Source organism: Arthrobacter sp. KBS0702 (genome assembly GCF_005937985.2).
In the GTDB taxonomy this organism is placed as follows: domain Bacteria; phylum Actinomycetota; class Actinomycetes; order Actinomycetales; family Micrococcaceae; genus Arthrobacter.
In genome coordinates this window covers 3,469,978-3,525,730 of sequence record NZ_CP042172.1, presented here as the reverse complement: position 1 = coordinate 3,525,730, position 55,753 = coordinate 3,469,978, and the positions used below count along the sequence as shown (strand labels likewise).

The window sequence follows — 55,753 nt, the reverse complement described above, 5'->3', positions numbered from 1 at the left end:
TCGCGGCCGTCATCCCGGTCATCGGCAAGATCAACGAGTCCCTGCAGCCCTGACAAGCGGCTCTCAGGGCCGCAGGGCACAACGACAGACCAAACCACGACATTAGGAGCGCCTTCCATGGACGGCCAGCTCACGGCGCCAGCGCCGGAAGCAACATCAACCCTTGAGGCCGAAAAAGCCTCACTGCTCAAACAACCCAAGGCGGTCTGGGCCACTGCCCTCGCGGCGGTGTTTGCCTTTATGGGGATCGGGCTGGTGGACCCCATCCTGCCCGCCATCGCCAAAAACCTCGACGCCACCCCCAGCCAGGTGTCCCTGCTGTTCACCAGCTACTTCCTGGTTACCGCCGTCGCCATGCTGATCACCGGATTCGTCTCCTCCCGGATCGGCGGCAAGCGGACCCTGCTCGCCGGCCTTGCCATCATCGTGGTGTTCGCCTCGTTGTCCGGCCTCTCCGGCAGCGTGAGCGAACTCGTCGGCTTCCGCGCCGGCTGGGGGCTGGGCAATGCGCTGTTCGTCGCCACCGCCCTGGCCGTCATTGTCGGCGTCGCAAGCGGCGGCGCCGGGACCGCCATCATCCTGTACGAGGCCGCGCTGGGCCTTGGCATTTCGCTCGGCCCGCTGCTGGGCGCCCTGCTCGGCGGCTGGCAGTGGCGCGCCCCGTTCTTCGGCACCGCGGTGCTGATGGCCTCGGCTTTCATCGCCCTGGTCGCGCTGCTGCCCAAGACCCCGCGGCCGGAGCGGAAGGTCCGGCTGCGGGATCCGCTGCTTGCCCTGGGCCACAAGGGCCTGCGGACGACGGCGGCCAGCGGGCTGTTCTACAACTACGGCTTCTTCACCATCCTGGCCTTCACCCCGTTCATCCTGGGCATGGATGCCTACGGGATCGGCGCGGTGTTCTTCGGCTGGGGCGTCGCCGTCGCTGTCTTCTCGGTCTTCGTGGCCCCGGCACTGCAGCGGCGCTTCGGGGCCGTGCGGGCCCTGGGCGGCACGCTCGCCCTGCTGCTCCTGGACCTCGTTGGCCTGGGCCTGGCCTCGGGGCACTCGGTGCCCGCCGTCGTCGTCCTCGTGGTGGCCTCCGGCGCGCTGCTGGGGATCAACAACACGATCTACACCGAGCTGGCGATGGGGGTCTCGGATTCGCCGCGTCCGGTCGCGTCCGCCGGGTACAACTTCGTGCGCTGGATGGGCGGCGCGCTGGCCCCGTTCGCCGCGGCACAGCTGGGCGAGCACTTCGGGCCGCAGGTGCCGTTCTTCGCCGCGGCCGTGGCCATGGCGCTGGCAATCGCAGTGGTCCTCAGCGGACGCGGGTACCTGTCCGCGCACGAGCCGCACCTCGTCTAGGCCCTCACCCACAGCGCGAACGTACACTTGAGGCCCCTATTTCCGCGGAAACAGGGGCCTCAAGTGTACGTTCGCGCTCGCCGGGGCGGGCTACTTCTTGGCGGACCCCTTCGGGACGAAGAGCGTTTCGGCGTGCTCCAGGGCCATGCCGTTGGTCTCCGGCACCTTGAACATCACAAAGAAGAACGACGCCGCCGCAAACAGGGCGTACATGGCGTAGGTCAGCGGCAGCGAGGCAGCCGCCATGACCGGGAAGCTCAGCGTGATCGCGAAGTTGGCGATCCACTGGGCGGCCGCGGCCAGGCCCAGGGCGCGGGCGCGGATGCGGGACGGGAAGATCTCGCCCAGCAGCACCCACACCAGCGGGCCCCAGGAGGCGCCGAAGCTGATCACGAAGACGTTGGCGGCCACCAGGGCGGCGGGGCCCCAGGCACCGGGAAGGGTGATCGAGTCGCCCGAGCCGGTAGCGGAGCCGAAGGCGAAGGCCATGGTGGCCAGCGAGGCGGCCATGCCGATGGAACCTGCCAGCATGATGGGGCGGCGGCCGATCCGGTCCACGAGCGCGATCGCCACAAGGGTGACCAGGATGTTGGTGATCGCGGTGGCCACGGAGATCGTGAGCGAGTCCTTCTCCTGGAAACCAACGGCCTTCCAGAGCGTTGTGGAGTAATAGAAGATCACGTTGATGCCGACGAACTGCTGGAGCACCGAGAGGATGATGCCGATCCACACCACCGGCTGCAGGCCAAGCGCCTTGCCGCGCAGGGAGCCCTTCTGGCCGGCGAGCTTGTCCTCCTCGATGGCCTTCTTGATGTCGCGCAGGTGGCGGTCGGTGTCGTCGTCCGGGGCGATGGACTGGAAGACCTTGAGGGCTTCCTCGTCCTTGCCCTTGAACACCAGGAACCGCGGCGATTCGGGCAGCGTGAAGGCGATCCAGCCGTACACAACGGCGGGGATGGCGCCGGCGATGAACATCCAGCGCCAGGCCTCGATGCCGAACCACAGGTTCTGGTCGGCGCCGCCGGCGAAGTTGGCGAACACGGCGTCGGAGAGCAGCGCCGCGAAGATACCGGTGGTGATGGCGAGCTGCTGCAGCGACGCCAGCCGGCCGCGCACGTGCCGCGGCGAGATCTCGGAGATGTAGGCCGGGGCAATCACCGAGGCCAGGCCGATGCCCAGGCCGCCGATGAGGCGCCAGAAGATCAGGTCCCAGACGCCGAACGCGAAGCCGGTGCCGAAAGCGCTGACCAGGAACAGCAGCGCGCCCAGCTTCATGGCGGGGATGCGGCCGTAACGGTCAGCGACCTTGCCGGCCAGGTAGGCGCCGGCAGCGCAGCCAAGCAGGGCGACGGCAACGGCGAACCCGGTCACGGCCTCGCTGAGCGCGAATTCTTCCTTGATGGCGTCGACTGCGCCGTTGACGACCGAGGAGTCGAAGCCGAAGAGGAAGCCGCCAACGGCGCCCGCCACGGCCAGCCAAATGACCCGTTTGGGGATCTTGGCGACGGTCTGGTCTTGGGTGGTGGTCATGTGGCTCCCTCGGCAATTCGTGGTCCACGGCTCGCGCCGCAACTACCAAGTCTTACACCGGCGCCACCGCGATGCACATCACAGGGCGCCGAAAGTGAGATGAAACATACAGTTCTCCGCGCCCGGAAACGCAAACGGCAGGCAGTCCAAAAGACTGCCTGCCGGGACGCTCGTTCGCGGGTGCCTAGTGCGCCGGGACCGCCTCCTTGGCGGCGGCCTTCGGGTCGGTGAGCTTCTTGTTCGGCAGCGCGAAGCTGATCAGGAAGGCGACGCCGGTGAGCACGGCTGCGGTGAGCATGACGGCGTCGATCGACTGGGCGAAGCCTTCGGTGATCGGCCGGGTCAGCGCCGAGTTGGCGGTGTGCAGCCAGCTCGTGTCGTTCAGGGAGTCGTTGCTGGCGCCGTTCTTGAAGAACTCGTAGAGCTTGGCGTTGGCGGGGTCGGCGGCGACGGCCGGGTCCTTGAGCACCCTGAGGTAGTCCGCGTTCTGCGCGGCGTCCTTCATGCCGGTGGCGATCTTGTCCGCCGCGAGGCTGAACAGCATCGAGATGAACACGGCGGTGCCCACGGCGCCGCCCATGGAGCGGAAGAACGCGGCCGAGGAGGTTCCCACGCCCATGTCCTTGGCCGGGACGGAGACCTGCATGGCGAGGGTGAGCGGCTGCATGCAGAAGCCCAGGCCCAGGCCGAAGAACACGGCGATCGCGCCGGGCACCCAGAGCGGGGTGTCCACGCCGAGGGAGAGGCCCATGACGACGGCGGCCGCAGTCAGGACGGCGGTGCCAAGGATCGGGAAGATCCGGTACGTGCCCGACGCCGAGATGGTCCGGCCGGCCGTGATGGAGCCGGTGAGGATGCCCACGGTGAAGGTGATCATCATCAGGCCGGCCTCGGTGGGGGTCAGGCCCTTGACCAGCTGGAGGTACATCGGCAGCATCGCGATGGCACCGAACATGCCGACGCCGATGATGAAGTTCAGCAGGGAGGAGAGCCCGAAGGTGATGTTCTGGAAGAGCCGGAGCGGGATCAGGGCGTAGTCGCCGGCGCGTTTTTCGGCCAGCAGGAACGCGACGATGCCGAGGACGCCGAGGCCGTAGCAAAGGAAGGCGCCGGTGGAGGTCCAGCCCCAGGTCCGGCCCTGTTCGGCGACGAGGAGCAGCGGCACGATCGCCAGGGTGATGGCGGCGGCGCCCCAGTAGTCGATCTTCTGCTTGAGGTGCTTGGCCGGCAGGTGCAGGTAGAGGAACACGACGGCGAGGGCAGCCAGGCCGATCGGAATGTTGATGAAGAAGACCCAGCGCCACCCGTCGAAGCCCAGGATCGTGGTGGTACCGGCGAAGGCACCGCCGATGACGGGCCCCAGCACGGAGGAGATGCCGAAGACCGACATGAAATAGCCCTGGAACTTGGCGCGGTCCTTCAGCGCCACGATGTCCCCGATGATGGTCAGCGCGAGGGCCAACAGGCCGCCGGCGCCCATGCCCTGGATACCGCGGGCAATGGCCAGCTCGGTCATCGAGTGGACGGAGCCGGCGTAGAGCGAGCCGGCCAGGAAGATCAGGATGGCGGCGAGGTAGAGCGGGCGGCGGCCGAAGATGTCGCTGAGCTTGCCGTAGAGCGGCGTGCTCACGGTGGAGGTGATCAGGTACGCCGTGGTGGCCCAGGCCTGCAGCGAGAGGCCGTCCAAGTCATTGGCGATGGTGTAGATCGAGGTGGACACGATGGTCTGGTCCAGCGACGACAGGAACATGCCGAGCATAAGGCCCACCATGACGGTGATGGTCTGACGGTGTGTCAGGACCTCGCCGGGCAGGCGTGAGGACGTGGTTTTGGACATGACTGCTCCGAGGGGAAGTTTATGGGGTCAAGCACGAAGGTTGCTTTCAGTAACTATCTTACCGGCTGCTTTGTTCCCGTAAGGTTCCCTTCCGCGTTCCCCGTCCGCGTTCCCCGTCCGCGTTCCCCGTCCGCGTTCCCCGTCCGCGTTCCCCGTCCGCGTTCCCCGTCCCTCGGGGGCCAGCCGTGAAAGCGCTCAGCGTTCCAGCAGGATCCCGTCCGGGTCGCACCAGATCCGCTGGCCCGGCCGGACCGCGACGCCGTCGATGTCCAGCTCCACGTCTGTCTCGCCGGCCCCGGCCTTGGCGCTCTTGCGCGGGTTGCTGCCGAGGGCCTTCACCCCGAGCGGAAGCCCGGCGATCGCCACCCGGTCCCGGATGGCGCCGTTGATCACGACGCCGGCCCAGCCGTTCTCCACCGCGCTCGCCGCGATCATGTCCCCCATCAGCGCTGTGCGGAGCGAGCCGCCGCCGTCGACCACCAGCACCGCGCCGTTGCCCGGCGTGCCGAGCATGGCCTTGACCAAGGCGTTGTCCTCCCGGCAGCGGATGGTCCGGACGGGACCACTGAAGTGGGTGAGGCCGCCGAGCGACTGGAACTGCAGGGCAATGGAGTCCAGCTCCTCGCCCCGCTCGTCGAACAGGTCGGCGGTGTTGACGGGGCTGGCGGGGTTCACGGGTGAGTCTGGCACGGGTTCTCCTGGTTCTCGGCAATGGCTGGCGGGCGTTGATGCCCACGATAGTCTGGGCGCACACTGATCATCAGCTTCAGTCATCAGTTCCGGGGGGAACCACATGAGCCTGTCCGACACCGCAGTGGCGGCCCTTGCCGAACCGCAGCGCCGCGTGCGCCCGGTGTGGACCGCCGGCGTCGTCCTGGTCAACGTTGGGATCAATGCGGCCTTCTTCGGCCCGCTCCAGGTGCTGCTTGGCCAGCAGGCCGCGGCGTTCAACGAGGGCGAAAAGGAGGCCATCCTGGCCCTCGTCACCGGGGCAGGGGCGGCGGTGTCGCTCGTGGCCAACCCGCTGTTCGGTGCGCTCAGCGACCGGACCGTTGCCCGCCGCGGACGCCGGGTGCCCTGGGTGCTCTTCGGCGCGATTCTCGGTGCGGCCGCCCTCGCCGCGCTCGCGGGGGCCCCCAACGTCGCCGTCATGACCATCCTCTGGTGCCTTGTGCAGGCCGGGTGCAACGGGGCGTACGCCGCCATCACGGCCGCCATTCCGGACCGGGTGCCTGCGCCGCAGCGCGGCACGGTGGGAGGCCTCGCGGCGATGGGCCAGACGGTGGGCATCCTCGCCGGCGCGGTGATCGCCGCCGTCGTCTCCGGCAACTTCGCGCTCGGCTATCTGGTCTGTGCCCTGGCGCTGCTGGCCGGCGTCGTGCTGTATTTCTTCAAGAACGACGACGTCGCGCTGCCGCGGGACGGGCGGCCACCCTTCAAGCTCGCGGAATTCGCCCGGAACTTCTGGATTTCGCCGGCCCGCTACCCAGACTTTGCCTGGGCCTGGCTGACCCGGCTGCTGGTGAACATCGGCAACCACATGGTGACGCTGTACCTGCTGTTCTTCCTTACCGACGCGGTGCGGTTGCCACAGACGCAGGGTCTGGCGGCGGAGTCCGGCGTCCTGATCCTCACCGGTCTGTACGCGGTCATGGTCATCATCACGAGTGTGGTCGGCGGCAGGTTGAGCGACCGGATGGGACGCCGCAAACCGCTCGTCATTCTCTCCTCGGCCATCATCGCAGTGGCCGCGCTGATCCTGGCCGTGGCCCCCACCTGGCCGGGCGCGCTGATCGGGGCCTCGGTGCTGGGCATCGGCTTCGGCGCCTACCTGGCCGTCGACTTCGCCCTCATCACCGAGGTGCTGCCCACCGCGCTGAACCGGGGCAAGGATCTGGGGGTTATCAACATCGCCAATTCGCTGCCCCAGGTGCTCGCGCCGCTTATTGCCTACCCCTTTGTGGCCTACTGGGGAGGGTACGTTTCGCTCTACGTGGCCGCCGCGGTGATCGGTCTGTTGGGAGCCGTGTTTGTGGTGAAGATCAAGGGCGTGGACTAGGGCCGCCGGGAGCCCGTTTGACTGGCATTCGGCCCCCTGCCGTGCCGTATAGTGGACGGGATTCCCGCGGCAGCGCTGTGGACTAACCCTCCCGGCTGCCGAGAAAAACGACCCCGGAACGCTGCTGATGCCTGAATTCCCTTCGGATCTTCCGCCAATGGCCCCGCCGCCCACCCTGCCCCGGCAAAGGCGGCGCTATGCGCGGATCCTTGAGGTCGCGGCCGGCTTTGCCCGGAAGGGCCTGGACTCCGTGGTGCTCTCGGAGGTGGCGGCCAAGGCGGACGTGCCGCTGGGTACCCTGTACCGCTACTTTCCCTCCTCGACCCAGCTGATGCTGGCCCTGTACCGCAAGCAGCTCGGCGAGCTGCATCTCGGCGAGTGGCCGTCCGGGACCCGGGTTCCGGTGCATGCGCTGGTGGGTGTGGTGATGGAAATCTTCCACATGCGCCTCATGCAGCCTGCGGTGGAGCAATGCCTGAACCGGGCGGTCTACGCGAAGGACACTGACACCACCCGGCTGCTCCGGGACATCGACGCGACCGCGGAGAAGGCTGTGACGGTGCTCAGCGGCGACCCGGCCGTCTCCCGGGTCCTGTTGCTCACCGTCACGGGCCTGGTCCAGTCGGTCCGCTGCCGCAGGCTCTCGCTGTTCGAGGCCGAGGAAGACCTCAAGAAGGCCTGCTCCCTGCTTTCCCGGGGGCGCGGGAGCGCGAAGCCGGTCTAGACCAGTTACCGGAATATGTCTGGATGAATCTCCGCCGCGGCGCTGCGTTGTCTACCATGGCAGAACCGGAGCGGCGCCAGCGCCAGCACTTCCGGGAGCTTCACCGCAGGCCCGCCACCCCCGGGCCGCCCGCGAAGTTCCCCCAGACCATCTCGGGCACCACTGTGCCCCAGCAGCCAAGTGCCGTACGCCCACGGTGAGCCCCAGGAGACAACGACGTGTCCATTGAAACGATCATTCCCGCCAATTCCACCTCCCCCGACGGAGCCGCAGACGCGCCGGTAGCAGCGCTCAGCGACGAGGAAATCTTCGCCGCCCACGAGGGCGGCAAGCTCTCGATCGCCAGCACCGTCCCGTTGGCCAGCAAACGCGATCTCTCCATCGCCTACACGCCCGGCGTCGCCCAGGTCAGCCGCGCCATCGCCGCCAACCCGGACCTGGCCAAGAGCCACACCTGGGCGCAGCGCCTAGTGGTCGTGGTCAGCGACGGCACTGCCGTGCTGGGCCTGGGTGACATCGGGGCCAGCGCCTCGCTGCCGGTGATGGAAGGCAAATCCGCCCTCTTCAAGGCGTTCGGGGACCTCGACTCCATCCCGCTGGTCCTCAACACCACCGACGTCGACGAGATTGTCGAGACGCTGGTCCGCCTGCGGCCCAGCTTCGGCGCGGTCAACCTCGAGGACGTTTCGGCGCCGCGCTGCTTCGAACTCGAAGAAAAGCTGATCGAGGCCCTCGACTGCCCGGTCATGCACGACGACCAGCACGGCACGGCCGTCGTCGTCCTCGCCGCCCTGACGGGCGCCGCAAAGGTCACCTCCCGCGAGCTGGAAGGGCTCCGCGTGGTGGTGTCCGGCGCCGGCGCGGCCGGGATCGCCGTCGCCGAAATCCTGCTGACCGCCGGTATCGACGACGTCGTGCTGCTGGACTCCCGCGGTGTGATCAACCGTGACCGCGCGGACATCGCCGCGGATCCGGCGAGCAAGAAGGCGCAGCTCGCGGCCCGCAGCAACCCCCGCGGCGTTGTCGGCGGCCCGGGCGAGGCGCTCCTTGGCGCCGACGTGTTCATCGGTGTCTCCTCCTCCCGGCTGGACGAAGAGCACCTGAAGCTGATGAACCACAGCGCGATCGTCTTCGCCCTCTCCAACCCGGACCCCGAGGTGCTGCCGGAGGTCGCGTCCAGGTACGCCGCCGTCGTCGCCACCGGCCGCAGCGATTTCCCCAACCAGATCAACAACGTCCTGGCGTTCCCCGGCATTTTCCGCGGCGCCCTCGACGCCGGGGCCCGGCGCATCACCCCGGCCATGAAGCTGGCCGCGGCCCGCGCCATCGCCGAACTGGCCGAGGACGAGCTCTCCGCCGATTACATCGTGCCGAGCCCGCTGGACCCGCGCGTGGCCCCGGCCGTCTCGGCAGCCGTCGCCGCTGCGGTGGAGGCGGAGTAGGCAACCGCCGCCGCCGCCAGCCCTAGACTGGGGCGATGAACCCCGAAACCGTCGTGACCATCCTCTGCGGCCTGGCCATCCTGGTGGGCGTGGCAGGCATCATCGTCCCCGTCCTGCCCGGCAGCATCCTGATCGGACTGAGTCTGCTGGCCTGGGCACTCTGGGGCGGCGCCGGCGCCACCGGCTGGGTGGTCTTCGGGATCGGCCTGGTGCTGGTGCTGGCCGGGATGGCCGCCGGGGCCGTGCTGACTGGCCGGAAGCTGAAACAACACAGCATTCCCGGCCGGTCCGTTGTCACGGGCCTGGTGTTCGGCGTCGCCGGGATGTTCCTCATCCCGGTGGTGGGCCTCTTTGTGGGTTTCGCTGCCGGATTGCTGCTCAGCGAGCTCCACCGCACCCGCGCCTGGCGGACCGCCGTCACCTCGAGCTGGGCGGCCCTGAAGGCCACCGGCCTCGGCATGATCACCGAGTTCGGACTGGCCTGCCTGGCCGCGAGCACCTGGGTGATCGGCGTCTGGGTGGCCGCTGCCGCTTAGTCGGCCGGCCGGCCGCCCGGCGCGCGCTATTAGCATGGAAGAATGAGCGCCGGACAGTCCTTGGGACCCATCTACCGCGACACCCGCGACCTCACCCCGTTCGGCAGCCCACAGGTCCGCACACCGGTGCGGGACATCGCGGACGGCGTCGGCGGCATCCTGCACACGGCGCTCGGCGGCCGGAGCGGGGCGCTGCTCAGCGTGGACGGCACCATCCCCCGGCTTAAGCGGATCTCCGGGAAGGCAGCCAAAGCGGTGTACGAGGCGACCTTCCACAACACCGACCCCAACCGGCTGATCGCCGCGGGCCGCGCCTACCCAGGCTGGGCCGGGCTGTGCTACGTGCTGGCCGGGCTCCTGGCGCACCAGCAAGGCGGCTACCTGCGCGCCTCGGAACTCCTCCAGCGCGGCCTCACCACCAGGAACGACGACGACGCCAACCAGTTCGCTTCCGGCTATCTGACCCGCGTGGTCACCCGGGTTGAAGTGGCCGAGCGCCTTGAGGTTCCGGTTCTCTTCAGCGAGGAAGCTGTGTTCCTGGCGCTTTCGCACTCCCTGCGCGAGACAGGCCACCTCGAGGCGGCGCTGCAGACTGTTGCCTCGTTGCCGCCCTCGCTGCCCGCGGCCCTGGCCCGGTGCTCGGTGGCGTTTGCTCTGGGCCGGGACAAGGAAGTGACCGTCTGGACGGAGGGGCTGTTGAATGCCGATGACCTCTCGGCCGCGCTGTTGTTGATCCGCGCGCGGTCGCTGCGCCGCCTCGGTGCGTCCAAGGCCTCCCAGGCGGCATTGCAGGAAGTTCTCCGGCGGCGGAAGACCCACCTGGCGCTCCGCAATGATGCCCTGACGGACCGCGCCTTGCTGCTCCTGGACAACGGCCGCAGGTCACTGAATCCCCGTGACTGGCTGCGCGGCCGGCCCGCCGAGCTCGAAACCTTCGAAGTCATCCGCAAGGACGCGGAGGAACGCAGGCTCTGGGAACAGGAATGGAAGGCGCTGAACGGGGAATGATCCGTTGCGGGCGGATGCCGGGAGGCTACTGCCAGGCAATCCCCGCGACCACCGGAGCCAGCTGCTCGCCCAGGAGCACCAGCCCCAGGGCCACCATGATGACCCCGCTGGCCAGCGTCACCCGCCGGGCTGCTCCGGGCCGGGAGTGCAGGAGCCTGCGGGCCAGCAGGGCCACGCAGCTGTAGATCACCGCCACGAGCAGCACGAAGGTGAGGCCCAGCAGGCCGGACTGCAGCGGCACCGGCAGCGCGGCGTCCGGGCTGACGAACTGCGGCACCAGGGCGACAAAGAAGAGCAACCCCTTCGGGTTGATGCCGCTGGTACCCATGCCCTGCAGGAAGATCCGGAACTGATTGGCGGGGGCGGTGCCCTGCGCGTTGGCCGGGGCCGCCGGACCGGCAACGGGCTGCGCACCGAAGCTGGCACTCCGCCAGGACCGCACCGTGCCGGTGCCCAGCCACAGCAGGTAGGCCGCGCCCGCCACCGTGAGCCAGCCGAGGAGCCCGGGCATGCCGGTGATGACGGCGGCAAGCCCCGCGGTCAGGAGCGCGGTATGCACGACGTAGCCGCCGCACAGGCCCGCAACCGCCGGTACAAAGCTGCGCTCCCTCAACCCGGCCGCAATCGAGTAGGCCCAGTCCACGCCGGGGGTGCAGGCGAGGGCCACGGCGACGCCAATGAAGGCGAGAAAAAGCTGGGGATTCATGGCGGTCTCCTGAAAGTGCGGCTACAGAAACAAGCCTAGGAATTCCCCGCCCATAAGTGTTTACTGATTTCGCTCAGTTTCCCGCGCCGACGATAAGGTTATTGCGTGATAGACCACATCGACAGAAGTATTTTGCGCTACCTCCGCGAAGACGGGAGAATGACGGCGACCGCGCTCGCCGCGAAGGTCGGACTCACCGTGGCGCCGTGCCACCGCAGGCTCCGGGAGCTGGAGGCCAGCGGTGTCATCCGGGGTTACCGCGCCGACATCGACCCGGCCGCGGTGGGGCTTGGCTTCGAGGCGATTGTCTTCGTCACGCTGCGGCAGGTGGACCGCGCCACGATGGAGATCTTCGAAAACCGCGTGGCGGAGAACCCCAACATTGTCGAGGCCCAGCGGCTCTTCGGCGAACCGGACTACCTGCTGAAGGTCATTGCGGAGGATCTGCCGGCGTACCAGCGCTTTTACGACGCCGAACTCACCTCGCTGCCCGGCGTCGAGCGGCTGACTTCCACCTTGGTCATGAAGAACTTGAAGTCGAACGCCGGGCCGCCGGTGTGACCCGGCTGTGTCTGATGCGGCAATGTCGGTTGCGGCAGTGTCAGGCCCGGCGGCTTAGCCGTCCAGCAGGGCTGTGGTCCGGTAGGGGATGACCTCGCGCAGGAACATGCTCGTCGAGGTCCGCACAATGCCGGGGCAGAGGCGGATTTCCTCGGAGACCCGGTAAAGGTCGTCCGGGCTCGTGGCCACCACCCGGATCAGCAGGTCGGTGTCGCCTGCGGGCGCGTGGCACTCCAGCACCTCCGGGATGTTCCGCAGCGCGGCGATCGCCTCATTCAGGTGGCTCTGGTCCAGCTCTGCACTCACCGCCGCCGCCACTCCGCGGCCCAGTGCGGCCGGAAGCACCCTGCTGCTGTTGGGCCGTAGCGCGCCCGACGCCGTCATCCGCTCCAAGCGGGACTGGACCGTCCCGCGGGCCAGGCCGAGTCTCTGGGCCAGAACCATGATGGGGACCCGCGGGTCCGCATCGAGGGCGAGGAGGATCCGCCGGTCCGTCGCGTCCAGCTGCTGCAATCTGACCACTTCCTGCCAATCATTGTGATGCGATCTGGTCAGTCTGACCAATAATGACCTTACCCGTTGCACCAACTGTATGGCTCCTGCTCAAATAGTGGCAACAAGGGATGCGGGCCACCGCCGGCACCCGAAGGCTACGGATCCCCCGGTACACCACCCGGACTCCGGATGAGGCCCCCGCAAGGAGCCCGCCGCTGATTGACTCTTGTTCACGCATCGTCATTCCGCACACCCAAACGGCAAGAGCCCCTGAGCCCCCGACGTCGGATCTCCGAAGTCATCGGTGGCTGAGGGGCTCTTGTGTTGCTCCGCATAGGCTGGTGCCATGACAACAGCCGGTCGTTTCGCCCCCAGCCCCTCCGGCGAACTGCACGTGGGGAACCTTCGCACCGCGATCCTCGCCTGGCTCTTCGCCCGGTCCACCGGCCGCCGCTTCCTGATGCGGGTGGAGGACCTGGACCGCGCCCGGGCCGGCGCCGAGGCGGAGCAGCTCCGCGACCTGGCGGCGATCGGCGTGAGCTGGGACGGCGGCGTCGTCCGACAGACCGACCGGGAACACCTCTACGCGGAGGCGATCGAGCGGCTGGCCGCTGCCGGGCTGACCTACGAATGCTTCTGCACCCGCCGCGAGATCCAGGAGGCGCCGTCCGCGCCGCACGCCCCGCAAGGTGCGTATCCGGGCACCTGCCGGAACCTTTCCGAGGCCGAGCGGGCCGGTAAGCGCGCTGTCAGGCCCGCGGCGGTCCGGCTCCGCGCGGCCGTCGCCGAGGCAACCGTGCGGGACGTGCTGCACGGCAGCTTCACCGGCGTCGTGGACGACTTTGTGCTCCGCCGCAACGACGGTGTCACCGCCTATAACCTGGCTGTCGTGGTGGATGACGCAGCGCAGGGCGTCGACCAGGTGGTGCGCGGCGATGACCTGCTGCCCTCCACCCCGCGGCAGACCTACCTGGCCACCCTGTTAGATATTCCCGTTCCGGAATATGCCCACGTGCCGCTGGTGGTGAACGCCGACGGCGCCCGGCTGGCCAAACGCGACGGGGCTGTTACGCTGGCCGACCTCGCCGCCGCCGGGGTCCCCGTGGACCGGGTGCGCGATGCGCTGTTGGCGTCGCTGGGCTTGCCCGCGGGGTCCCTGGACCATGCGCTTGCCGCCTTCGACCCCGCCGCCCTGCCCCGGGAGCCGTGGGTGTGGCCGGGGATGGGCGGGCGCGGCGCGTAGGCTGGAAACATGTCAGAACCAGAGTTCCGTGAAGCGTCCTCCCCGAGGCCGGGTTTTACCGTCGAGACCGCCAAAGTCCTCGCCGAGGTGGCCCACAACCGGCAGAAGGACAAGCTTAAGCGGCCCTACCGCGAACACGTGATCGCCGTCGGCGACGCGCTGGCCGACTTCGATGACGACATCCGGATTGCCGGGTACCTGCATGACATCGCCGAGGACACCCCGATGACCCGGCAGGCGCTGCTGGAGATGGGCGTTTCCGAGCGGGCCGTGGACATCATCGAGCGGGTCACGAAGCGCCTGCACGAGAACCCGGATGACTACCAGGCCGGGATCCGCTACATCGCCGAGGACCACGACGCCACCCTGGTCAAGATCGCCGACAACGCGCACAACTCCCTGCCCGAACGGGTCCAGGCGCTGGCCGAGAAGTGGCCGGACAAGCCTCCGGTCACGCGCTACGCCGATGCCCGGCCGGTGCTCTACGCCGCGGTCCCGGTCGAGGAAACCCGCAAGATCCTGGCCCGGATCAATCCGTGGCTGCTGGAGGAGCTCGACGACATGCTCGACGAGGCCGACGACACCGACTATGAGAACCTGTCCTACGACAGCACGCCGTAGGGACGCCCCAAAGACTAGACGCGGCCCAACAGGTCGATGTCCTCCAGGAACTCCTGCTGCACCTCGGCGCTGACGGTGGTCCGGGTGTCCGCGATCGCGTCGAGGTAATCCTGGGTTACGGGACCCTTCCGGACTGCCTCCCGGAGGGCAGCGCCGCCGGAAGCGCCGCCGTCGCTGTCCATTCCGTAAACGGCGCTCTCCAGCGCGCGCTGGGAGGCGCTGCGCGCCGCGTATTCGATGTCCGCGGGGGAGAAGCCCTCGGTGCGGTCCACCAGCAGCTCCACGTCCACGTCATCCACCACCGTCACCGGGATAAAGCGCTGCCACATGGCTTCGCGGGCCAGGCGGTCCGGCAGGCCGATCGGGATGACGTAGTCGAAGCGGCCGTGGCGCAGGAACGCGGAGTCCAAGGCCCGGATGAAGTTCGTGGCACAGACCAGCAGCCGGCCGGGTTGTTCGCGGAACGCTGGAATGATCTTGAGCAGCTCGTTGGTGACACCCTGCAGCGGCGACGGCGGCTCGCCGGAGCGCTGCGAGGCGATTTCCTCCACCTCGTCGATGAACACGACGGCGTGCTCCAGCTCGGCGATCTCCAGGAACGTCTCACGCAGGGCGCCGGCCAGGCCCTTGGGGTCGGAGGCGAGCCGGGACGGGAAGACCTCTACGAACGGCCACTCCAGGCGGGAGGCAATCGCTTTGGCAAAGGTGGTCTTGCCGGTCCCGGGCGGCCCGAACAGGACCACCGCACGCGGCGGGACAACGCCGTACTCGTCGGCGAGGTCGGCCTCGGCCAGCGGCAGGACCAGCCGACGTTCCAGCAGTTCCTTCTCGTTCCGCATGCCGGCGACGTTTTCCCAGAGGTCGCGGGCCAGGATCCGGCCACCCAACTGGCTCAGCGGTTCGAGCTCCTGGCGCTGCACCGGGATCTTCCGTTCGAAGTAGCGCAGGTTCTTCTTCAGCACGAAACCGCGGCTCAGGAAGGCCTCGACGCGGGTTTCGGATTCCGGCATCAGAGCGGAGAGCTTGTTCAGCCCGTGCGGGGCCATCCGGTTTTCGACGGCGGCCAGCAGCGAGGTGCCGATTCCGCGGCCGCGGAACTCGGGGAGCGTGGCCAGGAAGACGATCCAGCCCTGGTCGTGAGCGGCGCGGCCGACGGCGGCGCCCACCACCTGGTCGCCCTGCACCGCCACGACGGCGTGGTCCTTCTCGCACGAGGCGAGCACCTCGGAGAGCGCGTAGACAGGCTCGACGTTCGTGGCCTTGAGGGATTCCCAGAGGTGCAGGATCCCGTCCAGGTCGGCCGAGTGGAAATCCCTGATTCGCCAGTTGGTCATGAGGTGTCTCCCGGTGGTTCGTCGCTGAGCCAGGTGGAACTTCTTCCTCTGAGCTTAGGCGAACCGGACCCGGCGGCAGCGTTCCCGTCCCCTCCGTTACGCCGCCCCGGGCTGGCAGGTCCGGAGGCTATTCGACCCCGGAGTTCCCCGAAGGACGGTTGGCGACCAGCGGGTACGGCCCGGTGAAGCCGTCGCGGACCGCGGCGATTTCCAGGATCCGGTGCTTGCAGAGGCGCCACCCGAGCATCAGGAGCGGAACGATGATGACCAGGGACGCAATTGTCCAGGTGCCGACCGGCGAGTCGAAGGCCATCAGGACCAGCACCGCCAGGAGGAAGGCGAGGGTGATCCAGCCGGTAACCGGTGCACCGGGCATCCGGAAGGCGGGCCGGAGCAGTTCGCCGCGGGCGGCGAGCCGGGCAAGCTGCATCTGGCAGAGGACGATCATGGCCCAGGTGCTGATGATGCCCAGCGACGCCACGTTCAGGACGATCTCGAAGGCCTCGGCCGGGACCACGGCGTTCAGGATGACGCCCAGGACGGCCACGCCCGCAGTGAGGGCGATCCCGCCGTAGGGCACGCCCGCCTTGTTCATCCGGGCGGCGAACTTCGGCGCGGAACCCGAGACCGACATGGACCGCATGATCCGGCCGGTGGAGTACAGGCCGGCGTTGAGCGAGGACAGCGCCGCGGTCAGGACGACCAGGTTCATGATGGCGTCCACGCCGTCCACGCCAATGGAGCCGAAGAACGTCACGAACGGGCTTTCGCCGGCCTTGTAGGAGCTGTAGGGCAGCAGCAACGAGAGCAGCACCAGCGAGCCGACGTAGAACACGGCGATGCGCACGATCACCGTGTTGATGGCCCGCGGCATGATCTTTTCCGGGTTTTCGGTCTCGCCGGCGGCCGTGCCGATCAGCTCGATCGAAGCGTAGGCAAACACGACGCCCTGCATCACCACGATGGCCGGCAGCAGGCCGTTGGGGAACAGCCCGCCGTGGTCCGCAATGAGGCTGAAGCCGACCTCCTGGCCGGCGACGGGCGTGCCGAAGACGACGAAGTAGATGCCGACGATCAGGAAGGATACGAGCGCCACGACCTTGATCAGCGCGAACCAGAACTCGAGCTCGCCGAACACTTTGACGCTGATGAGGTTCAGGCCAAGGACCAGGATCAGGGCGGCCAGGGCCCAGGTCCACTGCGGCACGTCAGCGATGGGCGCCCAGTACTTCTTGAAGAAGTTCATGTACAGCGCGACGGCGGTGATGTCCACGATTGCGGTCATGGCCCAGTTCAGCCAGTACAGCCAGCCGGTGACAAACGCGGCTTTCTCGCCGAAGAATTCGCGGGCGTAGGAGACGAAGGAGCCTGACGACGGCCGGTGCATCACGAGTTCGCCGAGGGCGCGCAGGATCATAAACGCGAAAAACCCGCAGAGGGCGTAGCTGATGATCAGGGCCGGTCCGGCGGTGGCGAGCCGGCCGCCGGCGCCCATGAACAGGCCGGTGCCGATGGCGCCGCCGATCGCGATCATCTGGACCTGCCGGGGTTTCAGGCCCTTGTGGTAACCCTGGTCTTCGGCATGGAGCGCGGCCTCGGAGGCGTGGGCATGCGCCGGAATGGTGTGGTCGGAGATGGCCGGCTGCCGGGTTGGCTGGTCCTCGGCCGACGGTTTTTGGGCGCGGGCAGTTTCGGGATAGGTCATGGGAATCCTTTGGGGTTCGGAGGTGCGCTACTTGCTCAGGTTGGCCAGGCGTTGCGGGCTGAGCAGTTCGGTGAGCTGCTCGGCGGTGAGCAGCCGGTGTTCGAGGACGAGTTCGGCGACTCCCTTGCCGGTGGCGAGGGCTTCCTGCGCGATGGCCGTGGCGGTCGCGTAGCCCAGCTGCGGGTTCAGGGCGGTGACGAGGCCGATTGACTGCTCCACCGTGAGGCGGAGCCGTTCGGTGTTGGCGGTGATACCCCGGACGCAGCGGGCCGTGAGGGTGCGGCAGGCGGCTTCCAGGTGGGAGATGCTCTTGTGGAGGCTGTGGACGATGATCGGTTCGAAGGCGTTGAGCTGGAGCTGGCCGGCTTCTGCTGCCATGGTGATGGTGACGTCGTTGCCGATGACCTCGTAGGCCACCTGGCTGACCACTTCCGGGATGACCGGGTTGATCTTGCCGGGCATGATCGAGGAGCCGGACTGCACGGCCGGCAGGTTGATCTCGCCGAAGCCGGCCCGCGGGCCGGAGGAGAGAAGCCGGAGGTCGTTGCAGATCTTGGAGAGTTTCACGGCCACCCGCTTGAGCACACCGGAGAGGTGCACAAAGGCCCCGACGTCCTGGGTGGCCTCGATCAGGTCCACCGCCGTGACCAGCGGCAGGCCGGTAATCTCGGCGAGGTGCCGGCAGGCAGCCTCGGCGTAGCCAGCGGGGGCGTTCAGGCCGGTGCCGATCGCCGTGGCGCCAAGGTTGATTTCGTGGATCAGCAGCTTGGCTTCGGCCAGGCGGAGCCGGTCCTCGCCGATGGTGACGGCGTAGGTGCCGAACTCCTGCCCAAGCGTCATGGGTACGGCGTCCTGGAGCTGGGTGCGGCCCATTTTCACCACGGTGCGGAATTCGAGGGCTTTGGCCGCGAAGGCGTCTTCGAGCTCCGTGAGGGCCTCCAGCAGTTCCCGGGCGGCGAGGATCGTGCCGAGTTTTACCGCGGTGGGGTAGACGTCGTTCGTGGACTGGCTGAGGTTGACGTGGTCGTTGGGGTGCAGCCGCGCGTAGTCGCCCTTCGGGTGCCCGAGGATTTCCAGGGCCCGGTTGGCGATCACTTCGTTGGCGTTCATGTTCGACGACGTCCCGGCGCCACCCTGGATCACGTCCACCACAAACTGCTCGCTGAGCTTGCCGTTCATGACATCCGCGCAGGCCTGCTCGATGGCCCCGGCGCGCTCGGCGTCGAGCAGTCCGAGTTCGTGGTTGGTTCGGGCGGCGGCGAGTTTTACGGCGGCCAGCCCGCGGACCAGGTACATGTTGGAGGAGAGCGGCTGGCCGGTGATGGGGAAGTTCTCCACGGCGCGGAGGGTGTGGACGCCCCAGTAGGCGCCGGCGGGAACGTCCCGGTCGCCCAGGAGGTCGTGTTCGGAGCGGAATTCTGCGCGTTCGTCGAGCGGGGTCATGAGAGTCCTTACAGGTCTTCGGGAGCGTGGGCGGTCTTGGGGGCGGCGAGGAAATCGGTGGCCTGCAGCAACCCGACGGGACGGCCGCCGCCCAGCACGGCCGACGTGGCGAGGCCGGGCAGGGCTGAGGTGTCGACGTCGAGCGCCTCCAGGAGCCGGACGGTGACGGGCATCCGGGCGCGGTCTCCGCCGTCGGAGATCTTCACGGCGAGGGCGCGGCCGTCCGGAAGGCCCACCAGCTGGACGCCCTCGAAGCCGTCTTTCGCGAGCAGGCCGGGGACCAGGCGCATGAGTGCGGTGACATCACGGTCCTCGCCCGCGACCATCACGGGGTGGCGGCGCATCGCGTTGGCGACGGCTGCTTCCGGGCCGCCGTCGCTGGCGGCCAGCCTGCCGAAGGCGCGGGCCATGCCGGGCAGGGTGAGGGCGAACAGGGGGGTGCCGCAGCCGTCAGTGGTGGCGCCCCGGGGTTCCTCACCGGTCAAGTCCACGACGGTTCGGGCCACGAGCTGCTGCAGCGGGTGGGCCGGATCGAGGTAACCCCGGACCGGCCAGCCGTTGATGACGCAGGTGGCAGCCATTGCGGCGTGCTTCCCGGAGCAGTTTTGGGTCAGTTGGGTGGCCGTTCCGCCGCCGCCGAGCCATTGCTCGCGCTCGGCGGTGCCGTAGGGGAGGTCGGTGCTGTTCTGGAGGTCTTCGGGGGTCAGCCCGTGCAGGTCCAGGATGCGCAGCGCGCCGTCGCGGTGGGCGGCGGCTCCGGAGTGGCTGGCGGCCGCCAGGGCGAGGAGTTCCCCGGGGAGGTCGAGGCCGGCCCGGACCATGGCTACGGCCTGCAGCGGCTTGAGGGCGGAGCGGGGGTAGAACGCGGCGAGGGGGTCACCGGCGCTCAGGAGGGTCCGTCCATCCGCCGCGGTGGCGATGGCCGAGCCGTAGTGGACGCTCTCAACCAGGCCGTCGCGGGTCTGGACCGCGAGCGGGGCGTGCTCCGGGAGCCGCGCGGGGGCGGGCGGTGTCGGAATGCGGGCGAGGGCTGGAGAGATCATTGCGTCCTTTGGCGGTGGTGTTGTTTCGTGGCCTGCGGGGCCGCCGGGCAGGTTCGTTCCGGCGGCTTTCCGGCGTCAAGAACCGGGGCGGGGGTCCAGGATCGAGGCGAGGGCGACGCCGACGGCATGCAGGTGCTGGCTCATCGCGATGCGCGCCGTGGCGGCATCGCCGGCCTCGATGGCGGCCAGGATGCGCCCGTGCTCCTCATCGGAGGCGTGCTGGCGGTCCGCGACCATGTTCAGGGTCTCGGACTGATGCGCCAGGGCCTCCCGGATTTCCGCGACAACGTTCTCGAAGACCTTGTTCCGGCTGGCCTTCGCGATCAGGGCATGGAAATTCGAGTCCAGGCCCACCCATACTTCGGGGTCGTCCTCGGCGGTCATTGCGGCGAGGATGTCCCGGAGGGTGTCCAGTTCCTCCGGCGACCGGCGTTCGGCAGCGAGTCCGGCGGCCGGAACCTCGATGTGGGGCCGGGCCTCGGTGAGGTCGAGCGCCGAGTACTGGCCGAGGACCAGGTCTTTCGCCACGTGGTCGGCCACCACGAACGTTCCCCTGCCCGTCTTCGTGATGGTGAGCCCCAGCGCGGTGCAGGACCGCAAGGCCTCCCGGACCACCGAGCGGCTCACCCCGTACTGCTGGGCAAGCGTGGCCTCGGAGCTCAGTTTGGCGCCGATGCCCAGCTTGCCCGATTCAATTTCGGAGCGGAGGACATTGAAGACCGCCTCGGCCGCGCTGAGGCGGGCGAGAGGTTGTCCTGCTGTCCGGCTGTCTGACAGGTTCACCCCTCAAATATGGCAGGGGTCACATTGGGGTGTCAACTAGCGTTACGCACCCGCCCGCGGGGCCGAACGGACACTTGGGGCCCACAAATCGACCCGGCCAGGGGCCCGAAGTGTCCGTTCGGCCTCATCACCCGGGCTTAGAGCGCGGCCAGCAGGTCTTTCATTTCCTTGATCTCGTCCGTCTGGGAAGCCGAGATGTCCTTGGCCAGCTTGACCGCTTCCGGGTTCTTGCCGCCGCGGACTTCCGCGTTGGCCATGTCCACGGCACCCTCGTGGTGCGCGATCATCTGGGTCAGGAACAGCTTTGCGGCTTCGGTGCCGTTGGCGGCGTCGAGCTTCTTGAGTTCATCGTCGCCCAGCATGCCGGACATTACGTGGTCTCCCGGCATCTGGGTGGATTCGTTCCAGCCCTGGAGCCAGCCGGTCATCCGCTCAATCTCGGGACCCTGAGCAGCTTTGATCCGGCCCGCCATGGCCGTCACCTTGGCGTCGATGCCCTGCTTCTTGAGCATCATCTCGCTCATCTCGAGGGCCTGGGCGTGGTGCGGGATCATCCCCTGGGCGAACATGGTGTCCGTGGGGTTGTGGTCCGCCGCTGCGGCCGCGGTACTGGCGCCAGTGGTGCTGTGGTCCATGCCGGGCATGCTGCTGCCGGAGTTGGTCCCGGCTGAGCAGCCGGCCAGGGCGATGACGGCAGCGACGGCGGTGGCGGAAATTGTCAGTGCTTTGTTCACGATGAATCTGTCCTTTGAGGGAATCCGGCGTGCGCCGGTGTCGGACGATGCGCGGCGCATGGTGCGCGCAACGGTGGGCATGGGTGCCGGCGAAGCGCGGCACGGATTCCCTTTACGTCCGGCTAATGGACAGCTCGTTCGGCGTGGGCGTCGCCGGAAGGTAGGAATAGGTGCGGGCCGGACCCGCTGCCGTCGTGGTCCTGGGCTGGACCGCGAGCAGTGTGGTCCCGGCCGGGGGAGCGCTGAGGGTAGCGCCCGACGGGGCCGGCGTGCAGGAAGCGTGCGCGGTCTGCTGTTCGCCGCAGGATCCGCCGCACCCGCACGACGGCGGCACCGGAGTTTCGTGGTGGACCGCCGGGTGGGAGTGGTCGGTTGCGGAAGGGGTGGCCGAGGCGTGTGCGCCGTGCGCTCCGACGAAGACGTGCATCCCCAGAAGCCCGGCAAGCACGGCCAGGACCAAAGCCAGCAGGCCGAAGCGGCGGAGGTCCGCTACCGGAACATGTCTCGGTGCTGCGATCACGCCGGTCCTCCTCCCGAGCTGATATCCCGCATTTCAGGCTACCCGAGTTCAACGATGCTCCCGTGGATTCTGTTCCGGCGTCCCCACGCCCGTCCGCCGGAAGTTGGTCGGGAGCTACGGATGTGACACTATCTGCGTATGAATGCGGATATGCAGATTGAGGTCGACAGTCCCCACGTGGAGCTGGCCGTCGAAGTTTTCGCCATGCTGGCCGACGCCACCCGCGTCCGACTGATCCTCGCCCTGGGGGAGGGTGAGCTGCCGGTCAACGCCTTGGCAGAGCGCGTAGGGAAGCCGGCCCCGGCCGTCTCGCAGCATCTCGCCAAGATGCGGCTGGGCGGCATGGTCGCTACCCGGCAGGAGGGCACCAAGGTGTTTTACCGGCTGCAGAACGACCACGCCCGCCAGCTGGTGATGGATGCCGTGCACCAGGCCGAGCACGCACTCGGCACGGCCCCGAGGCACGGAGCATGAGCGGGCCCGGCAAAGCAGTGGGCGAGCACAGCCACGGCCACGATCACGCACATGACGACCACAGCCATGACCACTCGCACGGTGACCACGGCCATGACCACTCCCACGGCGAGCACGGCCACACCCACCCGCACGGCGATCATGCGCACGGCGAGCACGGCCACACCCACCCGACGGGGCTGAAGGGTTTGCTGCACGGGCTCTTCGTCCCGCACTCGCATGACGCGGCGGACTCCATCGACGCGGCGCTCGAATCCAGCGCCCAGGGGATCCGCGCTGTGAAGGTCTCGCTGCTGGGCCTCGGCGCAACCTCGCTCTTCCAGTTGGCGATCGTGCTGGTCAGCGGCTCGGTGGCGCTGCTGGCCGACACCGTGCACAACTTCTCCGACGCGCTGACCGCCGTGCCGCTGTGGATCGCGTTCCTGCTGGGCCGGCGTAAACCGACGCGCACCTACCCGTACGGCTTCGGCCGCGCCGAAGACCTGGCCGGACTCTTCATCGTCGCCATGATCACACTCTCCGCGATCGTTGCCGCCGTCGAATCCATCCGCCGCTTCTTCGAACCGCAGCCGGTGCACAACCTCGGCTGGGTCCTCGCGGCCGGCCTCGTCGGCTTCGCGGGCAATGAGCTGGTCGCGGTCTACCGGATCCGCGTCGGCCGGCGAATCGGTTCGGCGGCCCTGGTCGCCGACGGCATCCATGCCCGGACCGACGGCTTTACCTCCCTCGCCGTCGTGGCCGGCGTCATCGGCGTCTGGCTCGGCTTCCCGTTGGCGGACCCGATCGTCGGGCTGCTGATTTCGGTGGCGATCATGGTGCTGTTGTGGGGCACCGTGCGCGACGTTGGACGGCGGCTCATGGACGGCGTCGAGCCCCACCTGACGGATGCCCTGGCCGCCGTCGTCCGGGAGCGTTCGCCGCTGGGCGGGACGTCACGGCTCCGCTGGTCCGGCCACCGCCTGCACGCAGAGATCACCGTCCCCATCGGCCGCGACGCCCGGCTGGCTGATCTCGCCGCGGCGGCTGCGCACCTGGAGGAAGGCGCCCGGAAGGCATTGCCGCACCTCGGCACGGTGACGGTGGTGCCTTCTGTAACGGCGTTCTCCGCGTCAGATCCCGAGTGAGGCGAGGCTCTGCCGGAGCGTCTCGGCGGAGTGGTGCAGCGAGGCCCGTTCCCCTTCGTCCATAGGAGTCTCCAGCACCGCACGCACGCCGCCGTGGCCCACAATGCTGGGCAGCGACAAGGCCACACCCTCGATCCCGTACTGCCCGCCGAGGACGGTGGACACCGGAAGCACGGCGTTCTCGGAGCGCAGCAGGGCCTCGACAATCCGGGCTCCGGAGAGCCCGATCGCGTAATTGGTGGCGCCCTTGCCGGCGATCACCTTGTACGCGGCCTGGGTGACCTCGCGGGCGGTTTCGCTGAGGTAGCCGGGCGTGAAGATGCGCTCGCCGTCGACCTTCCATTCCCGGATCGGCACCGGGCCGATGGTCGCGCCGGACCAGACCGGAAACTCGGTGTCGCCGTGCTCGCCGACCATGCTGGCGTGGACGCTGCTCACTGACACGCCCGCGCGGTGCGCCAGCAGCCAGCGCAGCCGCGAGGTATCCAGCACGGTGCCGGAGGAGAAAATCCGCGACGTCGGCAGCCCGGTGATTTTCTGCGCCGCGACGGTGAGCACGTCGCACGGGTTGGTGACCAGAACGTAGACCGCGTCCGGGGCGTGCTCCTGCATCTGCGGCATGAGCTGTTCGAGGATGCGGACGTTGGTGCCGGCCAAGTCCAGGCGGGTTTGGCCGGGGGACTGTTTGGCCCCGGCGGTGATGACGACGACGTCGGCGCCATCCGTGACGCTGATGTCCGCGCCGCCGTTGACGGTGGCCGCCGCGGCGGTGAACTGGGTGCCGTGGGCCAGGTCCAGGACTTCTGCCTCCGCCTTAGCCGCATTGACGTCGTAGAGGGCGACGTGGCTGGCCGAACCGCGGATCAGGGCGGCGTAGGCCAGTGAGGTGCCGACGCTGCCGGCGCCGACGACGGCGAGTTTGGAACCGGAATGTACGGACATGGGCGTCTCCATCCTGTGCTGTCGGCCCCGCGCGCTCAGCCGGCGGGCGGTGCGACGCTGCCGGCCGTTTCGCCGCCGTCGATGACGAATTCGGCCCCGGTGACAAAGGAGGATTCGTCGCCGGCCAGGTATACGGCGAGGTCCGCGACCTCGGTGGGTTGGCCGATCCGGTGCAGCGGTACGTGGCCGGTGTCGAAGGACATGCCTTCGGTCATGGGGGTCTGAATGACGCCGGGGTGCACGGAGTTGACCCGGATACCGTCCCGTCCCAGGTCCAGTGCAGCGCTTTTGGTCAGGCCCCGCACACCGAACTTGGAGGCCGTGTACCCGGAGAGGCCCTCATAGCCGCGGAGGCCCGCGATCGAGGAGATATTGATGATGGAGGCGGAGCCCGCCTTGGCCAGCGCGGGCACTGCGGCCTTAATGCCGTTGAAGACGCCCGTGAGGTTCACGTCGATGATCCGGGCCCACTCTTCGTGAGGATACGCGTCGATCCGGCCGAAATTCACGATGCCGGCATTGTTGACAAGGATGCTCAGGCTGCCAAACGCGCTGGCCGCCTCTTTGACGGCGGCGTCCCAGTCCGACGGCCGGGTGACGTCCAAATGCACGTAACGGGCGCCGCCGCCGAGTTCCGCGAGCAGCCGGGCGCCGTCGTCATCGAGGACGTCGCCGACGACGGCCTTCGCGCCCTCGGCTACGAAGCGCCGCGCGATTGCTGCGCCGATACCGCGGGCGCCGCCGCTGATCAGTGCGACTTTGCCGTCCAACCGTCCCATGGTGGTGCCCCTTCCGCGCTTATGCCCGCCGTGATCCGGGCGGTTCTCCCAGCTTGGCCGCGGAAGGCGGGTTTGTGCAGGGCCGTTGGGCCCAAGGGCGACGTCGGTGGGTGGCGGGGGCCGACGTCGTGAGGTCGCTAGAGGTGCTGGATGCCGGCCCGCTGCATCGCGTCCTTGTAGACGGCGACGTTCTTGGCCAGGAGTTCCTCCTGCTTGGCCGGGGAGACGGCGAAGGCGCGGCCGCCGAGGGCGGTGGCCTTGTAGATCTTCACGCCGCGGTTCTTCAGCGAGGAGTGGTAGGTCTTTTCGAAGAGCGTCAGGAAGGCGTGGGCGTCGGCGCCGTGCGCGATGATCGCCGAGGTGCGCTTGTTGATCTTCATAAACTGGCGGAAGGGGCGCAGTCCGTCGGTCTTTTCCTGGACGTTCAAGGCCGACGGCAATTCCGGATCGCGGACCCAAGGGTAGGCGTTCCATGGCATCACGTAGCGGGGGTCAAGTTCGACGGCTTCGTAGATGGAAGTGGCGCGGCGGGCGGCCTCGTCCTCGTTGAAGTGCGAGACGAACCCTGATTCGCAGCCCTTTCCGGGCGCGGTATGGAGGCTGACGATCCGGCATTCGTCCTCGTCATGGACGGGGTCGATGTAGGGAACCACGGATCCCGGCTTCTTCTCCATCAGTTCGTCGCAAAGTTGGGTCACAGCCGCGATGTTCGGTTCCTGCAGCAGGGTCTTCTTTTCGTCCCAGTCAATCGTCACGATTTCTCCCTCAGCACTCGGCGTCCAGAATCAGGCGTCTTGTTCCACTCTACGCTTCCGCTTCAGGGCGCGTTCCCGGGCGTCGCGGAAGAGGCGCTGGACCCCTAGTCACGGCTCCGGGGACGGGCGTACGCTTAAAGCGCCTGCAGGTAACCACTTGATTAAGCCGGGCTGTTCAGGACATGAAAATGTCCGGGCCGTCTCATAGCGAGATCGCGAAGGTACCTGCAGGTCCTGTGTTTAGGTTGACTCGTTGGTCGGGGTGCGGCCTGCCGGTAGGCCCTCTTCGCCTCAGGGCTGTTTTGCTGCGCGGTAGAGTTTTGCGCCATTTTCGGCGAGCCATGTCCCTTCGCCTGCACAGCAGGATCGGTAGCTATTTCATGCACTTTTATAGCGGCCTGTTTTACCTGGCGCCGCCGGCCTTAATCACACCTGCCACTTTGTCGCCTGTTCCTGCCACAGTCACGCGAGACTAGCACCGTGGGAGACTGTGTCCGCGAATCGTGCGGCGGGGTGACATAGCCCCGCCGCGCCGATTCCGGTGGCTCCGAAGTGGCGCCCGCCGTGCCAGGACCGGCGTATGTGAAGATGTTGGCATGACCGACCATGACCGTGAACTTTCCCTGTACGTCGACGGCAGAAATGCCTTGGTGGCAGGCGACGCGACAGCAATTGCCGAGCTCTTCCGCAAGCTTGACGTCAAAGAAGAAGGCCGCTCGAACCTAGGCTCAGGGGTGGCGGATCTGCTTGCCAGCCTGGCGGGGGCGGTTTCCATGGGTATGTCGGCAAATGTCCAGGGCAACTCATTTCACATGACTCCGGATTCCTACGCTCGATTCCTGGAACTCGCCGGGTCCACCGAGGAAAAGCTTGGGGTTGTCAGCGGCGTGCTACGGCAGTCGGATGGCAGGATCGACACGATCATCGAATTGGTGAGCTCCTCACCAATCAACCCTGCCGTGGTCGCGAACGTGCAGATGATGGCCGCAGCTTTGGCGATCCGGGTCGCCCTCAAAGAACTCGATGATCTGGTTCAGGCTGTGGACGCGAAACTGGACACGATCGTCCGCGATATCCGTGACGAGGCCCTCGGCAACGTGCAGGGCACAACCCACGTCCTGGATAAAGCATTTGGGTACTTCGAGGAGACCGGACGGCTCAACGACGCCCTCTGGGACCAAGTCTCGGGACAGGCGGCGGAGCTCGCCCAGGCGCACGCCGTCGCTCTCAACCACCTCAACACAATTGCCGACGGTCTCGGTGTCAAGAATCTTGGCAAGCGGGTGAGCAACGCCGAGGCGGCAGCCAAGGGCGAACTGAAGCATTGGCTAGTCATTGCAGCAGTGGCTCTCACAAACATGGTTCGGATGGACTCCTTGGAGGCTGTCCGCAGCGCGAATGACGGATCGGATTCCGCCGCTCACTCCCGACACATCGTTAAGTCCCGGGAACGGCGAATGGCTAGCACCTCCGCGGCAGTTCGAGACCTATCCGACGCCGTCTCAGCGGCGGTGAACGTCGATACGTTTACCCGCGTTGCGAATCCCATGGAGATGCCCAGACTCTACACCGCAGCCGAAGAGCTCCAGCGGCTGCTACGGATTTTCAGTTCGAACTTCGGCTTGGCAGAATCCGCGACCATCAAGCGCACCCAGTGGCACGAATCGGTGTTGCGTCTGGGACAGAAGGCTACCGAGGCCGTGGCGGGTGCCGCCGTTGCGGTTGCCGAAGGGGTGGCCTCATTTCCCAAGGCCATTGGTGATTCCGTCGAGGACACCATCCTGCATGTTGCAAAGGGGATCGAAGCGCGGCGCGTTCCCGTTGACCCGCAGCGCCCGGCAGTGGAGGCCGGACATGAGGCGGTCCTGGCCCCCGAACCGACGGAGGCAGCTACGCCGCATCACTGACCCTCCCCGAGCCTCAGCATCTCAGTGCCTTGACGATGTGCCGGATCTCGCGGCGGTGGCGGGGTGCCGCCAGTAATGCCGTTCCCGGTAGGGGTGGGGCGGTGGAGTGGTAGGTGTGGCCGGTTGGGGTTGTGAGTTGGAGGGTGTGTCGGGGGCCGGGGCGGGGTTGGGCGTTCCAGCCGGGTGTTTCTTTGGTGTGGTTGCAGGCTTCGCAGAGTCCGGCGCCGTTGCCGAGGTTGGTGGTGCCGCCGTTGTGCCAGGGGATGATGTGGTCCAGGTGGCGGATGGGGGCGTCGCAGTAGGGGGTGCGGCAGGTGTCGTCGCGGGCCTGGATGAAGCGGCGGTGTCCGGGCGGGAAGAGCCGGGCGCGGGAGTCCATGGCGACGAGGTCGCCGGTGGCGGGGGCGGTGTAGAGCCGGCGGAGCCAGGTCGAAAAGACCTGTTCGTCGCCGGGGCCGCCCGCGGCGGCGGTGCGTGCGTTCTGGAGCAGCGTCCGGGCCCACCCGGCGGGGACGATGCCGTAGCCGGGGAGCCGGGCGGGTTCGCTGTCGCCTTGGAGGAGGGTGCGGTCGGTCATGATGAGTTGGATTTCGATGCCGCTGATCCCGCCGGCCTTGCCGGTGGTGCGTTCGACCAGTGTGTCGGCCATCAGTTGGCCGCGGGAACGGGTGTCGCCGTCGGAGCGGAGAGCGTCCGCGGCCCGGGTGAGTGCGGCGTGCACGGCGACACCCTCCGCTACGGGCAGCAGGGCCGTGAGGTAGCACATGGTGTCCGGTGCGGGACGGAGGCTGACGTGGCGTTCGGTCTCGGCGTGGGCGGCGCGTTGGGTGGCGGAGCGGGGGTCGCGCCGGTAGGCGGCGGCACGGGCCGCGGCGGTGATGGCCCGGTCGCCGGCGCCGTCGAAGGCTCCCGTGTCGGGGGCGAGTTCCTCGTCCACGGCGGTCCGGTCCACCGCGGGCAGGCAGGCGGTTTCACGGACCAGGAGGGTGGCGCGCCATTCGTTGAGCTGGCCGGTTTCCAGGGCGGCGAGGGTGTGCGGCATTTCGGTGACAAGGGCCCTGGCGAGGCCGAGGAGCCGGCCGCCGCGGGCGGGGGACTCGCGCCGTGCGAGGGCGATCTGTGCCCCGACGCCGGCGCCGAGCTGGTCGGCCGGCAGACCGGCGGCGGCTTGTTCGCGGCGCTGGAGCAAATCGAACGTGACGGACAAACGGGCCTGACGGGCGGCCAGGGCGGACTTCAGGTCCTCCAGCTCGCGTGTTTCGTCGATGACCGCCGCGGCACTGGCCGGGGCCGGGATTCCGGCCAGGATCCGCGCAAGGTCCGCGACCGTCACGCTTGCCGTTAGGGCCACGTCGGGCCCTTGCTTGCCGTCCATGAAACCCAGTCAATCAGGCACCTGTGACAATTAACTGCGGCCGGTAATTGCGGCCGCTAAACGCGCCTCTGTAAGCCTCGAGGGGACGCCGTCTCCCTTACCAAGGAACCCATGCCGACCAACAGACAGTCACTAAAGCAGGACGGCTTCACCGGTTTCCGGCCGATCGAAGCGCTGGACATCAACCGGATCCCGCAGAAACCCGGCATCTTCGCGGTGCTGCTGCCCGAGATCCCCGGACACGGCAGCTCCCGGCCCCAGTTCCTCGCCAAAAGCACGGCGGGCATCTTCAAGAAGAAGGACCCCACGCTGAAGGCGGACGCGCTCGACGCCGAATGGGTCGATGGCGCCGACGTCCTCTACGTGGGCAAGGCCGGCCCCGGGAGCAAGGGCAACCGCGGGCTGCGCCGGCAGATCCAGGAGTTCGTCGACTTCGGCCGGGGCAAGCCGCCGGGCCACTGGGACGGGCGGCTGATCTGGCAGCTCGCCGCAGCCAACAAGCTGGTCATCGCGTGGAAGGAGCTGCCCGTGGAGCAGTTGGCCCCGGCCGAGGCCGGCTACCACGCCGCGTTCGTCGAGGAGTTCGGCAGGTTGCCGTTCGCCAACATGGTCCAGGCCCGGGTCAAGGGCGCCTAGCCAGCGCGGCCGGCTAGATTGCCCGGCTAGCCACCGCGGCCAGGCCAGCCAGGGGAGATCTCCCGGGGCCCGGAGCTAGGCGGGTCCTGCCAGATGGATCTCCACGTTGCCCAGCGCCCGGAATGGAGCAAGCTGCTGTTCAGTCGCTTCGTCGTCCGTCACGAGGTGCCAGGGCCTGTCCAAGGCGGTCCACCAGTGCGAAGATTCCACGCCGAGTTTCGTTGAATCTGCCACGACATAGACGTCGCGGGCATTTTCGACCATGATCCGTTTGAGCGAGGCCTGCTCCGGCGTTCCTTCGGACACCCCGCGGGAGGCAGTGACGCCGTCCGCGCCCAGGAATGCGGCGTCCGCGGTGATCGAGGACATGACCTGCTCGGCAAGCGGTCCCACCATCCCGGAACTGACGTGGCGAAGCGTCCCGCCGATGACGATCAGCTCGATGCCGTCACTGTCTTCGAGCAGCTGTGTGGTCGTCAGGCCGTTGGTCACCACCGTGATCCCGGACCTGTCGGCAATCCTGCTGGCGACCGCACCCGCCGTCGTCCCGGCGTCGAAGATATTCACCGAACCCGGCTTCACAAACGTCGCCGCGAGGCGCCCGATGGCGGCCTTTTGCCGCGTGGCGATCTGCTCCCTCTCGCGGAGGCTCTTTTCGCCGGCGCCCGCCGTCCGGGCGCCACCGTAGGTGCGGAGGATCCGGCCGGCCTGGGCCAGTTGCTCGAAATCCCGGCGGATGGTCGAAAGGGAAACCCCGAAACGGCCGGCCAACTCTTCTACGCTGACCGGCCGCTCGGAAAGGACTGACGCAATCTCGCGTCTTCTCTCTTTTGCGTTCACTTACCGATTCTCTTCGCGCGACGGCGCCAAGTCCACCGCCTGCCGCAATGCTTCGAGCAGGGACTCATGGTCCGCGATGTTTTTACCGGCGATATCGAAGGCGGTGCCGTGGTCCACGGAGGTGCGGACAACGGGCAGGCCAACGGTGATGTTCACACCGTTCTCCAACCCCAGCACCTTGACCGGCCCGTGGCCCTGGTCGTGATACTGGGCGACGACGAGGTCGAAATCGCCGCGTCCGGCGAGGAAGAACAGCGTGTCCGCCGGCAGCGGCCCGAAGGCGTCGATCCCTTCGGCCTGTGCTTTTTCAATCCCGGGCTGGATCTTCTCGGCTTCTTCGCCGTAGCCAAAGAGTCCGTTTTCCCCCGCGTGCGGATTAATAGCGCACACAGCGATGCGGGGGTTTTCGATGCCCGAAGTGGTCAGGAGCTCATACCCCCGCTTAATGGTCCGGTAGACGAGATCGCCGTTGATCTTCGCAATAGCGTCGATCAGACCAATATGGGTCGTCACATGGATGACCCGCATTTTCGGGGCGGTCAGCATCATGGACACTTCTTCGGTGCCGGTCAGTTCGGCCAGGAGTTCGGTGTGTCCCGGATATTTGTGGCCGGCGGCATGCAGGGCCGCCTTATTAAGTGGGCCGGTGCAGATGGCATCGACCTCGCGGTTCATGGCCAGTTGCACGGCCTTTTCGATAAAGAGGTACGAGCCATGCCCCGCGGCGGCGGAGAGCTCACCCCACGACAGGTCCGCGGGAATGCAGTCAACGTCGAGGACATCGATGGTGCCGTCCTCGAAGAGTGCCTCGGCGGGACTGGTTACTTTGCGCAGGCTGAGCGGGCTCGAGACAACGCCCGCGGCCAGCCGCAGCCGCCGGAGGTCGCCGATTACCAGCATCCGGGCCCTGGACCGCACCTCTGTGTCGGCAAGTGCCTTGACGATGATTTCCGGGCCAATACCAGCCGCATCACCCATGGTGATGGCGACAATCGGGCGTCCCATTATTTGATACTCGTTTCACTCGTTGTATTTTTTAGAAATTGCGCGGTGCGGAGCAGTGTTCCGGCGTCGCCGAATGCGCCAGCCTTCGTGACCATCAGCGGCAAAGATCGGTCGAGTCGGCTTGCGACGACTCCGGGTTCAATTTCCCCGAGCACCGTAAAGCTGGTGACGCCGAGTTCCGCGAGCACGGCCGTAGCCGTCTCACCGCCGGTGAGCAGGAGCGCCCCGCACTTGCTTCCTGCCGCGGCCGTGGCGGACGCCAGGGCACCCGCCACGGCAGCCGCCTGGGATTTGTCCAAGGGACCCGAGGGATCCGGCGTCAGCACTGCATCGCCGTCGTCCAGGGCCTCGAGAAGTTCAACGTGGACCGCCGGATCCGCGAAGTCCTCGTGGTTCAGCTTCACGTGGCGGACGCCAGCCGCCACGAGCTGCTGGACTTGGCTCTTGGCCAGCGGGGAGTAGCTGCCGATCACCAGCAGCGTCCTGGCGACGTCCCGATCCGAGGCCAGCGGGAGGCCGCTGACAGATCCGCGCACTTCGATCTGGCCCGCCAGGCCGCCCGAGCCGGCCAGCAGGGTGGGGACCTCCATGATTTCCGCGGCCGTCGCGATGATCCGGAGGTCATCGTCGGATTGGGCGTCGACGACGGCGGCGCGGACCCCGCGACGGTGCAGCTCGGTCAGCCGTCCTGCGAGGTCCTCCGGGTGCCGGCCGGGGCCGACGGTGACGGTCTCCGCGCTGAGGCCCCCCGCGGCGAGTGCCTGGCGAATGTCGCCGCCATACTTGCCCTCCGCGTTGGCCTCGCCGTCGACATGCACAACCCCGTTGATCGTGGTTCGTCCGGTCGCGGGGAAAGCGGGAGCGACGATCACCAGCGCGTGCCCGGAGACGGCGGAAGCGGCCGCGGCCAGTTCAGCACCCACGTTCCCGCGGAGCAGGGAGTCGAGTTTCTTGAACACCCGACGTCCCTGCCCCAGCGCCCTGCCCACGGCGTGTCCGACAGCCGCGGCCGCCTCGCCTTCGGACAAGTAGCGGCTTTCGGTGTTGATGGCCAGTATCCCGGATCCGGGCCATTCCCCGTCCAGCTCCAGGACAACGGAACTCGTATGCGTGGGACCATAGGCGGCCGCGGCGTCCGCCGCCCCCGTGAGGTCATCCGCAACGATTGCCCAGTCTGAGTGCGCGTGTTTGCTCATACTGCGTGCGCCGGAACCCTCGCGTCGGAGTGGTCCTTGGCCTTGAGGCGTTTGGCGTACCACGCGACGATCAGCGGGCAGCCGATGGCTGTGACAACGACGGAGGCTGCCACCAGCACGGTCGCTGGCCCGGCGGCAGGCAGATAGGCCGGATTGGCTGCGGCAACCAGCATCGGGACGGTCGCCGCATTGCCTGCGGTGGTGGCGGCGGCCAGCCCGGCCAGGCCGGATCCGCCGGTCAATTTGTCGGCAAAGAACAGCACGGCGCCGCCGACGAAGAGGACGAACAGGCCGAGGACCAGTCCGAGGAGCCCGGCGCTGAGCACCTTTTCCAGGTTGAGTCCGAATCCCAGGGCGAGGGCAAAGAAAGGAATCAGCACCGGCGCGGCTGCTGACAGGAACTTCCGCATCGCAGGATCCAGCGCTCCGAGGATGGCGCCCAGCAGCAGCGGGATGATGGCACCCACGAGGGCCTGCCAAGGAAACGCCGAGAGTCCCGCCACGCCGAGGGTCAGCATCGTCAGGAACGGGCCGGACTCCAGGGTCATCACCGAATAGGCCGCAACGTCCTTGGGCTTGCCGTACTGACCCATCAGGGCCATGTACATGCCGCCGTTGGTGTCGTTGAGGGCCGCCAGGATGGCCACGACCGAGAGCCCGCTCAGAAGGCCTCCGTCGATGGGAAGCTCGCCCAGGAACCGGCCGGCGACGATGCCGACGATCACGGCGAAGAGGACCTTGCTGCCGAATAGAACCCCGCCCTTTTTCAAGATGTAGGGCGTCGCCTTGATGTCGATGCTCGCGCCCATGCAGACGTAGAACACCGCAAGGATGGTGGTGCCGCCGGTGAAGAGCGCTCCCGTGAAGGAGCCGAAGAAGGCCGCGGAACCCGGAGCAAAGGTGGCAAGAAGGGCGCCGATCAGAAGCGGGACCAGCATCATGCCACCCGGAACCTTCTCCATGGTGGCCTTGATTGGTACGGACATGTTCAACCTCATTGTTGTTGGAAGACCGAGCCACCACGGCATCGATCACATGGATCCTAGAACGAACTGCATGATTCGCGCAATACTTTTGCGCGAAACACGCATTTTTGGACAATGAGGCATCAGTGCCGGGCAGTTACTCCGGCGGGCAGTTACTCCGCCCAGAAACGGCCGTGCGGGCCGGGGTCAGACGCCCCGGTGCGTGAACTGCCCGGCCACGAGCGTTGCGGCCACCGGCATCGCGGCAAATTCGGCGTCGGAGGCGGCCAGCGGGTCGGCGTCGAGCACGACGACGTCGGCCGGGTCTCCGACGTTGATCCGGCGCCGTCCGCGGGAGGAGGCCGCCAGCGCCTCCTCCCGGGTCAGGGCCTGCTCCAGGTGCCAGGGTTCGCGGCCATCCTGCCGGGCGCGGGTGGTGGCGGCGGACATGGCGGTCCACGGTTCGAGCGGTGCAACCGGTGCGTCGGAGCCGAGGGCCAGCGTGGCCCCGGCGTCGAGCAGGGAACGGAGCGGGAACGCCCGTTCCGTTCGGCCGGCCCAGTTGGAGTCCGCGGCGTCGCGGTCATCGAGCGCGTGGGCGGGCTGAACGCTGGCAGTGATGCCCAGTTCGCCGAACCGCGCGAAGTCCTGCCGCCGGACAAACTGGGCATGCTCAATCCGGCCCCGGATCCCGGCCGCCGCGAAGGCATTCAGCGCCACCTCGTTGGCGCCGTCGCCGATCGCGTGCACCGCCGGGACGAACCCGGATGCGCGCGCCTTGACCAGGCGGTCCTGCAGGTCCGCCTCGCTGACCGTGAGCAGGCCGCGGCCGCCGTGCGGGTACGGGTCCACGCAGTATGCCGTGCGGGTGTTGAGGGAGCCGTCGATCAGTACCTTCAACGGACCTACCCGCAGGAGTCCTCCGCCCTCCGGAATCACCTGGCCGGTCGTCATCCCCTCGCCCATCGCGCGGTCCAGGTCCTGCGGGTAGACCCCGGCATCCACCCGGTGGGAATCAAAGCCGGCCGCGATCCGGCGGAGCCAGGTGTCCCGGTTCCACACCATCTCGAAGTCGACAATCCCCACAATTCCGCGGGCCGCGGCCGCCCTGCCGGCGTCGCGGACCATGGCATCGACCACCTCGTCGGGCAGGCGCCCCAGTTCCCGGGTCAGTTCAAAGGCAGGCTCCTCGCGGAGCAGCCCGTCCGCATTTACGGCCACCCGGTAGCGGGCCGCCGCGGCACTGTTGAGCCAGACGCAGTGCAGATCGTGGCTGATCAGCGCCGTCGGGACGCCCGCGGTCGCGCCGTCGAGCAGTTCAAGACTCGGCGTGTCCGCCCAAACGGCATCCCGGAACCCGACCCCCACCAGCGTCCGGCCGCCGGCCGGATCGCCGCCGGATTCCGCCGTGGTGGAAGCCTCAAGACGGGAACGCACGACGGCGGCCGCCTCCCGGGCCGAGGACGCGCCGGACAGATCGATCCGGCCGGCTGCCAGGGCCCACTGGGTCATGTGGACATGCTCATCCCACAGCCCCGGGATCACGTAGCGCTCGTCGAGATCCACCACCCGGGAAGCAGGCGGGAATTTTGCCTGCGGGCCGGACGGCACAATCTGGGCAACCTTGCCGTCTGTAATGAAAATGTCACAAAGCGTCTTTTTGCCCGGCTGCCGCACCGAAGCGAGAACAAGGCCCGACACGGCGGCGGGGAAGGCTGATTTCGGCATAGGGACAAGGCTAGGGGCGCATCCGGATGGCAGCAATTCGCACCACACTGGCCACTGCTCCCACATGGCTCCCAGCGCGGTCCGGCACCGCCGAAGGCAAGGGACTTTCGCCCCCTTGCCCGAGTCCGACGGGGCGGTCATTCTGGAGTTGGGGCGGTTCCTGCACGGCAATTGGGGGATGAACCGCTCGATAGGAAGTATCGGTCTCGCGCTAGGACCTGGGGTGAGGAAATGGCAATTGCACTTTCCGGCTTGGGCAGGAAAGGCAGGAGACCGGCCAAGATGTGTATCAAATTCCGAATCGAATTAGAGCGTCCAACAACCGCAGCAGCCCCTGGCATCCGGAGCTCTGAGGCGTAATGAGTCAGTTGCGCCACCTCAATCATGCCAGCCGGGCCCGCGCCTACCACGCGCACCCATCCCACGGTGATCCGCGGATCAAGGTTGTCATCCGGATCGACAGCGCGGAGGAGTCCGCGCGAGTGGAAGTGCGCGGCGTCGTAACGACCGCCAACATCCGCGCCCTTTACGTCGTCTGCCGCCGCGTGACCTCTAAACTCGCGAGCTACGAGATCGTCGTGGACCTGGCGCATGCCCGGGTTACCGCCGCGGCCTTTGAGGAACTCCGCGAGCATGCGCGCCAGTCCATTGTCTCCTCCGGCATCGACACCTCTGTCACCCCGTGCCGCCTGCGGATCGTCGATCCGCCGGTCATCCTCAGAACCAAGGAGCTTGCGTGAAAGCCCTCGTGTATGGCGGCCCGGGAGAGAAATCCTGGACGGACGTTCCTGATCCGGTAATCCAGAACCCGTCGGATGTGATCGTCAAGGTGGACACCACCACCATCTGCGGAACGGACCTCCACATCCTCAAAGGCGATGTGCCCGCGGTGACCAAGGGCCGGATCCTCGGGCATGAGGGCGTAGGCACCATCACCGAGACTGGTTCCTCGGTGACCGGACTCAAAGTGGGGGACAGGGTCATCATTTCCTGCATCAAATCGTGCGGGCATTGCGCCAACTGCAGGACCGGCCTCTACTCGCACTGCATGGGCGAGGAGGGTCAATCCGGGACCGGCTGGGTTTTTGGACACCTGATCGACGGAACGCAGGCCGAATACGTCCGCGTCCCGTACGCCGAAAACTCGCTGCACCTGCTGCCGGCGGGAGTGAGCGATGAGCAGGCCGTGATGCTCTCCGATATCCTGCCCACCGGGTTTGAGATCGGGGTGCAGTACGGCCGGGTCAAGCCCGGGGACACCGTGGCCGTGATCGGCGCCGGCCCGGTCGGTCTTGCCGCCATCGCTACAGCGGGACTCTACGGAGCGGCCACCATCATCGCGGTCGACCTGGATGCGAACCGGCTGGAAAAGTCCCGCGAGTTCGGCGCCACCGACGTCGTGCTCTCCGGTGACGCCGACTGGAAGGACCAGGTTCTGGCCCTGACCGATGGCCAGGGGGTGGATGTGGCCATCGAGGCTGTCGGCATCCCGGCGACCTTCAGCATGTGCACGGACATCGTCCGGCCCGGCGGCAATGTGGCCAATGTGGGGGTGCATGGCAAGCCTGTGGAGCTGCACGTGGAAGATCTCTGGATTCAGAACATCAACATCAGCATGGGCCTGGTCAATGCCAACACCACCCCGATGTTGCTGAAACTCGTGGCCCAAAAGAAGCTTCCGGCCGAGAAATTCGCCACCCACCACTTCACCTTCGACCAGTTTCTGGACGCCTATGACACTTTTGCCCGCGCGGCGGAGACGAAAGCCTTGAAAGTGGTGATCACGGCATGAAGGCCCACGTCGTCTACGACTCAGCGTTCGGCAATACCAAGTCTGTGGCGGAGGCCGTCGCCGGTTCGCTCGGCGCACTCGACGCCACCCCTGTGGCGGTCAGCGACTTCCGGCCCGACGACCTGGCCGCCGGCGACCTGCTGGTCCTCGGCAGCCCCATTAATGGCTGGCGTCCGACGCCGAAGATCACCGAACTGCTCTCGAACCTGGGCGGCGGTCATCTCAAGGGGGTCAAAGCGGCCGCTTTCGACACCCGCGTCCGGATGTTCATCCACGGCGACGCGGCCAAGAAGATGGCGCACGCGCTCCGGGACAACGGCGCCGATATCATTTCCGAGCCAATGCCGTTCTACGTCCAAGGCAGCGAGGGGCCACTGCGTCCCGGCGAAATCGAGAAGGCGGAACGATGGGGCAAGTCACTGCTGGAGGCGTTGGACCGGCCATGAAACCGGGCCGGATTGTCCTCCTGGTGCTCGGCACGCTTTTCGCGTTGCTGGGCCTGGGACTTCTGGCCGGGGCCGGCTTCACCGGCTGGGCCAACTATCAACAGCGCGACGGCCGCTACTTCACCACGCCGTCGGAGCGCTACACGGCGGACTCCTACGCACTGACCTCGCCGCGGCTGGACATCATGACCGATGCCCGGCCCGGAATCGACCCGGCCGTGATCCCTGGCAGCGTGATGCTTCGCGGCTCCACGGCCGACTCAGCGCGGCAAATCTTCATCGGCATCGCGCCGCAGGCGGATGTGGCAAAGTACCTGACCGACGTCAGGCACGCCGAGCTCACCGAGGTCCGCTTCTCGCCCTTCCGGGCCGAATACCGGGATGTGTCCGGCACTAAACCGCCGGCCCGGCCGGCCGACCAAACGTTTTGGACGGCCTCCGCCACCGGCGCCGGCAGTCAGGAACTGAAGTGGGACCTGCGCCCCGGGAACTGGGCCGTGGTGATCATGAATGCCGACGCGAGCAGCCCGGTGTCCGTGGATCTCCGCGGGGGCGCGCGCTCGGACCTGCTCTGGCCGGTTTTCCTCGGGCTGCTGATCGGCGGCATTGTGCTCCTGGCCGTCGGCGTCCCGCTGATCGTGGCCGGTGCGGCCGGGCTGGGACGCGGCGGCCCGCCACAGGGACCCGGGCAGCAGCCGCACCCCGGGGCCCCCTACGCGTCGGCAGCCTCCACGGGGCAGCCGTACAGCGGGGCCTCCCCGCCGCCGGGCAGCTACGTCTATCCGGCGCGCCTCAGCGGCTATCTGGACCCGCACCTGTCCCGTTGGCTATGGCTGGTCAAGTGGTTCCTCGCGATCCCGCACTACATCGTGCTGTTCTTCCTGTGGTTCGCCTTCGTCGTCACCACGATCGTGGCCGGGTTCGCCATCCTCTTTACCGGCCGCTACCCGCGCTCGCTGTTCAACTTCAACGTGGGTGTGATCCGCTGGAGCTGGCGGGTGGCCTTCTATTCCTACGCGGCGATCGGTACGGACCAGTATCCCCCGTTCACGCTCGCCCGCACCGGATACCCAGCGGACTTCGACGTCGACTATCCGGAGAAGCTCTCCCACGGACTGGTCCTGGTGAAGTCCTGGCTGCTGGCCATTCCGCACCTGCTGATCGTTGGGGTGCTGACGGGGACCACGCGTGTCTGGGGCGGCCGGGAGGGTTATTGGGACGACGGACGATGGATCCAGCAGAACGCCGGCATCTCGCTGATCGGGCTTCTGGTGATTATCGCTGGCGTCATCCTGCTGTTTACCGGCCAGTACTGGCGCGGCCTCTTCGACCTGCTGATGGGCCTGAACCGCTGGATCTACCGGGTCATCACCTACGTGGCCCTGATGCGGGATGAATACCCGCCTTTCCACCTGGACATGGGCCCCACCGACCCGGGTGACCCGCAGCCGCTGGCGCCCGCCGGACCGCCGGCGCCCCCCGCCTACGGCCAAACGGCCCCCGCCGCAGGGCCGCCCCAGCAGGGCCAGGCGGCTCAGCCCCCTGGTTTCTACGGTATCGGCGGTCCCTCCGCGTCAGTTCCACCGGAGTTGCATGAGGGCCGCGGCGGTCCGGACAGTCCCCCGCCGCCCGGGCCCGGAAACGGCCCGGGCGCCGGCCCGCCGCCAGATCCTCGGCAAGGATCCGGCCCGCCGCGCCCCTAAACCCGGCCAGGACGCCCGCCCCCACCCCCTTGCCACCGGAGTCCGGCGAGAACATAGTTGAGGGAATTCACCACTCCGCGGCGGGAGGCAGGGACAGATGCTGACGAACCAAGTGCCGGCTGGCGGCCTACTGCAGGGCAAAACCGCACTGATCTACGGTGCCGGAGGGTCGATCGGGGGAGCGGTGTCCCGGGCTTTCGCCGCCGAGGGCGCCGCCGTCTATCTCGCCGGCCGCACCGAATCGCGGCTGGAGAAAGTAGCCCGGGACATCAGGGAGGACGGCGGACGGGCGGACGTCGCCGTCGTCGACGCCCTGGACGAGGAGCAGGTGGAGTCCTTTGTTGATTCGGTGGTCAAGAAGACCAAACGGATCGACATTTCTTTCAACGCCATCTCCTTCGGCGACATCCAGCAGCCCCTGATGGAAATCGACGTGAACGACTTCACCCAGCCGATCACCCTTGCCACCCGCACCCACTTCCTGACCACCCGGGCCGCGGCTGGCCACATGCTCAAGCAGAAGTCCGGGGTTGTGCTGATGTTCGGCGGGTCCGGCCCGCAGACCATGGCCGGACTTGGCGGGTTCAAGGTGGCCCTGGATGCGATGGAGGGGCTCCGGCGGCAGTGGGCGATGGAGCTGGGAAGGTACGGCGTGCGGGTTGTCACCATGGTGAGCGGCGGCATCATCGAGACCATTCCCTGGCAGGTGGAGGGGCGGGAGGAGATCGTGGTGGAGATCGCTAAGGCCGCGCACCTGAACCGCACGGCCACCCTGGCGGATGTCGGCAACGTGGCGAGCTTCATCGCCTCGGACAAGGCCGGCGCCATCACGGACGCCACCATCAACATTTCCAGCGGTGCCATCGTGGACTATTAGCCGGGGTTCTCGCAGCCTCCGGCAATACCCACGAAACATTCAACACGGGACAATGGTTGCAGAGCGGCACCGCACGGGGCGCCGGTGAAGTTCAGGCGGGAGGCGGGAGCTATGACGATCAGCCCGCTGCCGCGTAAACGACACAGACGACACAGCTGGCCCGTTGCGGCGGGCGTGGCGGCCTGCCTGGCAGCTGCGGCGCTTGCCTGCGCGGCGCAGCCGGTCGTCACGGCTGCCCCGGCGGTGCGGGTGGTGGTTGTTGGCGATTCGCTGAGCACCGGGCACGGAACCTCGCCCCAGTACGCGTGGCCGGCCCTGATCCGGACGGACCCCCGCCTCGCCGGATTCCAGGTGGTCAATGCCGCGGAGAACGGCAGCGGCTACGTCAGGCCTGGCGACACCGACGGTACTTTCGGCAGCCAGGTCGACCAGTTCGTCACCCGGGACACCGGCGTCGTGGTGTTTTTCGGCTCCGAGAACGACCTTGACTACGATCCGGCGGCCGTCGGAGCTGCGGCCTTTGCGGCCATCACCCACGCCGAAGCCGTGGCCCCCGCTGCGAAGATCATCGTGGTGGGTCCGCCGTCGTACTCGACCGACGCGGACCAGGGCCTCCTGGAGATCCGGGGCCAGCTCAAGTCCGCGGCTCAGGGGGCAGGCGCCGAATTTGTCGATCCGATTGCCGAAGGCTGGATCAGCGACGACGTCGAGGACCTGATCGGACCCGACGGCGACCATCCCACCGTCGCCGGGCAGCAATACCTCTTGGAGCACATCGCTGCCGTCATCGAGCAGGCGGCGCAGCAGCCCGTTGCGGAGCCCGGACGCGCGTCGGAGTGAGCGCCCGCGGAGTAGGCGCCCGCGGGGTCGCTTGCCGGGCAAACTCCTAGGAAGCTCAGCTACCCTCAGCCCGTGCCACCTTTCGATGTCGTGATAACTGCCTGGCAGATTGACTGGACCGCCGCGGCGGTCATTGTGTCCTCGGGCGTGCTGTACGCTCTCGCGCTGAGGGCTGCGGCCAACAAGGGCCGGAACTGGCCTCTGTGGCGGACGGCCGCGTTCTACGTCCTGGGTCTCGGCTCCCTCACGGTGCTTACGTGCGGATTCCCGGGCGCGTACAGTGCCGAGCTCCGCTGGGCCTTCACCTTGAAGATCACGCTGATGCTCTTCGTCGTTCCGCTTTTGATCGGGTTGGGGAAGCCCATCTCCCTGGCCCGCATGGCACTCAGCGATCGGGGGATAGCCGGGCTAGATGCGGTGCTGTCGAACCGGCTGGTCCGGTTCGTGAGCAACTCGCTGGCGGCGCCGTTGCTCGGGCTCGCGCTCTTCTCAACGTTTCTGACTCCGGCGTTCTACACGCTGCGCACGAACCCGGTGGCCGAGGCGCTCCTGACTGTCGGCATTCCCCTGCTCGGCCTGCTTATGGCGCTTCCCATCATTGAAGAAGCGGACTTCCATCGTTCCAGCGCTTTCATCACGCTGGAGTTTGTCTTCGTCTTTATTGAGCTGCTGATCGATGCGGTGCCCGGAATACTGTTGCGCCTGAACGGACAGGTCCTCGACCACGTTGCAACGCGGCAGGCGGGCCCCAGCTGGATTCCCGATCCCCTGCGCGACCAGCAACTCGCGGGAGACGTTTTGTGGTTCATCTGTGAAATCGTGGACCTGCCGCTGATCATCCTGATGTTCATGCGGTTCTCCCGGACGGACAAACGCGAGGCGCGGGGCTTCGACGAGCTGACTGACAGCCAACTCGATGAACTGAATGCCGAGCACCTGAGACGCGGCCGCTAGCGCCGCCTATTCCACGGTGACTTTGACCCGCTGCACCACGTTGTTCCCCATGCCCTGGTAATTCCACACCGGCTCGAGGGGCTGGGTGGCGCCGCTGGCGTCCGTGGCGCGGCAGGAGAGTTCGTGCTGCCCGGGATCCGCCACCCACGGCATCGACCAGGCGGACCAGGCGAACGGCGCCGCAGGGTGCTCCAGCTGTGCGGGTGCCCACTGGCCGTCGATGCCTACCTCGACCCGCTGGACGGCGCCGTGGCCGGACCAGGCCCGTCCGGTCAGCATCACGGGGCCCGCGGGCAGGAACCGCTGCCGGGTGAAGAAATCGGGAACCCCCGGCGGGACCATCAGCGAGCGGACCTTGATCCACGTGACCGGCGTGCCGGCGTCGTCCGCGTCCTGCTGGTAGCGATAGGCGACGGACTGCTGGAAGCCCTCGAAGGGCTTGGCCAGCACCTTGATCGAGGCGAGCCATTTGACACTGGCCATGCCGTACCAGCCAGGGACCACGAGCCGCAGCGGGTAGCCGTGCTGCGGCGGCAGTGCGGCGCCGTTCATCTCGTACGCCAGCACGACGTCGGCCCGCAGCGCCTCGCTGACCGGCAGGCTCCGCGCGTACTGCTGGCGAATCCCGCCCTGGATTCCGGCGTCGGCACCGGTGAAGGCGACCTCGACGGCGTCCTCATCCACCCCCGCCTGGGTCAGCAGGTAGGCCAGGGGCACCCCGGTCCAGACGGCGGTGCCGACGCCCTCCATCATCCAGGGCTGGCTCAGGGGCCGCGGCTTCAGCAGCGACCGGCCATTGCCGGCGCATTCCAAGGTGACCGGGACACTGATGCTCGGCGCCCGGCGCAGGGCCCGGAGGTTCAGTTCCAGCGACCGCTGCACGGCCCCACCGATCCGCAGGTGCCACCCTTCCCCGTCGACGGCCGGGATGTCGAAGTGGTCCAGCAGGTAGTGCAGCCCGGGCGGTGTCACGTCGTTGCGGAGGGCCTCGAGCGGCATCGAATGGTTCCGGACCGCGAGTTGCAGCTCCTCGGCCGTGAGGGGTCCGTGGCTGGGTTCGCCGGGGTGTGCTGCCAGCTGTTGCGTCTGCCGGCGCCGGGCCATGACGGGGGAGGTGTGCTTGGACAATTGTTTGGGCATGGGATTGCGATTCTGTTCCGGACCAGCCCGGTTTTGGACCGGTGTCACCGTCTTCAGGTCTACGCCGCGGCCCTGAAGCCGTCAATACCGCCCCGCCCCGCCCCGCTGCTCCGCCGCCGCCCGGGCAGTGCGGCTACAGGGTGTGCGCCTCGGCCAGGAATTCGGCCAGCCCCAGCGGTTCCCGTCCGGTCAGTTCGTGCACGGCCGACGTCGGTCCCGCCAGTTCGCCGGCGGCTATGGCGGTGTAGGTGCTGACCCAGGCGTCCACCTGCCAGGGTGGTGCCCCGTAGGGTTTCCGGGAAGCGTACGCTTCCTCGACGGTCTCGTTGTGGTAGTTGATGGTGCGGCCGGTGCCGGCGGTCAGCAGCTCCGCGGCGGCGGAAAGCGAAATGTCTTCAGGTCCCGTCAGGTCATAGCTCCGGCCCACGTGCAGCGCCGGGTCACTCAGCACGGTCAGGGCCGAGCGGGCGATGTCCGCCCGGGCCACGGCCGCCATCACGCCGTCCCCGGCCGGGCCGCGGATCACGCCGTCCTCGCCGGCCAGCAGCGGCAGGAAGTCGAGATAGAAGTTGTCACGCAGGATCGTGTAATCCATGCCGGACGCCTTGATCCGTTCCTCGGTGGCGTAGTGGTCGCGTCCCAGCGTGAAGGTGCACCTGGGCGCGGCGCCGAAGAATGAGGTGTACACGATGTGCTGTACCCCGGCCTCGGCCGCCGCATCGACGAAGGCGTAGTGCTGTTGCAGACGGTCCTCGGCCTCGGCGGCGGAGACCATAAAGAGGGTTTTCACCCCGGCCAGGGCCGCCCTGGACTGAGCCGGGTCGGCGTAGCTGGCGACGACCGGCACGGCGCCGTCGAGTTCCGGGGCGCGGCGGGCGTCGCGCACGAGGAGCCTTTGGGGGCTGCCCACCGCCGACAGCAGCCGGGCCACCTGGCCGCCGAGCTGTCCGGTGGATCCGGTGACGGCGAGTTCCGGCAGCGTCGCCATGGGTCAGGCCTCGCGCGAGGCCGGCGACTTGGTCTGTGCTGGGTCGCGCTCTGCGAGGGATCCGATGGCGGCGTCGATTTTGTCCATGATGGCCGGGTCCAGCTTCACGCCGGCCGCGGCCACGTTGCCGGCAATCTGCTCCGGGCGGGAGGCGCCCATGATCGCCGAGGCCACGTTCTTGTTCTGCAGCACCCACGCGATGCTCAGCTGGGCCATGGTGAGCCCGGCCTCCTCGGCGATGGGTTTGAGCTGCTGCACTCCGGTCAGGACCTCGTCGGACATCCAGCGCTCGATCATCCGGGCGCCGCCCTTGGAATCCGTGGCGCGGCTGCCTTCCGGAGCGGGTTTGCCGGGGTGGTACTTGCCGCTCAGCACGCCCTGGGCCATGGGCGACCACACGATCTGGGACAGGCCGAGTTCCTCCGAGGTCGGGACCACCTCGGCCTCGATGACCCGCCACAGCATGGAGTACTGCGGCTGGTTGGAGATCAGCTGGAAACCGAGATCCTTGGCGAGGGCGTGGCCATCACGGATCTGGCTGGCCGTCCACTCGCTGACGCCGATGTACAGCGCCTTGCCCTGCCGCACGATGTCGGCGAAGGCCTGCATGGTCTCTTCCAACGGCGTCTCGTAGTCATAGCGGTGCGCTTGGTAGAGGTCCACGTAGTCCGTCTGCAACCGGGTCAGGGAGCCGTTGATGGATTCCATGATGTGTTTGCGGGACAGTCCCAGGTCGTTGTGCCCCTTGGGGCCGGTGGGGCCAAAGACTTTGGTGAAGATCTCCAGCGACTCGCGCCGCTCGTCCTTCAGGGCCTCCCCCAGGACCTTCTCCGCCGCGGTGTTGGCGTAGACGTCGGCCGTGTCGAAGGTGCTGATTCCGGCGTCGAGCGCTGCCCGCACGCACTGGGTGGCGACGTCGTTCTCCACCTGCGATCCGTGCGTGAGCCAGTTGCCGAAGGTGATTTCGGAGATCTTGAAGCCGCTGTGCCCGAGGTATCTGAATTCCATGGGTTCCAACGTAGCCCAGATGACCGCCCGGGGTAAGGGTTCAGCTGGCCTTGCGCTGCTGGCCCGGCTGCTGGTCCCGTCGCTGGGCTGCCTGCGGTGGCTGGTGCTTGAGCGCGGTGAGCGAGCCGGTGTCCAGCACCGGGCTCTTGGCTGGAAGCGGGGGCTTCGTGAAAGCCCGCGGCGCCGCGGCGGGGGCGCCGTTCCGGTCCGTGGCGGACTCGACGAGCGGCGCGACTTCCTTGATGTCGCGCACCGGAGCTTTCGGGCTGGGAAGTTCACGCACCGATACCCTGACCTCCGGCGCGGTTCCCGCCTTGGCACGGGCATCGGCGCGGGCATCGGCGCGCGCGACGGCGGCGGCCCATGCGGGGGAGAGTTGGGGTTCCTTGCGGGCCGGCTTGGCGGTCTTCGCTGGCCGGTGCGCCTCCGCCGGCGCGGGAGTGGACCGCCGGCCGCGGACCAAGGCGGTAAAGGCCGTGGCAATCAGCCTCCCGAGCCCGGCCATCAGCAAGGTGATGACGAAGGCGGCGAAGACTCCGAGGAACAGCACGAGGCCAACACCGAGGGTGCCGAAAAAGGTCAGGTTCATGGCGATCGTCGTCGGGTCTTCCACTTCGCCTCTCCTCTTCCAACCAGCCTGCAGCGAGGTCCGTGCCGCAATGGTCGTGCCGGGCACCGGCCCCCGTTAACCATACGGACAATCTCCAACGGACACGCGAGGAAATGGGCCCGTCGGGCGGGATGTGTCCAAGCTGATACCTTCGGGCTGCGTCTATAGTCGGAAGCAGCCCATGCCGGAGGTGTCCGGCCCGCCGGAAGGACCCCTTTGACGTCATACCAGGGACATTGCCCGTGCTTGTCGGGTGAGCAGTACGCAGACTGCTGCGGCCGGTACCACCGCGGTGAAGCGGAGGCGCCGACCGCGGAGCAGCTCATGCGGTCCCGCTACAGCGCCTTTGTGGTGCTCGACGCCGGCTACCTGCTGCGCACCTGGCATACGGACACCCGGCCGGCCGCTCTGGAGCTGGATCCTGCTATGCAATGGCGGCGCTTGGACATCGTCTCAACGAGGCGCGGCGGCCCGCTGGACACGGAGGGCACCGTCGAGTTCAAGGCGTACTTCCGGCACGACGGCGAATCCGGGGTCCACCACGAAACGAGCAGTTTCCGGCGCGAGGACCGCCGCTGGTACTACGTTGACGCCCTGACGCTGGCTTAGCGTTCCTCGACGGTCTCCACCGGGGTGAAGCCTGCGCGGTCCACCTTGCGGTGGAAGCGCATGCCGGCCAGGCCGCCCAGCATGGCCCCGATAAGGGCAACCACCGCCACCACGATCGCGGCGACAATGCTGGTGGTGGTGAGGTCGCCCTCGTTGACGGGGATGCGGGGGAAGCTGTTGAGGTTGGCAAGGACGTTGTACTGCTGGCCGGCGGTCATGGCCAGGACGGCGACGACGATGGCCGCGATGAGTGCCCAGATCCACACCATCAAACCCTGCCGCGCCCCGTTGAAGCGGGCCATCCGGCCGGCCACGTAGCCGCCGCAGTAGTAGGACACGAACAGGATCACGAGCAGTGTAATGATGCCCGCGATTCCTACGCTTTGGTTGCCCGAGGCCTGGTTGACGGCGTCGTTGACATTCGTGTGGGTGGCAAGGCCGACGGCGGTGCCGGCAGCGGCCACCAGGGCGGTCAGCAGCACGGCCATGCCGGTCGCGGCGAGCCAGCCGAAGAACGCGGACCCGATTTTGACGCCGCCGAACTGTTCCTTCTCGCGGGCCACCACAGTTTCGCGGGTGGGCACCTCTTCGACGACGACGTCGTGATTGTGGCGGGCGTGGTCGTCGCGGGTCCCGTGGATCGCCTGGTTGTCGCGGCCGGCGGCAGCGCCGGCAGTTGAGCCTGCCGCGGCGCCGGCGAGGGGTGCGGCGGGGAAGGCGCGCGTCTCGCTGGCGTGCTGCTCACGGTCTTCGGCGCGGTCTTCGGCGCGGGCCTGAGCGCGGGTCTCGGCCCGGTCTTGAGCGCGCGATTCGGTGCGCGCGTCGGCCGCGACGGGGCCTTCAGCGGTCACGCCGTCCTGACGCGCATCATGGATCCGGGCCTCCCGATCCAGGGTTCCGTTTTCCTCGCGTGCCCGGCGGGGCATGCGGTCTTCGGGGCCTGCTGTGCTGCTCATGATGGCTGCTCGCTTTCATTGATTGACCCGAACTCATCGTTTGATCCGGGCACGGCAATGCTTCGACCGTCATCAGGTCTTGGCTCCACCTAACCACGCCGCCGGACCAATAGCAAGGATGCTTACTATCTGATCCGTACGGCGTCTGCGCGGGCATCGGCGCACGTCAGCGGTACTTTCGGTGCAGGTTCTCCTTCACCGAGGCGCGCGGGCTGGCATCCGCAATCCAGGGACCGGTCCCCTCGGACTGGTCCAGTACCCCGGCCTCCAGCCACTCGTAGTCGCCGGCGAGCACCGCGCGGGCCAGGACGCGGTCGCCGTCGTCGGTGTTGCGCCAGAGCTGGTCGAAATACTCCTCGACCCGGACCCGCGCCTGCTCGCAGTAGGCGTCGGCGAGTTCGTAGCCGGAGGCCCCCCGCTCCGGGGCGGTCCGCAGCAGCATTTCCGCCCGGGAGCAGCACGCCGCCATCGCGAACAGCTCGGCGCCGATATCCACGATCCGGCCCAGGAAGGCCTGTTTGTGCTCAAGCTTCGCCTGCCAGCGGCCCATGCCGTAGAAAGTCTGCCGCGCCAGCCGCCGCGATGCCCGCTCCACGAAGCGCAGGTGCCGGGCGAGCCGGCCGAAGTCGCCGAAGGAGCGCGGATCCATGCCGGTGCCGGCCACCAGCTTCGGCAGCCACCTCGCGTAGAACCCGGAGGCCCCGACCGCGGCCTTGGCCTTTTCGGACAGGCTTGCGTCCTCCGAACCGAGGGCCCCGGCAGCGGCCAGGTGGGCGTCCACGGCCTCGCGTGCGATCAGGAGCCGCATGATTTCCGAGGACCCCTCAAAGATCCGGTTGATCCGCATGTCCCGCAGCTGCTGTTCCGCCGGAACCGCGCGCTCGCCGCGGGCCTCAAGCGAGTCGGCTGTTTCGAAGCCGCGTCCGCCGCGGATCTGGACCAGTTCGTCGGCGATCCGGCAGCTGATCTCGGTGGACCAGAGCTTCGCGAGCGCCGCTTCGATCCGGACGTCCTTTTGCCCGGCGTCGGCCAGCTCGGCGGAGAGCTCGAACACGGCGTCCAGGGCGAAGGCGCTCGCGGCGATAAAGGCGATCTTCTTGCCCACCGCCTCGTGTTGCCCAACCGGGCGGCCCCACTGGGTCCGGGCGTTGGACCATTCCCGGGCGATCTTCAGGCTCCAGCGGCCGGACGCCACGCAGAGCGCGGGGATGGAGAGCCGGCCGGTGTTGAGCGTGGTGAGAGCGATTTTCAGGCCCTGGCCCTCGCGGCCCAGCCGGTTGGAGGCCGGCACGCGCACCTGGTGGAAGCGTGTCACGCCGTTCTCGATGCCACGCAGGCCCATAAAAGCGTTGCGGTTCTCCACCGTGATGCCGGGGGAGTCCATTTCCACGACGAACGCGCTGATGCCGCCCTTGTGCTCGGTGCCGTCCGCGCTGGTGTGCGCGGGGACGAGCGCCATCACCACCACAAGTTCCGCGATCACGCCGTTCGTGGTCCACAGCTTCACACCGTCCAGCACGTACGACGCCCCGTCCTCGGAGGGGACGGCCGTGCTGCCCATCCGGGCCGGGTCGCTGCCGACGTCGGGCTCGGTGAGCAGGAACGCGGTTACGGCACCGGCGGCGCAGCGCGGGAGGTACTCCTGCTTCTGCTCCGGCGTGCCGAAAACCTTCACCGGCTCCGGCACGCCGATCGACTGGTGCGCGGAGAGGAGCGCTCCGAGGCTGGGGTGGACCGAGCCCAGCAGGGCCAGTGCACGGCCGTAGTAGACCAGTGACAGGCCCAGACCGCCGTATTCGCGGGGGATCTTCATGCCGAACACGCCGAGGCCGGCCAACCCGGCGAGGTATTCGTCGGGAATCCGGGCGTCGCGCTCGATTTTGCGTCCGGACATGGTCCGGCAGTAGGCGGTCAGGCGGTCCATGAACGCTTCGCCGCGTTCGACGTCGTCCGCCGGCGCCTGAGGCCAGGGGTGGATGAGGCTGAGGTCGAAGCTGCCGAGGTAGAGGCCCTTGGCGAAACTGGGCCGGTCCCAGCTGGTATCGCGGGCGGCCTCGGCGACGGCCCGGGCATCGGCGGCGGTGGCCTCGGGCCCGATCTTCTGCGCGGCCACCGGTATCTCGGCGGCGGGGCTGTCGGTGGCTGGATCTTCAGTGGCTGGGTTGTCGACGGCGGAGCTCACGGGGCATCTCCTCTAACCGGGTTGGCCGGCTCGAGCCCTGGATCCGCCGCGGGTGGAGGACCCTTCAGCTGTCCCGCAATACTACCCGCGGGTAGGTGCCGGTACTAGGGGAAGACTGCCCTATCAGGTCGCCGGGGAAATCGCCCGGGAGCTCCACTGTGCCGGCGTGATGGACCAGCCGGTCCCAGGCGTCGTTGATACCGTGGACCGCCCCGAACAGCAGGCTCGCCGCAACGAACCAGGCCAGCCGGCCGACGCCCAGCAGAGCCAGCGCCACGAAGGCCGCCGTCATGATGAAGAAGGTCAGGAGGAGGCCGAAAAACAGTGTTCCCAGGAACACCATGGTGGCCGTTTCCACCGCGCTTAGATCGAACTGCATTCTTCCTCCTGCACCGTCGCTTCGGCTGAATCAGTAGCCCGAGCGTAGGGTGCCGGAAGGGGGCCCAGCCAGAGTCGCGGGGCGCGTCGGGGGGTCTTGATACGGGATCGAAATGCTACCCGTGCGTAGGTCACGGAGAGGTCGCGGAAACCTCACCAGTAACAGGCGTTACACGCTGGGCCCGCGTTTGCCGCGCGCTTTTGCGCTGCCCGCCGCGGCGCATCGGCGCGCGGTACGTCAGTCGTCCAGCTCGGCAGCCCCCTGGGCCAGGACCTGGAAGTCCGAACCGAGCTGGACCTCAACCGTCCGGCCGTCGTTGAGGCGCACCTTCACCTCGTAGGCCGTGCCGCCGTCGTTTTCCCGCTCCACTTCGGTGACGCTGCCCTGCCCGACCCTGGCCAGTGCCGCGCTCGCGGCCTGGTCCCGGTCCGCGCCGGTGAGGGGCGCCAGACCCGCGTCGTCCGCGTCCGAATCGTGCGAGTCGTCATCCGGCTGCGGCGCGATACTCACGCCGGGTACCGGGTTGTTGGGCCCCAACAGGCCGTCCGCAGCGACGGCCACCGTGGCGCCGCCCAGGACTACCGCCGCCGTCGCCGCTCCTATGATCCATGCAGTCTTGGTCCGCATGACGGTCTCCTCCCACGTGGTCTTCCCAGTGTCCTCCCGCTGCGCTGCAGGTTCAACGGTTTTTCCCGAGGCCCTGCGTTAACCTTGTAGTTGGCAGTTTCCTTTGATCCGCTGCCCGACCCCACCCCGCGGCAGCGATTGGAGAATGCGTGTCCCGTTCCGCCGTGTCCTCCGCCGAGGCCATCAGCGCCCGGCTCCGGGACCTCGAACTCCTCACCAAGGGACCTGCCTGGGCGCTGACCCGCTCGGCCCCGTGGGTGATCGCCGTGCTGCAGGCGTCCTTCACCCGGACCCGGCCGCAGCTTCCGCTCGAACAGTTCCATGCCGACGTCGACGCTTTCCTGGAGCAGCTCCGCCGCCAGGAACCGGGGCTCGGCGGCTCCGCCAACGGCAAGGGGTTCGGCGACGAGTGGACCCGCAAGAACTTCCTGACCCGGCGAAACCAGTCCGGCCAGATCGTCTACGAGGTCACGGAGCCCGCGGCCCGTGTCCTGGCCTTTCTGGACAGCCTCTCCAGCGAACGTTCCACCCTCAACGGTTCCCGGCTCGGCACGCTGCTGGGCGACGTCGAAAAGCTCGCCAACGAAACCAACCCGGACCAAAGCGCCCGGCTGGAGTCTTTGGAGGAGGAGATCGGCGAACGCCGCCAGCTCATCGAGGAGATCAGCTCCGGCGAGTTCGACGGGCTGCTCGACGACGAGGAAGCCGTCGAGGCCGCCGGCAACATCCTGGACCTCGCGGCGAGCCTGCCCGCGGACTACAAGAAGATGCGTGACCGGATCGAGGAGCTGGTGGGCGAGCTCCGCAACCAGATCATCGAGGAGTCCCTGAGCAAGGGCGCCACCATGGCGCAGGTGCTGGAGGCGGACAAGCGGCTGCGGCAGAGCCCGGAAGGCAGGACGTTCCGGTCCTTCACCGCGTTCCTGGAGGACCCGCAGCAGCAGCTCCGCTTCCGTTCCGCGATCGGGGAGGTGCTCAGCCGGCAGTTCGCGGACGAGCTCAGCCACGACGAACGCGAGACGTTGAAGAACCTGGTGGCCGAACTGCGCACCCAGCACAGCCAGATCCAGCGGATCTACGGCAAACTCAGCGAAAGCCTCAACACCTACGTCCAGAGCGACGACTACCGCCAGTCCGTCCGGCTCCGCAAGGTCCTGCGCGAGGCCGAGCAAGCGATCCGTGCTCTGCCCTACGAACGGGAGCGGCCGGGATTGGTCCGCGGCCCGGTGCTCTTTAATGCCGGCTTCGAGTCCCTGGCGATGGTCAAGCTCTTCGACCCCGACGAGTTCGCCGCGCCGCCGAAGCTGGCGGACCCGATCGCGTTCAGCGACTCGGACCGGGTGCGCTCGCCGAGGACCGGCAAGGCCAGCCCCGAAGCCATCCGCGCCGCCGTCGCCGGGGCGTCCACCCTCGCCGAGGCCTGGGAACAGCTCCCGGATACGGAACGCCACATCAACTCCATCCGCGCGCTGCTTTCGCACGCGCTGCACCAGGGCGCCGGTTTCGACCGCGAGGCCTGGGCGCCGCTGGACTTCGAACAGATCGACGGCTCCACGCGCACCGCGTACCTGCCCGTCGTCACGCTCAAGAAGGATTGAAGATGACCGAAGAGACCACGACGGCGGACGTGCCCTCCGCGCCGGCAGCGCCGGACAACCAGGGCGACCACGTCCGCAGCGACCCGTTCACCGTTACCCCGCGCGACACCTTCGTCGACGGCGCCGCCCTCTTCCCGGGCGACACAGGCGTGCTCCCGATGAAAGTCCGGCAGGCCCTGGTGAAGCTCCTCAAGGGCCCGTACATTGACGGCGGACGCGACGAGAAGTTGTGGACCACCCTGCTGGATAACCAGCTGATCCTGCGCAGCCGCCTCTCCGAGCTCTTCCTGAGCCTGCAGCTGGACCACGAACGAAAGGTGGCCGTGCTGCGCCCGGTGGATCCCGAGGCGATCGGCGGCAGCACCCGCTCCAGCATCCTGCGCCAGCAACGGGCCCTGAGCCGCGTCGAAACCATCGTGCTGCTGCGCCTGCGCCTGCTTCTGGACCGCCACGTCACCGCCCAGACCGACCCCACGATCACGCGCGAGGAAATCGCCGACCTCGTGGCCCACTACCAGCCCGCCGGCCAGCAGGACGCCCTGCGCGATTCCGACGTCGTCAACCGCGCCATCACCAAGCTCCTGGCCCGCCAGCTCCTCCTCACCACCAGCCTCGACGAGGTCTACACCATCTCCAACGCCCTCCCGCTGGCCCTCCCCTTCGAAAACATCGGCGACATCCCGGCCCAGATCGAGGCCCTCATCGCAGCCAGCACCGACCCCGCCGGCACCGAACCCCTCCTGGACCTCGACAGCGACGGGGTCGCGAGCTCTGATGACGACTCGGACGACGACGGTTCCGTGACGGACAGCAGCGGCGACGCCGGTGGGGCCGCGCAAGGCGCCAACAACGAAGCGGAGGACGCCGAATGAGCATCGCAACCATGCTCCCGCTGGGCGAGCTCACGAACCCCGGCCAGATGCGCCTCGCCCTCGTCCAGGTCGTCAACTGGGGCACGTTCCACGGCGCCCACACGATGCACGTGGACCGCAACGGCACCCTGCTGACCGGCAATTCGGGCGTCGGAAAGTCCACGCTGTTCGACGCGATGCTCCGGGTCTTCGATGCCCGGCCGCGTTCGAACGAGGCCGCGGCCCAGCGCGCCGGCGGGGCCGTCGAGGACAAGCGGACCACCTTCACGTACATGCGCGGCAAGGTGGGGGACAAGGCCGTCGGCGAGGGCTCGGCGAGTGCCTTCCAGCGCCCCGGCGCCACCTGGTCCGCCGTCGCACTGACCTTCGACAACGCTGTGGGCACCCGCGTGACCATCTCCGCGCTCTTCGACCTGCCCAAGAACGGCACCGAATCGAGCGTCGGCCGGTACTACCTGATCGACAACAAGCCGCTGGACCTGGCCGCGGTCGAAGGTATCGCGGAGAAGCGGTTTACCAAGTCGGCGCTGGATGCGATCTTCCCGGATGCCCAGATCTTCGACGTCCACAAGGCCTTCGCGGAACGCTTTCGGCGTCTGCTCGGCATCAACTCGGACCAGGCACTGCCACTGCTGCGCGTCATCCAGGCCGGCAAGGGCCTGGGCGGCAGCGTCAACACCTTCTTCCGTGACCAGGTCCTGGACGCGCCAGCTACGCTCGCCGCCGCGGACGACGTCGTCGAGGAGTTCAGCAACCTGATGTCCATCCGGCAGCGGCTCGAGGACGTCCGGCAGCAACGCGACCAGCTGGCACCCGTCCCCGGACTGAACAAGGAATACGCCCAGTCCCTGCTCGACGCGAACCGGCTCCGTGACCTCTCCGGCGAGGAATTCGAAGCCTACAAACAGCAACTGGCCATCACGGTCCACGAGAAGACCCTGGAGCGCTTCAAGGCGCTGGCCCAGGCGAAAGCCAAAGAACTCGGCGCCGAACGCGGCGTCCGCGACGGGCTGGCCAAGGAACTGCGCGAGCTCGAGGCGGACTACAACAACCAGGGCGGCAATGCGATCTCCGCGATCGAGCAGTCGCTGGAAAATGCCCGGGTGGGCCTCAAGCTCCGCCAGCAGGTCGAAGAATCCGCACGGAAGGCCCTGACCGACGCCGGGCTGGAGCTTGAGTGGACCGCTGCCGGCTGGGAGCAGGCGCACGAGCACGCGGCCGCACGCTCGGCTGAACTCAAGGACGACTCGGAGGCGCTCAAGGAACTGCGCTTCGAGGCTTTCGACGGCCACGCGACCAGGAAGCGCGAGCTCGCCGCGGCCCAGCAGGAACTCGTCTCGCTCAAGACGCGCAAGTCGCTGCTGCCGCCGTCGAGCATCGAGAACCGCAGTGCCATCGCGGCGGCCACCGGCGTCCCGGAAGAGCAGATGCCGTTCGGCGGCGAGCTGATCGACCTCGCCGAGGGGCAGGAACAGTGGCGGCCGGCCGCCGAGCGTGCGCTTCGCAGCCTCGCCACCACGCTGCTGGTCCCCGGCGAGCACTTCGCGGCCGTCACCCGTTACCTGAACGACCACGCGGTCCGCGGTGCGCTCCGCGCCGTGGACGTCTCGAAGCCGCTTGCCGGCGGTGCCCTGGCCGTGGAGGACGCGGCCGACGGCGAGCTGCTGAGCAAGCTGGATATCCTCACCGCCGGTCCGGCCGCGGAGGCGGGCGAGTGGATCCGCGAGCGGATCGCCCTCGACTTCGCCTACCCCTGCGTGGAGGACCCGGACGAGCTGGCACGGCTGGACAAGGGCCTGAGCCTGGGCGGAGTGGTCAAGCGCAACCGCCACACGGTGGAGAAGGACGACCGGTTCACCTCCCGGCAGGACTACGTCCTCGGCTTCGACAACGCCGCGAAGCTCGAACTGGTCGCCGCGCAGGTCGAGGACCTGCAACAGGAGCTCGCCAAGGCCGCCGAACTGGCCCAAAGCCGGGAAGAATCCCACCAGGGCATGACCCGCCAGCTCGAAGCCCTGCGCCGGGTGGCCGACGACCACCGGCCCTGGGAACAGGTCTCGGCCGCGGTGGCCGCGGACGAACTCGCCCGGATCGAGCAGCGGCTGAAGGATGCCCTCGCCGCGCAGGCCGACCTTGAGCCGCTGCGCGCCAACATCGAGGCCGCCCGGCACAAACACCAGTCCAGCACCGAAGCAGCCGCCGTGCTCCAAAGCGAGTACAAGGCCCTCGACTCACAGCTGACCACGGCGGATTCGCTGCTCGACGCCGCGCGGGGGCGACTGGAACAGTCGCCGCCGTCGGAGGCCACCGCCGTCGCGCTGGAGCCCTACTTCGCGGACTTCGGCGAGGTGCTGGAAATGCACGAACTCGACAACCTCGCCAACCAGGTCCGGACCCGGCTGCTTGCCGAGCTGCACGCGGCGGAGTCGCGGGGCCAGGCCACCTCGGAGCGGCTCACCCGCATCTTCGAGGGTTTCGTCCGCGAGTGGGGCACGGCAATCTCCGCCGACCACGGCACCTCGATCGGCGCCGCGGGCGAGTTCGAAACGCGCTACCACGCGATTGTCAGCGATGGCCTGCCCGCGCAGGAGGCCGAGTTCCGGCAGTTCTTCAACCAGCGTACGCACGAGTCATTCAGTACGCTGCTGCACCTGCTGGATGAGGAACGCCGCTCCATCACGAGCCGCATCCTTCCGTTGAACGGGATTCTCTCCGAGGTGAACTTCCACGAAGGAAGCTTCCTGGAACTCGACATCAAGCAGACGCTGCCCGCCACCG

Annotated in this window: 54 protein-coding genes (2 of these 54 running past the window's edge); 25 read left to right on the top strand and 29 right to left on the bottom strand. The window is 67.9% G+C overall.

Going from position 1 to position 55,753, the window contains the following annotated elements:
• Positions 1–53, top strand: the final stretch of a protein-coding gene (locus FFF93_RS16270; protein WP_138768005.1) for a MarR family winged helix-turn-helix transcriptional regulator. The gene continues 421 nt to the left of window position 1, outside the view; only the last 53 of its 474 coding nucleotides appear in the window; the start codon falls outside the window, past its left edge; its stop codon occupies positions 51–53.
• A gap of 64 nt (positions 54–117) precedes the next feature.
• Entirely contained in the window at positions 118–1,344 is a 1,227-nt protein-coding gene (locus tag FFF93_RS16265; protein ID WP_138768006.1) for an MFS transporter, read from the top strand.
• Between the two features lie 90 nt (positions 1,345–1,434).
• On the opposite strand, the gene FFF93_RS16260 is transcribed toward FFF93_RS16265, so the two are convergent.
• The 3 genes from FFF93_RS16260 to rraA form a co-directional block, all read right to left on the bottom strand.
• Entirely contained in the window at positions 1,435–2,874 is a 1,440-nt protein-coding gene (locus tag FFF93_RS16260; protein WP_138768007.1) for a sugar porter family MFS transporter, read from the bottom strand.
• A gap of 184 nt (positions 2,875–3,058) precedes the next feature.
• Entirely contained in the window at positions 3,059–4,711 is a 1,653-nt protein-coding gene (locus tag FFF93_RS16255) for an MDR family MFS transporter (protein ID WP_138768008.1), read from the bottom strand.
• Positions 4,712–4,906: 195 nt separating this feature from the next.
• Positions 4,907–5,401: a ribonuclease E activity regulator RraA gene (gene rraA, locus FFF93_RS16250; protein ID WP_261375201.1), complete on the bottom strand. Its 495-nt coding sequence runs from the start codon at positions 5,399–5,401 to the stop codon at positions 4,907–4,909.
• A 103-nt stretch (positions 5,402–5,504) separates the two neighbouring features.
• On the opposite strand from rraA, the gene FFF93_RS16245 reads away from it, so the two are divergent.
• The 5 genes from FFF93_RS16245 to FFF93_RS16225 all read left to right on the top strand — a co-directional run bounded on the left by FFF93_RS16245 (position 5,505) and on the right by FFF93_RS16225 (position 10,480).
• Positions 5,505–6,770: an MFS transporter gene (locus FFF93_RS16245; protein ID WP_138768010.1), complete on the top strand. Its 1,266-nt coding sequence runs from the start codon at positions 5,505–5,507 to the stop codon at positions 6,768–6,770.
• Between the two features lie 127 nt (positions 6,771–6,897).
• Positions 6,898–7,494, top strand: a complete 597-nt coding sequence (locus FFF93_RS16240) for a TetR/AcrR family transcriptional regulator (RefSeq protein WP_138768011.1) — start codon at positions 6,898–6,900, stop codon at positions 7,492–7,494.
• A gap of 218 nt (positions 7,495–7,712) precedes the next feature.
• Positions 7,713–8,936, top strand: coding sequence for an NADP-dependent malic enzyme (locus FFF93_RS16235; protein ID WP_395858398.1), 1,224 nt, complete (start codon positions 7,713–7,715; stop codon positions 8,934–8,936).
• Positions 8,937–8,971: 35 nt separating this feature from the next.
• Positions 8,972–9,472 (top strand): DUF456 domain-containing protein, encoded by a 501-nt coding sequence (locus FFF93_RS16230; protein WP_138768012.1) that lies wholly within the window; start codon positions 8,972–8,974, stop codon positions 9,470–9,472.
• Positions 9,473–9,514: 42 nt separating this feature from the next.
• Positions 9,515–10,480: a hypothetical protein gene (locus FFF93_RS16225; RefSeq protein ID WP_138768013.1), complete on the top strand. Its 966-nt coding sequence runs from the start codon at positions 9,515–9,517 to the stop codon at positions 10,478–10,480.
• Between the two features lie 25 nt (positions 10,481–10,505).
• Here FFF93_RS16225 and FFF93_RS16220 read toward each other — a convergent pair whose 3' ends face one another.
• Positions 10,506–11,186, bottom strand: coding sequence for a LysE family translocator (locus FFF93_RS16220; RefSeq protein ID WP_138768014.1), 681 nt, complete (start codon positions 11,184–11,186; stop codon positions 10,506–10,508).
• Between the two features lie 105 nt (positions 11,187–11,291).
• Here FFF93_RS16220 and FFF93_RS16215 point away from each other — a divergent pair, with 105 nt between their 5' ends.
• Positions 11,292–11,747, top strand: a complete 456-nt coding sequence (locus FFF93_RS16215) for an Lrp/AsnC family transcriptional regulator (RefSeq protein ID WP_138768015.1) — start codon at positions 11,292–11,294, stop codon at positions 11,745–11,747.
• Between the two features lie 54 nt (positions 11,748–11,801).
• Here FFF93_RS16215 and FFF93_RS16210 read toward each other — a convergent pair whose 3' ends face one another.
• A complete protein-coding gene (locus tag FFF93_RS16210; protein WP_186372297.1) occupies positions 11,802–12,260 on the bottom strand; it encodes an Lrp/AsnC family transcriptional regulator in 459 nt (152 codons plus the stop codon).
• A 328-nt stretch (positions 12,261–12,588) separates the two neighbouring features.
• Here FFF93_RS16210 and gluQRS point away from each other — a divergent pair, with 328 nt between their 5' ends.
• Positions 12,589–13,485 carry a tRNA glutamyl-Q(34) synthetase GluQRS gene (gluQRS, locus tag FFF93_RS16205; RefSeq protein WP_138768017.1) on the top strand — a complete coding sequence of 299 codons (897 nt, stop codon included), beginning with the start codon at positions 12,589–12,591 and terminating at the stop codon, positions 13,483–13,485.
• Positions 13,486–13,494: 9 nt separating this feature from the next.
• Positions 13,495–14,106 (top strand): HD domain-containing protein, encoded by a 612-nt coding sequence (locus FFF93_RS16200; protein ID WP_138768018.1) that lies wholly within the window; start codon positions 13,495–13,497, stop codon positions 14,104–14,106.
• Between the two features lie 14 nt (positions 14,107–14,120).
• Here the strand turns inward: FFF93_RS16200 and FFF93_RS16195 are convergent, their stop codons facing one another.
• From FFF93_RS16195 to FFF93_RS16165, 7 genes are all read right to left on the bottom strand, one after another.
• Positions 14,121–15,440, bottom strand: a complete 1,320-nt coding sequence (locus tag FFF93_RS16195; RefSeq protein ID WP_138768019.1) for an ATP-binding protein — start codon at positions 15,438–15,440, stop codon at positions 14,121–14,123.
• A 127-nt stretch (positions 15,441–15,567) separates the two neighbouring features.
• Positions 15,568–17,145: an amino acid permease gene (locus FFF93_RS16190; protein WP_261375200.1), complete on the bottom strand. Its 1,578-nt coding sequence runs from the start codon at positions 17,143–17,145 to the stop codon at positions 15,568–15,570.
• Positions 17,146–17,172: 27 nt separating this feature from the next.
• The gene (locus tag FFF93_RS16185) at positions 17,173–18,588 is read right to left on the bottom strand and encodes an aspartate ammonia-lyase (RefSeq protein WP_138768020.1); all 1,416 of its coding nucleotides are present in this window, start codon (positions 18,586–18,588) and stop codon (positions 17,173–17,175) included.
• An 8-nt stretch (positions 18,589–18,596) separates the two neighbouring features.
• Positions 18,597–19,631, bottom strand: a complete 1,035-nt coding sequence (locus FFF93_RS16180; RefSeq protein ID WP_138768021.1) for an asparaginase — start codon at positions 19,629–19,631, stop codon at positions 18,597–18,599.
• 75 nt (positions 19,632–19,706) lie between these two features.
• The gene (locus FFF93_RS16175; protein ID WP_138768022.1) at positions 19,707–20,414 is read right to left on the bottom strand and encodes a FadR/GntR family transcriptional regulator; all 708 of its coding nucleotides are present in this window, start codon (positions 20,412–20,414) and stop codon (positions 19,707–19,709) included.
• Positions 20,415–20,551: 137 nt separating this feature from the next.
• Positions 20,552–21,148, bottom strand: a complete 597-nt coding sequence (locus FFF93_RS16170; RefSeq protein WP_261375199.1) for a DUF305 domain-containing protein — start codon at positions 21,146–21,148, stop codon at positions 20,552–20,554.
• A gap of 112 nt (positions 21,149–21,260) precedes the next feature.
• Positions 21,261–21,596 carry a DUF6153 family protein gene (locus FFF93_RS16165; protein ID WP_144766434.1) on the bottom strand — a complete coding sequence of 112 codons (336 nt, stop codon included), beginning with the start codon at positions 21,594–21,596 and terminating at the stop codon, positions 21,261–21,263.
• Between the two features lie 210 nt (positions 21,597–21,806).
• Here FFF93_RS16165 and FFF93_RS16160 point away from each other — a divergent pair, with 210 nt between their 5' ends.
• Entirely contained in the window at positions 21,807–22,142 is a 336-nt protein-coding gene (locus FFF93_RS16160; RefSeq protein ID WP_138768025.1) for a metalloregulator ArsR/SmtB family transcription factor, read from the top strand.
• On the top strand, positions 22,139–23,266 hold the full coding sequence (locus FFF93_RS16155) for a cation diffusion facilitator family transporter (protein WP_138768026.1): 1,128 nt from the start codon (positions 22,139–22,141) through the stop codon (positions 23,264–23,266). Before FFF93_RS16160 ends, FFF93_RS16155 begins: the two co-directional genes overlap by 4 nt.
• Here the strand turns inward: FFF93_RS16155 and FFF93_RS16150 are convergent.
• From FFF93_RS16150 to FFF93_RS16140, 3 genes are all read right to left on the bottom strand, one after another.
• Positions 23,252–24,208 (bottom strand): L-lactate dehydrogenase, encoded by a 957-nt coding sequence (locus FFF93_RS16150; RefSeq protein WP_138768027.1) that lies wholly within the window; start codon positions 24,206–24,208, stop codon positions 23,252–23,254. The genes FFF93_RS16155 and FFF93_RS16150 overlap by 15 nt on opposite strands.
• 35 nt (positions 24,209–24,243) lie before the next feature.
• The gene (locus tag FFF93_RS16145) at positions 24,244–24,987 is read right to left on the bottom strand and encodes a glucose 1-dehydrogenase (RefSeq protein ID WP_138768028.1); all 744 of its coding nucleotides are present in this window, start codon (positions 24,985–24,987) and stop codon (positions 24,244–24,246) included.
• A 137-nt stretch (positions 24,988–25,124) separates the two neighbouring features.
• Positions 25,125–25,742 (bottom strand): uracil-DNA glycosylase, encoded by a 618-nt coding sequence (locus FFF93_RS16140; RefSeq protein ID WP_138768029.1) that lies wholly within the window; start codon positions 25,740–25,742, stop codon positions 25,125–25,127.
• Positions 25,743–26,338: 596 nt separating this feature from the next.
• Between FFF93_RS16140 and FFF93_RS16135 the strand changes: the two genes are divergently transcribed.
• Complete coding sequence (locus tag FFF93_RS16135) at positions 26,339–27,649, top strand: hypothetical protein (RefSeq protein WP_138768030.1); 1,311 nt, start codon at positions 26,339–26,341, stop codon at positions 27,647–27,649.
• 13 nt (positions 27,650–27,662) lie between these two features.
• On the opposite strand, the gene FFF93_RS16130 is transcribed toward FFF93_RS16135, so the two are convergent.
• Positions 27,663–29,024, bottom strand: a complete 1,362-nt coding sequence (locus FFF93_RS16130) for an HNH endonuclease signature motif containing protein (RefSeq protein WP_138768031.1) — start codon at positions 29,022–29,024, stop codon at positions 27,663–27,665.
• A gap of 111 nt (positions 29,025–29,135) precedes the next feature.
• On the opposite strand from FFF93_RS16130, the gene FFF93_RS16125 reads away from it, so the two are divergent.
• A complete protein-coding gene (locus FFF93_RS16125; protein ID WP_138768032.1) occupies positions 29,136–29,660 on the top strand; it encodes a hypothetical protein in 525 nt (174 codons plus the stop codon).
• Between the two features lie 75 nt (positions 29,661–29,735).
• Here the strand turns inward: FFF93_RS16125 and FFF93_RS16120 are convergent, their stop codons facing one another.
• The 5 genes from FFF93_RS16120 to FFF93_RS16100 all read right to left on the bottom strand — a co-directional run bounded on the left by FFF93_RS16120 (position 29,736) and on the right by FFF93_RS16100 (position 35,394).
• Positions 29,736–30,500, bottom strand: coding sequence for a DeoR/GlpR family DNA-binding transcription regulator (locus FFF93_RS16120; RefSeq protein WP_138768033.1), 765 nt, complete (start codon positions 30,498–30,500; stop codon positions 29,736–29,738).
• The gene (pdxA, locus tag FFF93_RS16115; RefSeq protein ID WP_138768034.1) at positions 30,501–31,505 is read right to left on the bottom strand and encodes a 4-hydroxythreonine-4-phosphate dehydrogenase PdxA; all 1,005 of its coding nucleotides are present in this window, start codon (positions 31,503–31,505) and stop codon (positions 30,501–30,503) included.
• Positions 31,505–32,701 carry a four-carbon acid sugar kinase family protein gene (locus tag FFF93_RS16110; RefSeq protein ID WP_138768035.1) on the bottom strand — a complete coding sequence of 399 codons (1,197 nt, stop codon included), beginning with the start codon at positions 32,699–32,701 and terminating at the stop codon, positions 31,505–31,507. The genes pdxA and FFF93_RS16110 overlap by 1 nt, the downstream gene beginning before the upstream one ends.
• Positions 32,698–33,687 (bottom strand): 2-keto-3-deoxygluconate permease, encoded by a 990-nt coding sequence (locus FFF93_RS16105; protein WP_138768036.1) that lies wholly within the window; start codon positions 33,685–33,687, stop codon positions 32,698–32,700. Before FFF93_RS16105 ends, FFF93_RS16110 begins: the two co-directional genes overlap by 4 nt.
• Positions 33,688–33,873: 186 nt before the next feature.
• Positions 33,874–35,394, bottom strand: coding sequence for an amidohydrolase (locus FFF93_RS16100; RefSeq protein ID WP_138768037.1), 1,521 nt, complete (start codon positions 35,392–35,394; stop codon positions 33,874–33,876).
• 359 nt (positions 35,395–35,753) lie between these two features.
• On the opposite strand from FFF93_RS16100, the gene FFF93_RS16095 reads away from it, so the two are divergent.
• From FFF93_RS16095 to FFF93_RS16065, 7 genes are all read left to right on the top strand, one after another.
• Complete coding sequence (locus FFF93_RS16095) at positions 35,754–36,134, top strand: hypothetical protein (protein ID WP_138768038.1); 381 nt, start codon at positions 35,754–35,756, stop codon at positions 36,132–36,134.
• On the top strand, positions 36,131–37,186 hold the full coding sequence (locus FFF93_RS16090; RefSeq protein WP_138768039.1) for a zinc-dependent alcohol dehydrogenase family protein: 1,056 nt from the start codon (positions 36,131–36,133) through the stop codon (positions 37,184–37,186). The genes FFF93_RS16095 and FFF93_RS16090 overlap by 4 nt, the downstream gene beginning before the upstream one ends.
• On the top strand, positions 37,183–37,632 hold the full coding sequence (locus FFF93_RS16085; RefSeq protein WP_138768040.1) for a flavodoxin domain-containing protein: 450 nt from the start codon (positions 37,183–37,185) through the stop codon (positions 37,630–37,632). The genes FFF93_RS16090 and FFF93_RS16085 overlap by 4 nt, the downstream gene beginning before the upstream one ends.
• On the top strand, positions 37,629–39,335 hold the full coding sequence (locus FFF93_RS16080; RefSeq protein ID WP_138768041.1) for a DUF4389 domain-containing protein: 1,707 nt from the start codon (positions 37,629–37,631) through the stop codon (positions 39,333–39,335). Before FFF93_RS16085 ends, FFF93_RS16080 begins: the two co-directional genes overlap by 4 nt.
• A gap of 97 nt (positions 39,336–39,432) precedes the next feature.
• A complete protein-coding gene (locus FFF93_RS16075; protein ID WP_138768042.1) occupies positions 39,433–40,212 on the top strand; it encodes an SDR family NAD(P)-dependent oxidoreductase in 780 nt (259 codons plus the stop codon).
• A gap of 111 nt (positions 40,213–40,323) precedes the next feature.
• Positions 40,324–41,052, top strand: coding sequence for an SGNH/GDSL hydrolase family protein (locus tag FFF93_RS16070; protein ID WP_138768043.1), 729 nt, complete (start codon positions 40,324–40,326; stop codon positions 41,050–41,052).
• A 90-nt stretch (positions 41,053–41,142) separates the two neighbouring features.
• Positions 41,143–42,006, top strand: a complete 864-nt coding sequence (locus tag FFF93_RS16065; protein ID WP_261375198.1) for a cytochrome c oxidase assembly protein — start codon at positions 41,143–41,145, stop codon at positions 42,004–42,006.
• Between the two features lie 6 nt (positions 42,007–42,012).
• On the opposite strand, the gene FFF93_RS16060 is transcribed toward FFF93_RS16065, so the two are convergent.
• The 4 genes from FFF93_RS16060 to FFF93_RS16045 form a co-directional block, all read right to left on the bottom strand.
• A complete protein-coding gene (locus tag FFF93_RS16060; RefSeq protein WP_138770311.1) occupies positions 42,013–43,110 on the bottom strand; it encodes a sulfite oxidase in 1,098 nt (365 codons plus the stop codon).
• Between the two features lie 169 nt (positions 43,111–43,279).
• Complete coding sequence (locus FFF93_RS16055; protein WP_138768045.1) at positions 43,280–44,134, bottom strand: SDR family oxidoreductase; 855 nt, start codon at positions 44,132–44,134, stop codon at positions 43,280–43,282.
• 3 nt (positions 44,135–44,137) lie between these two features.
• Positions 44,138–45,142, bottom strand: coding sequence for an aldo/keto reductase family protein (locus FFF93_RS16050; RefSeq protein ID WP_138768046.1), 1,005 nt, complete (start codon positions 45,140–45,142; stop codon positions 44,138–44,140).
• Positions 45,143–45,182: 40 nt separating this feature from the next.
• Positions 45,183–45,755, bottom strand: a complete 573-nt coding sequence (locus FFF93_RS16045) for a hypothetical protein (protein ID WP_186372186.1) — start codon at positions 45,753–45,755, stop codon at positions 45,183–45,185.
• Between the two features lie 213 nt (positions 45,756–45,968).
• On the opposite strand from FFF93_RS16045, the gene FFF93_RS16040 reads away from it, so the two are divergent.
• Positions 45,969–46,361: a YchJ family protein gene (locus tag FFF93_RS16040; RefSeq protein WP_138768047.1), complete on the top strand. Its 393-nt coding sequence runs from the start codon at positions 45,969–45,971 to the stop codon at positions 46,359–46,361.
• On the opposite strand, the gene FFF93_RS16035 is transcribed toward FFF93_RS16040, so the two are convergent.
• The 4 genes from FFF93_RS16035 to FFF93_RS16020 form a co-directional block, all read right to left on the bottom strand.
• Positions 46,358–47,317, bottom strand: coding sequence for a TIGR04086 family membrane protein (locus tag FFF93_RS16035; RefSeq protein WP_138768048.1), 960 nt, complete (start codon positions 47,315–47,317; stop codon positions 46,358–46,360). The two genes, FFF93_RS16040 and FFF93_RS16035, sit on opposite strands and share 4 nt — an antisense overlap.
• 166 nt (positions 47,318–47,483) lie before the next feature.
• Positions 47,484–49,499 (bottom strand): acyl-CoA dehydrogenase family protein, encoded by a 2,016-nt coding sequence (locus tag FFF93_RS16030; RefSeq protein ID WP_261375197.1) that lies wholly within the window; start codon positions 49,497–49,499, stop codon positions 47,484–47,486.
• 64 nt (positions 49,500–49,563) lie between these two features.
• The gene (locus FFF93_RS16025) at positions 49,564–49,878 is read right to left on the bottom strand and encodes a hypothetical protein (protein ID WP_138768049.1); all 315 of its coding nucleotides are present in this window, start codon (positions 49,876–49,878) and stop codon (positions 49,564–49,566) included.
• 237 nt (positions 49,879–50,115) lie between these two features.
• Complete coding sequence (locus FFF93_RS16020; RefSeq protein WP_138768050.1) at positions 50,116–50,505, bottom strand: PepSY domain-containing protein; 390 nt, start codon at positions 50,503–50,505, stop codon at positions 50,116–50,118.
• A 149-nt stretch (positions 50,506–50,654) separates the two neighbouring features.
• On the opposite strand from FFF93_RS16020, the gene FFF93_RS16015 reads away from it, so the two are divergent.
• The 3 genes in view from FFF93_RS16015 to FFF93_RS16005 are tightly spaced (at most 2 nt apart) and all read left to right on the top strand, a layout consistent with a single transcriptional unit that may run on beyond the window.
• On the top strand, positions 50,655–52,103 hold the full coding sequence (locus FFF93_RS16015) for a DUF3375 family protein (protein WP_138768051.1): 1,449 nt from the start codon (positions 50,655–50,657) through the stop codon (positions 52,101–52,103).
• Positions 52,104–52,105: 2 nt separating this feature from the next.
• Positions 52,106–52,975, top strand: a complete 870-nt coding sequence (locus FFF93_RS16010) for a DUF4194 domain-containing protein (protein WP_138768052.1) — start codon at positions 52,106–52,108, stop codon at positions 52,973–52,975.
• Positions 52,972–55,753, top strand: partial view of an ATP-binding protein gene (locus FFF93_RS16005; protein WP_138768053.1) — the 5' portion only. 692 nt of this gene lie beyond the right edge of the window; 2,782 of the gene's 3,474 nt are visible here — the first part of the coding sequence; its start codon is at positions 52,972–52,974; the stop codon falls past the right edge of the window. The genes FFF93_RS16010 and FFF93_RS16005 overlap by 4 nt, the downstream gene beginning before the upstream one ends.

What these genes read in the sequence shown, in the direction of transcription:
- FFF93_RS16265 (WP_138768006.1), top strand. Translation starts at nt 118, where the DNA reads ATGGACGGCCAGCTCACGGCGCCAGCGCCGGAAGCAACATCAACCCTT.
- FFF93_RS16260 (WP_138768007.1), bottom strand. Translation starts at nt 2,874, where the DNA reads ATGACCACCACCCAAGACCAGACCGTCGCCAAGATCCCCAAACGGGTC.
- FFF93_RS16255 (WP_138768008.1), bottom strand. Translation starts at nt 4,711, where the DNA reads ATGTCCAAAACCACGTCCTCACGCCTGCCCGGCGAGGTCCTGACACAC.
- FFF93_RS16245 (WP_138768010.1), top strand. Translation starts at nt 5,505, where the DNA reads ATGAGCCTGTCCGACACCGCAGTGGCGGCCCTTGCCGAACCGCAGCGC.
- FFF93_RS16240 (WP_138768011.1), top strand. Translation starts at nt 6,898, where the DNA reads ATGCCTGAATTCCCTTCGGATCTTCCGCCAATGGCCCCGCCGCCCACC.
- FFF93_RS16230 (WP_138768012.1), top strand. Translation starts at nt 8,972, where the DNA reads ATGAACCCCGAAACCGTCGTGACCATCCTCTGCGGCCTGGCCATCCTG.
- FFF93_RS16225 (WP_138768013.1), top strand. Translation starts at nt 9,515, where the DNA reads ATGAGCGCCGGACAGTCCTTGGGACCCATCTACCGCGACACCCGCGAC.
- FFF93_RS16220 (WP_138768014.1), bottom strand. Translation starts at nt 11,186, where the DNA reads ATGAATCCCCAGCTTTTTCTCGCCTTCATTGGCGTCGCCGTGGCCCTC.
- gluQRS (WP_138768017.1), top strand. Translation starts at nt 12,589, where the DNA reads ATGACAACAGCCGGTCGTTTCGCCCCCAGCCCCTCCGGCGAACTGCAC.
- FFF93_RS16200 (WP_138768018.1), top strand. Translation starts at nt 13,495, where the DNA reads ATGTCAGAACCAGAGTTCCGTGAAGCGTCCTCCCCGAGGCCGGGTTTT.
- FFF93_RS16195 (WP_138768019.1), bottom strand. Translation starts at nt 15,440, where the DNA reads ATGACCAACTGGCGAATCAGGGATTTCCACTCGGCCGACCTGGACGGG.
- FFF93_RS16190 (WP_261375200.1), bottom strand. Translation starts at nt 17,145, where the DNA reads ATGACCTATCCCGAAACTGCCCGCGCCCAAAAACCGTCGGCCGAGGAC.
- FFF93_RS16185 (WP_138768020.1), bottom strand. Translation starts at nt 18,588, where the DNA reads ATGACCCCGCTCGACGAACGCGCAGAATTCCGCTCCGAACACGACCTC.
- FFF93_RS16180 (WP_138768021.1), bottom strand. Translation starts at nt 19,631, where the DNA reads ATGATCTCTCCAGCCCTCGCCCGCATTCCGACACCGCCCGCCCCCGCG.
- FFF93_RS16160 (WP_138768025.1), top strand. Translation starts at nt 21,807, where the DNA reads ATGAATGCGGATATGCAGATTGAGGTCGACAGTCCCCACGTGGAGCTG.
- FFF93_RS16155 (WP_138768026.1), top strand. Translation starts at nt 22,139, where the DNA reads ATGAGCGGGCCCGGCAAAGCAGTGGGCGAGCACAGCCACGGCCACGAT.
- FFF93_RS16150 (WP_138768027.1), bottom strand. Translation starts at nt 24,208, where the DNA reads ATGTCCGTACATTCCGGTTCCAAACTCGCCGTCGTCGGCGCCGGCAGC.
- FFF93_RS16145 (WP_138768028.1), bottom strand. Translation starts at nt 24,987, where the DNA reads ATGGGACGGTTGGACGGCAAAGTCGCACTGATCAGCGGCGGCGCCCGC.
- FFF93_RS16135 (WP_138768030.1), top strand. Translation starts at nt 26,339, where the DNA reads ATGACCGACCATGACCGTGAACTTTCCCTGTACGTCGACGGCAGAAAT.
- FFF93_RS16130 (WP_138768031.1), bottom strand. Translation starts at nt 29,024, where the DNA reads ATGGACGGCAAGCAAGGGCCCGACGTGGCCCTAACGGCAAGCGTGACG.
- FFF93_RS16125 (WP_138768032.1), top strand. Translation starts at nt 29,136, where the DNA reads ATGCCGACCAACAGACAGTCACTAAAGCAGGACGGCTTCACCGGTTTC.
- pdxA (WP_138768034.1), bottom strand. Translation starts at nt 31,505, where the DNA reads ATGGGACGCCCGATTGTCGCCATCACCATGGGTGATGCGGCTGGTATT.
- FFF93_RS16110 (WP_138768035.1), bottom strand. Translation starts at nt 32,701, where the DNA reads ATGAGCAAACACGCGCACTCAGACTGGGCAATCGTTGCGGATGACCTC.
- FFF93_RS16105 (WP_138768036.1), bottom strand. Translation starts at nt 33,687, where the DNA reads ATGTCCGTACCAATCAAGGCCACCATGGAGAAGGTTCCGGGTGGCATG.
- FFF93_RS16100 (WP_138768037.1), bottom strand. Translation starts at nt 35,394, where the DNA reads ATGCCGAAATCAGCCTTCCCCGCCGCCGTGTCGGGCCTTGTTCTCGCT.
- FFF93_RS16095 (WP_138768038.1), top strand. Translation starts at nt 35,754, where the DNA reads ATGAGTCAGTTGCGCCACCTCAATCATGCCAGCCGGGCCCGCGCCTAC.
- FFF93_RS16085 (WP_138768040.1), top strand. Translation starts at nt 37,183, where the DNA reads ATGAAGGCCCACGTCGTCTACGACTCAGCGTTCGGCAATACCAAGTCT.
- FFF93_RS16080 (WP_138768041.1), top strand. Translation starts at nt 37,629, where the DNA reads ATGAAACCGGGCCGGATTGTCCTCCTGGTGCTCGGCACGCTTTTCGCG.
- FFF93_RS16075 (WP_138768042.1), top strand. Translation starts at nt 39,433, where the DNA reads ATGCTGACGAACCAAGTGCCGGCTGGCGGCCTACTGCAGGGCAAAACC.
- FFF93_RS16070 (WP_138768043.1), top strand. Translation starts at nt 40,324, where the DNA reads ATGACGATCAGCCCGCTGCCGCGTAAACGACACAGACGACACAGCTGG.
- FFF93_RS16060 (WP_138770311.1), bottom strand. Translation starts at nt 43,110, where the DNA reads ATGGCCCGGCGCCGGCAGACGCAACAGCTGGCAGCACACCCCGGCGAA.
- FFF93_RS16055 (WP_138768045.1), bottom strand. Translation starts at nt 44,134, where the DNA reads ATGGCGACGCTGCCGGAACTCGCCGTCACCGGATCCACCGGACAGCTC.
- FFF93_RS16050 (WP_138768046.1), bottom strand. Translation starts at nt 45,142, where the DNA reads ATGGAATTCAGATACCTCGGGCACAGCGGCTTCAAGATCTCCGAAATC.
- FFF93_RS16035 (WP_138768048.1), bottom strand. Translation starts at nt 47,317, where the DNA reads ATGAGCAGCACAGCAGGCCCCGAAGACCGCATGCCCCGCCGGGCACGC.
- FFF93_RS16025 (WP_138768049.1), bottom strand. Translation starts at nt 49,878, where the DNA reads ATGCAGTTCGATCTAAGCGCGGTGGAAACGGCCACCATGGTGTTCCTG.
- FFF93_RS16020 (WP_138768050.1), bottom strand. Translation starts at nt 50,505, where the DNA reads ATGCGGACCAAGACTGCATGGATCATAGGAGCGGCGACGGCGGCGGTA.
- FFF93_RS16010 (WP_138768052.1), top strand. Translation starts at nt 52,106, where the DNA reads ATGACCGAAGAGACCACGACGGCGGACGTGCCCTCCGCGCCGGCAGCG.